The organism is Mycobacterium sp. NGS59 (assembly GCF_059812345.1).
Genome location: NZ_JCALCN010000002.1, coordinates 342217 through 397730, shown reverse-complemented (window position 1 = coordinate 397730; position 55514 = coordinate 342217). Strand labels below are relative to the sequence as shown.

Sequence of the window (55514 nt, the reverse complement as noted above, 5' to 3'; positions counted from 1 at the left end):
TGCTCAGCATACTTGCTGAATTGGGCGGCGCCAGCTCTCGTCGCCGACTGACCATTTGGTGACGCGGTTGCGAGGCCGGCCCCGGGAGGAACGCATGACGAGCACGTACGACACCATCGACTTCTTCACCGACCCGTCGCTGGTCCCCGACCCGTACGCGTACTTCGACTATCTGCGCGACCAGAACCCGGTCCTGCGTCTTCCGCACTACGGGGTGGTCGCCGTCACCGGTTACGAGGAGGCGACGGCGGTCTACAAGGACACCGATTCCTTCTCGAACTGCGTGGCGCTCGGTGGGCCATTCCCGCCGCTGCCGTTTCAGCCCGACGGCGACGACATCAATCACCAGATCGACGAGCACCGGACGAGTTTTCCGATGTTCGAGCACATGGTCACTATGGATCCGCCCGAGCACAGCCGGGCGCGATCGATCTTGAGCAGGCTGCTGACCCCGAGCCGGCTCAAGCAGAACGAGGAGTTCATGTGGCGCCTCGCCGACCGGCAGCTCGACGAGTTCCTGGTCAACGGCAAGTGCGAATTCATCGGCGAGTACTCCAAGCCGTTCGCCACGTTGGTGATCGCCGACCTGCTCGGTGTTCCCGAGGAGGACCACAAGGAGTTCCGGGTCGTGCTGGGCGCTGATCGCCCGGGCCGGGTCGGAGCCTTGGACCACGAGTCAGTGGGCGTGAACCCGCTGGAATGGCTGGACGACAAGTTCTGCTCCTACATCGAGGATCGGCGCGCCAACCCCCGCGAGGACGTGCTGACCGCGCTGGCGACGGCCAAGTACCCCGACGGGTCCACGCCCGAGGTCATCGAGGTGGTCCGGTCGGCCACGTTCCTGTTCGCCGCCGGCCAGGAGACGACGGCCAAGCTGCTGAGCGCCGCGCTGCAGGTGATCGGCGACCGGCCGGACATCCAGCAGCAGCTCCGCGACGACCGCAGCCTCATTCCCGGATTCATCGAGGAATCGCTGCGGATGGAAAGCCCCGTCAAGAGCGACTCGCGACTGGCCCGCCGGTCCACTCGAATCGGCGGTGTGGACATTCCGGCCGGGACGGTGGTGATGGTGCTTCCGGGTGCGGCCAATCGTGATCCGCGCCGGTTCGAGAACCCGCACGAGTTCCGGCTGGACCGCAAGAACGTCCGCGAACACATGGCTTTCGCGCGCGGCGTGCACTCCTGCCCCGGTGGGCCGCTCGCCCGGGTGGAAGGTCGGGTCTCCATCGAACGCATCCTGGACCGGATGGCCGACATCCGCGCCGACGAGACCGAACACGGCCCTGCCGGGGCACGCCGCTGGTTGTACGAGCCCACCTACATCCTGCGCGGACTCAACAACCTGCACCTGACGTTCACGCCGCAGGACCCCCCGCCCGGGCGCCCGGTCAGTTGACCGCCAGGCCGACGAAGTAGCTGCCGAACAGTCCGGCCGCGACCAGCAGCACCCAGGCGTCGGTCAGCCGGCACAGCAGCGGTGGCGCGTGCCTGACCTCCATGAACTCGCGAAAGATGATGCGCACCTTGACAAGTGCGATGACGATGACGCTGGACGTCACGACCGCACTTGCGCCGGTCGCTGAGTGATCGACCAGTAGGTAGCCCAGCGTAAGGGCGGCCAGCCCCACCCAGACGATCAGCAACCTCTTGTCGAATTTCACCGGTCACCTCACCACGTACAGCATCGCGAAGATGAGCACCCAGAGGAAATCGACTGTGTGCCAATAGGTCGCGCAGGTTTCCACCAGAATCTGAGATTCCTGGGATCCGCGCCGCGCACCCCGGAGTCGGTAGACGATGACACCGAGAGCGACGAACCCGATCAGCAGGTGGATGAAATGGATGCCGGTGAGGAAGAAGAAATACGTGAAGAAGTCGTCGCTGTCCGGGCCGTGTCCCGCACTCACCAATCGCGCCCACTCAAACACCTTGCCGCCGAGGAAGAGCGCGGCGAAGGCGGCTGTGACGAAGACGTCCCGCAGGGCCTCGCGATAGCAACCGGCGCGGGAAGACTGAACGCACCGCGCCACCGACCAGGAACTCAGCAGCAAAACAAGGGTGTTGAAGACACCGATGCGGAGGTCCAGGTGCGCCTGGGAGTGCAGAAACAGCTCGGGGCTGCGGGTGCGGTAGAACAAATAGAAGCCGAAATACCCGGTGAAGACCAAGGTTTCGAACAATACGAACGCCCACATGTCCGGCTGACCCGGCACGAACGGCGTGCGCTCGTCCTTGTCGGTGATCTCGGTCATGACACACTCGTCCGTTTCGACGGCGAGTCAGGCAGTACCCCGGTACCGAAGTCTTCGCGCCGGATCATCTTGAACAGCATGACGACGAATGTGACCTGATAAATGCCGAATACGACCATGTCCAGCCACCACGCGATCTGGCCGTTCCAGGCCAGTACGCCACGCTGGAAGATCCAACAGGGCGCCACGACCACCTCGGTGAGCGCATTGCACAGGTTGAGATAGCCGAACCACTTCGGAAAGACCCGATTCTTGTCGATCAGAATCGCGACCATCCAGAGCAGCGAGCCAATCAGGAACACACCCATAGTCCCGTCGAAAGACAGGAAGGCGAAGTCGTAGAGCCAACCGATCGCCTCGGGATCCCGCTGGGGTCGCATCGTCCCGACGACCAGCGCGATGCAGAGCAACAGCAAGCCCGGTACCGCACTGAAGGAGTAGATGAGCAGATACGAATACCCGAAGATGCGGCTGACCGACATGCGACGCATCGAATACGCGATCAGCGCATTGTTCACCGCGGTCATGCCGGTGATGGCGAATACGACGCCCAAGCCGATCGGTATCCCGAGCTGGCGTTCGGAGAACCAGTGCACCTGCCCCGCGAGGTCCGAGGTCGGTTGCGGCGGGGGCTGGGCTCGTGCCACCACGAAGACCATCGGGAAGAACAGGTTGTAGAAGACGACGAGCGTCCACCAGGCCACCCACAACTCACGCTTGGGGTTGTGCCGCAGGTGCCAGGCGATCCGGCGATGCAACCCACCCGCGGGCGGCCCTGAAACTGGCCCCGAATCCGGTGGGGCCCCAGCGTCCGGCGACGTCGTCAGCATGTTCATGCGGATTCCAGTTCTGCTGTGGCACTCTGGATCTCACCGCGCTCCCGATACACCGCCCGCCCCAGCACGACGCCCATGACGACGACCCAGACACCGATGGCGATGTTTTTCAACCAGAAAGACAACAGGCCGTCCCATGCCAGCGGACCGGTCAACGACACGCCGACGAACGCCGCCGGCACGAGCGCTGCGGCAACCAGCAGGTTGAAGTGGGCCACCCAGCGGCCGAATACAGGACGGGGCTGGTCGTCGAAATAGATTGCCGCGGCGAGGATCACGCTTTGTCCGATCAGAAAGGGAACCACGACCGTGAAGGTGATCCAGGCGAAGTCGTTGAGCAACTGCGTCAGCTCAGGACTTCGTTCCGGGCGGAATGCGGCCAGCAGCCAGCAGACGTTGGCGATCAGGAACAGGGTGGGGCCGCCCGCGACGCAACCCAGCATCGCGTAGGAGAAGATCGGGGTGCGGTGCGCCATCCTCCGGATCTGCATCACGATCAGCATCAGGATCGGGACCAGGCATACGCCGAACCAGTTGAAAATGACCATGCTGTACCGGATTTGGGGGTTGTTCGCCGGATCGCGATAGAACGCGGCAACCTCGTCCGCGGGCATGGTCGGCGACATGGGCGGGTAGAACCCCGGGAACAAGAAGAATGCAGCGATCCAGATGATCACCGTCACAGGCAATGTCCACAGCAGGATCAGTTCACCGTCGAGTTTCCTCAATGAATCGCGCACCACGGCGGACTCGGACATCACTGACTCCCTCCCGCGGTGTGATCACTTGGCCCAGTGACCGAAAGTAGCCGATCGGCTAGGGGCCGGTCAATAGCCGATCGGCTAGGCTCTCGGTGTGGCGTCAGTGCAGGCCGGGAATCAGTCCCGCAGTGCGTTCCGTTTGATCGCACGTAGCGCCGCGCAGACGCGGGTCCTGGACGCGGCGCTGAAATTGATCGCTGAACATGGGGTCGGCGGAACGTCACTGCAGATGATCGCGGACGCGATCGGAGTCACGAAGGCGGCCGTCTACCACCAGTTCAAGACCAAGGAACAGATCGTCGTTGCCCTCACCGAACGCGAATTGGGCGGCCTGGAGGAGGCGCTGGAGGCCGCCGAGGCCCATGACGATTTTCCGCGGGCACGAGAGATGCTCCTGGGTGGGGTCATCGACATGGCCATCAAGCGTCGCGGCGCAGCCAGCACCCTGCAGTTCGATCCGGTCATCGTGCGACTGCTGGCCGAGCACGACCCATTTCAGCAATTCATCGCGCGGCTCTACGGCGTGCTGGTCGACGACACCTCCGAGGACGCGCGGGTGTCGGCGGCGGTGCTGTCGGGGGCTATCGCGGTCGGCGTCATGCACCCGCTGGTCGCGGACGTCGACGACGAGACGCTGCGTTCGCAGCTGCTGCGCGCCACCCACCGTCTGATCGGTGCCTCCGAGGCGGATGATGGCGCCAAATAGGGACTACGTATCGGCGCGCACCCAGGTCGTCACACCGTCATGGGCTATGCAGACCAGGAACAGGCCGTCGGGCGCCTGCGCGACGTAGTTCAAGTACTGGCGACACTCGGCGCCCTCTTCCTTGACGCCCGCCATCGGAGGTGACCGGAACCATCGTGGCTCGTACCTTCGCGGCGAGCCGCAGAACATCAGTCGCCCAGATTCCGGAGAGGTGGGCATGCTGTCGGTCCCGAAGGCGTAGTAGGTGGTGTTGTCACACGGCGTGCCCAGCACCTGATGCCCCATGATTCCCGGGGTGCACTCGGGGTAGTCGCACACAGTCGGTCCGGCGACGGACGGCGGTGCAGCCAGTACACCGCCACCCAGTAACGCAGCAAACAAAGCCACGACGGATCGCACGCCATAACTTTGCCACAGCTAGCTGGATCTGAAAAGCAAATCGTCCGGCTCGGACAACGTCGCGAACCAACCGCGGCGCGGGACGAGATTTCGCCTCGAGGACCTCGAAAGCAGCTGTCCGATCAGGGCATTGAGCCCATGACGGGGTGGTAAGCTGATTCTCCGTGCACGATCCGGAGAGCCCTGGCGACGAACCTGGTGACCACCCGGAGTGCGCGGTCGATCCCGACGAATCGCAGTCGTACTCAGGGCAAGACTCTGCCGGTGAGGCTCCCGTCCCGGCGGACGCAGAAGACGAAGTGGCGAAGGCTGAAGCGCGGGTCGAGGCAGCGCGGGTACGCGTCGCCAAGCTGCGCAAGGCAGCAGGCGCCCAGGATGCGGACGACGACGCAACCTCGCTCTCTCGAGAGGATGAGCGGAGCCGCACAAAGTCGAGGCGGGCACGGCTACCGGGGCTGCGGCGATCACGGCGGCTCCGCCGCCCGGGGCGCAAAGCGGTGGCAATCGGAGTGGGCGTCGCGCTCGTCGCGCCCTCCCTCGGCGCGATCGGTTACATGCTGCACCAGCACCACACCCTCATACACAAACGGCAGCTCTCCCAGGACTATGCCGCTGCGGCCAGGCAGGCAGTCACCACGCTCATGTCGATCGATGCCAACCACGCCAAGGACGACATCCAGCGAATCATCGACGCCACCACGGGCCCGCTCAAGGACCAGATCTCGGTGATGTCGAGCCTTATGCTCAAGCAGACGGAAGAATCGAAGACCACCACCAAGGTAAACGTGGAGGCGGTCGCCGTCTCGTCTGCGACCGACAGTTCCGCGGTCGCGCTTGTGGTGGCGAAATCCGATGTGACCGATGCTGATAACAAAAATCGGCCGCCGCAGCTGTGGCGGCTCACCATCGAGATCGTCCGCGACGGCAGTCAGTTCAAGTTGTCGAAAGTCGAATTCCTGTAATGGATGTAGGGCAGGACTCGTCGGTCGACACCGTGGCCGCGCAAGACGAAAGCACAGAAACCCCGGCTCCTCCGGAGACGGACGCATCCCAGGCGCGACGGAAGCCGGCACGCGCCAACGCATTCCGGGCTCTTGGTCGGTGGACTCGCCGACGTTTGGCCAACTGGCGTTCGATACTTGCGACGGCGTTGGTCGCTGCCACTGTCGGCACCGCCGCGGGCTTGTTCTTCGTTCAGTACCGTCCGGACCAGACGATGAGCGACGCCGCGTCGGACCGAGCACTCCAGGCGGCTTCGGACGGCGCCGTGGCGCTACTTTCCTACTCCTTCGACAGCCTCAACCGCGATTTCGCCGCGGCGAAGTCGCGTCTGACCGGCAATTTTCTGGCCTATTACAGCAAGTTCTCCGAACAGACCGCGGCCTTGGCCCTGCAGGGGCAATTGACGTCCACTGCCAAGGTGATTCGTGCCGCCATCTCGGATATACATCGCGATTCGGCCGTCGTGTTGGTGTTCGTCAACCAGACCACGACAAGCAAGCGAAAGCCGGAACCCGTCGAAGCCCACAGCAGCATCCTGGTCACGCTGACGAATATCGACGGTTCGTGGCTGATCGCGAAGTTCGACCCGGTTGACTGACCGCGACACCTTTCGGTTCCGATTGGCATTTTTTCGGGACCGAAGCGGTGTTAATCTCATTTCACGAAAGCCGGAATCGGCCTGACATTGTCGGTCATATATTGCGCGTCGAGGAGCACCTGATGCGTCCAGTCGGAACATTTTCCGCCGCAACCCTGGTCAGTGCCGTCGTATGCGGCGTGTTGGACCCGGCGGCCACGGCTGAAGCGACAACCATGGAAGACGTGGCCGTCAACGGGACCTTCCGCGCCACCTCGGTCGGCGACTATGCCAAAACCAACGACCAGTATTACGGCGAGCCGACGATCATCCAGACCTGGACGATCAGCTCGTCATGCGTGACATTTCAGGAATGCCACGGCACGGTGACAAGCGACCAAGGATGGAGCGCGCCGCTTTACATGGTCGACGGGATCATGTGGAAGGTCAAACGCGATGTGCCGAACTGGGAGCGGTGCGAGGACGGTAGCGCGTACACCGGACAGCAGACCTTCTACTTCTATCCGGTCGATACCAATGGTGAATTTAAACTGGGGTCGCCGGTGATGGCCGGAAAAGACAAAACGGTCGGCCCGAGCGGCGCCTGCGGCCAGAATCAATGGCTCGATATCGCGATGCCGTTGCGCCTGGACAGGCTAGCTTGATCGAGCGTTTGTAGCGGGTTCACGGCTGCGAGCCGTCCCGCCACGTGGCCCAGCCCTGCGCGCCGCGCCCGCCCACGATCGCCAATCAGGTGGTGGGGAGCATGTCCTGCCACGTCTTGGGCGCTTTCACGGGCGCAAGGTCCGACTGCTCGTACAACTTTCCGTCCGGACCGACATAACGGCCCGTATGTGGGTCGTAATGGGCAAACACGATCGCAGGCACGTGCTCGCCGGTCCCAGCACCGAACGAACTCGGCGCCGCCGACGGCCCCGAGCCGTTGGCCGCGGGAGGCGGTGCGGGTTCGGGAGCGGGCAACGCGGGCGCGGCGGCGGGTACGGGAAGTTCTTCCGGCGAAGGGATGTCGAGGGGCGCTATGGGCGAGATGTCAGCTGACATCGGCGACGTCAGTGCCAGTCGGGGTGGTGTGGACGGCACCGGCGGAACAGCCGCCCCCACCGTGCCCGGTGGTGCAGTTTCATCCCGCGGCCCCGGCGGTGTGCCCCGCGGCACCGCCCCGGGTGGCAGCGGAGTTCCCTCGACCGGACCGAAGATCCTGGCGTTGGGGTTGACCCGGTCATCGACCGGGATGCCCTGTGCCAGCAGGTTTGGATCCAGCGGGGAGGGACCGAGAACGTGCTGGCGCATCGCCAGCGGCATGAACGGCTTGTCGCTGTTGCAGATTTCCACGGTGGGCGCTCGCTTGCCCGGATGACCCATGCACGGATAATTACGGGCGCCGCGGACCGAGAGCGGGGAATCCTGCGGCAGTTTGCAATACAACCCGTCCGGTGTGTCGATATCGGTGAGATCGTCCGGGGAACGCCATTGGCTTGGTGGCATGAAACCGACCGTGCAAATAGGCGGGTCGTCGATCGTCAGCGCGAAGTCGCCTTGCGCCGAACCTTCCGGATGGGCGGTGGGTCCAGAAGCTTGCTCGATAGCCACAGCCGATGGCAGCAACACCAGCAACTGCTCCAGCGAGGGGTGGTAGGTGACGCCGATCTGCCCGATAGTGGTCAGGTTGGCCAGCAGCACCGGCAGCGTCGGCTTGATTTGATCAAGGAGCCGGGACGCCTCGTTGGCCGCGCCAGAACCATCGCGCAGTAGTCTGCGGATGCTTGCATCGTCGTTGGCCAACACGTCCGAAATCCCGGCGAGACTGCGCGACCACTTCCTGATCGAATCGGTGGTGCGGGCTTGCGAATCCAACAGCGGCCCACTGTCTTCGGTGAGAGTGCGGGTGCGGTCGACGACGCCGTTGGCGTCGCGCGACAGGATCGTTGTGGAGTCGAACAGCGACCCGAGGTCGTAACCGGATCCATTGAAACCCCGGAAGGTCTCGTCGAGCAATTGGCCGAGTTTGGTCTTCGGGATGCTGGTGACCAGAGCATTGACCTGCTCGAGCATCGGCCCCACCGGCTGCGGAATCGTCGCGTCGCGCACGCGGATCACCGACCCGTCGTGCAGGTAGGGCGGCGAATCGGTTTTGGGTCGCAAGTCCACGTACTGTTCGCCCACCGCGGAGACACTGAGCACATGCGCGCCGCACTGGTCCGGAGGACCGGGACGCTCTGGACAAGCTGTCATGTCCGCCGGGACCTTGGGTGACGTGCCAAGCGAGAGCGTCGCTTTCGCACCGGTCGGCGTCAACTCCACCGAGGTGACCTTGCCGAGTTGGACCCCACGGTAGGTCACATTGGCGAAGCGATACAGACCGCCGGCCGCGGGCAGCTCCAGCGTCACCGTGATCCGCCCGATGCCCAGCAGCATCGGCGCCTGGATGTAGAAGAGGACCATCGCGATCACGCCAATGGTCCCGACGATGGTGAAGATCGCCAGCTGGATCCGAACGAAGCGCGTCAGCATCTATCCGCCCCCTTCTCCCGGCGCTGGACCGGGACCCGGATTGGGCACCGGTGCCGCGGACGGCGGAGGCCCGGGCAGCGGCGCCGCAGCTGGCGGAGGTCCGGGCAACTGCGCCCCACCGGGCAGTGGTCCGGGCAGCGATGGGGAATATGGCGCCGGTCCCGGCAGCGCAGGAAGCGGAAGTGCCCCCGGATCGATCCACGGCGGCCTGATCGGGTTGTGCAACGGATCCAGTGTGTAATTCAAGTAGTACGGCTCCCCGGGCGCCGGTACCAGCGGCTGGTCCACCTGTCCGAAGCGGGTCCCCAACATCAGTCCCCGCTTGAGCCGTGGAATCGTGAGATCCAACTGGACATGCAGATTGAAGTAATCGCCCCGGACTGCACGGTCGACGAAGTTCTGGGTGAACGGGAACACGAAGCCCGCTGAGATCGCCGTGCCGAGTTCCGGCCCGACGTCGGCGAGCGCACGGATGGTCGGCTCCAGGTTCTGGAGATTCTTGACCAGGTCGGCCTGGGTGTCGTTGATCAGCCGGGTGGCGGTGTTGCTGAAGACGCGAAGCTTGTCCAGCGCGGTCGTCAGGCGTGGCCGCTCCCTGATCAGCACGTCGAGCGCGGGCGGAATCTTGCGCAGCGCTTCACTGAGAACGTCGCGTTGCCCGGCGAATGTGGCAGTCATCCGGTTCAGCGCCTGGATGGAGTCCACGATGTTGTTCCGCTGTTGGTCGAGTGTTCCGACGAACGTGTCGAGGCGGGTGAGCAGATCGCGTAAGGCGCCTTGTCGCCCGGACATGGCGACCGAGAAATTGTGGATGACCTCCCCGATCTGTCCCAGCCCCCCGCCGTTGACGACGGCCCCCAGTGACGACAGCGTCTGCTCTGTCGAGGGGTAGACCGACGAGCGGGTCAACGGGATGGTGGCTCCGGGCTGCAGCCGTCCGGTCCCCGATTCGCCGAGCGGTGTATTGAGCGCCAGATGCATCGACCCCAACAGGCTGGTCTGACCGACGCTGGCTACCACATTGGCCGGGACGACGACATCGCGCTGCACTGAGATCTCGACGTCGGCATGCCAGCCTTTCACCTTCATCGCCCCGACGCTGCCGACTACGACGTCGTTGATCATCACCGGCGAATTCGACTCCATTGTCCCGACATTGGGAAGTTCGACGTGGTAGATGTTGGCCCCGGGGCCACGTCCGACCGCGCCGGGCAGCGGTAGTGAATTCAGTCCGTGGAATGCGCATCCGGTCGCCGTCAACGCAACACAGCCGCCCACGGCGAGCACCCGCCGAACGCGGACCCGGGCGATCACGGTTGCGGCCCTTCGGCAGGCAGCAGCATTCCCGACACGGCCGGCGGCGGTGCTTGCATCGGTGTCGACGGCGGGGGCGGCATCGGCATCGCCAAACCCGGTATCCGCGGCGGCGGCTCGGCCCCCGGCCCGCCTACAGGATCACCCGGCAGGCCGGTGTAGGCCGACACCGCGGGAGGGATCTCCGGTGCTGTGGGCTTCGGTCCCGCGCCGCCGGGAGCCAGCCGCGGTTCGGTGTAGAGGATCTTCGAGGGGTCCACCGACTTCTGAATGAAGATGTTGATGGGGATGGGCAAACTGTTGAAGTTGAGCAGCCGCAACCCGGGACCGAGAAACAGCGAGCACAGCTTGCCCGATTCGGTAGAGGTGACGTTCTCGATGGAGCCGATTTGTGAGCAGCCCGGAATCGGCAACGGCAGCAACAAACCCGAAAACGTGGGATTCGCGAAGTTCATGATCCCGAACCCGCCCACGATGGTTCCGGTGTCGGCGTTGTAGTCGTTGAAGAAGTTGCCCAGCGCGTTCGGCGCACCGTGCAGAATGTTCTCCAAAGCCATGTGCTGATCCACCAAGGTCTGCGTGACGTTGGCCAACCGGGCGACCTGCTCGCTGGTCTGGTTGCGGGAGCCGGCGATGAACCGCTGCACCTCGCCGACCGCCGTCGACAGGTCGGTCAGGGCCGCGTCCAGTTCGGACTTGCTGTCGTTGACGACGCTGGTCAGCGTGGCCAGGCGGTCGTTGAATCGCATGATCTGGGTGTTGCTGTCGCGCAGCGCGGTGACGAAGGTCTGCAGATTTTTGATGATGTCGACGATGTTGCCGCTGCCGTTGGCGAGTATCCGGCCCACTCCGGATAGTTGGGCCAGCGCCTGCCGCAGCTTGTCGCCGTTGCCCTCGAGTGCGTTGGCGGCGCTGTCGATGAAACGGCCCACCGAAGTGCCTGATACGCCGCTGCGGGGTCCCAGATCCGTTGCCAGCCGCATCAACTGGGTTTTGACTTCGTCCCACTCGACGGGTACCGCGGTGCGGTTGACGGGTATCACTGCGCCGTCCGGCATGACCGGACCGCTGTTCCGGTAGGCGGGGGTGAGTTGCACATACCGGGCGGCCACCAGGTTCGAGGCGACGATGACCGCTTTGGCGTCCGCCGGAACGGGTACGCCGTGGTCGATCTCGAGGGTCATCCTGGTCTGTGATCCCTGCGGATCTATGGACTTGATGGTGCCGACTTTGACACCCGACACCCGCACCTCGTCACTGGGGTAGATCGCCGTGGCGGTGACGAAATATGCCGTGATGGTCTTCGGACCGAAAAACGTGTTGCGGATGACCATGCCCGCACCGGCCACGATGAGGCCCACCAGGACGACCGCCGTGACGACGATCAGCCTCCGGCGCGGGACGCGCGACATCTTCGACATCACTGCGAGCCGCCGATCCTGCCGCCGAGGGTACAGCCTGGGCACTCCGGAATGCTGTTGTACGGCCAGGGGAACAGCGACCGCGGAACCTGCGACGGGAAGCCGGGACCGCGATTGGTGTCGAAGTTGCGGAATCCCCAGAGGTAGTCAAGGAACGGTTGGAACAGTGGTGGCTGAAGGAGGTTCGGGACGAACGCCGAGTAGGCGTACATGCTGGAAATAGCCTCACCGACGGTGATCTGGAATTTGGCGAGACCCGGGAGCGCTTTGCTGATGTTGTCGCGGTTTTTTTCCAGCATGGCGGTCACCGAATTCAGCCTCTCCAGCGTCGGTGCCAATTTGCTCTCGTTTTCGTGTACCAACGCCGTGAGCTGTTTCGCCACCGCCGACGTGTTGGCCAGCAGGTCGACGATCTCCTGTCGGCGCGCCACCAATACTTGAAGCAGATCGTCGGCATTGAGTATGAGCTTGTTGACCTGTTGGCTGCGTTCGGACAGGACCCCGGTGACGTCGCTGGCACTCTTGAACAGCTCACTGAGGTTCTTGTTGCGGCCGTTGAGGGTCCGCGATAACCGGGTGAGCGAGTCGAAGGCGGGTCCTAATTTGGGTGCAATCTGGTCGAGCGTCGCGGCCAGCGTGTCCAAAGACTGGTTCAGCGTTGCGGTACTGGTCTCGCTAGTGTTCGTGGTCAATTCGCTGACCGCTTCGGTCAACGAGTAAGGCGAGGAGGTGCGCGAAGCGGGGATGACAGCATTCGGATTCATCGTGCCGCTGCCGGCGGACTCCAACGCCAGCATCCGCGCGCCCAGCAGCGTGTCGGTGCGGATGTGCGCGGTGGTCTCCGACCCGAGCAGGATGTTGCCCTTTATCGCGAAGGTCACCAGGGCGTCGCCGTTGCGCAGCGACACATCCGACACTGTGCCGACCTTGAGCCCGGACACCGTCACAGGGTTGCCCACCCCGAGGCCGCCGGCCTCTGAGAACAACGCCTTGTAGCGGACCGCCGTCGCCCACGAGGTCAACCGGTCCGGCGACAGGCCCACGAGGATGACCAGCACGATCAGGATCGCGCCGATGAATCCGGCCTTGATGAGCTCAGCTCCGCGATACTTGAGCATCAGGGTTCCGTGCACCTTCCAGCGTCTGACCTGAAGATCGGGGAAATCACCGTCTTGCCCTGCAGATCCGTGCCACGGAGTTCCAACTGGCAGAGGTAGTACGGGATGGTGGCGCCGGCTACTCCGAGTCGGACCAGTTTGCGATAGTTCTTCGGCGCCTTGGCGATTGCGGTGTCGAGGCGGTCCTTGTCGTCGTCGAGTATCGGCGCCAGCCGACTCAACTGGTCGATCGTGCCGGACAGCGATGGTCGCGCACTGCTCAGCAGATCGGCCAAGGAGGCGGTTCCGTTGTCCAACGCGTCGATGGCGGCGCCGAGGGTCTCACGGTCATTCGACAGCCCGCTGACAAGCCGCTCCAGGCGATCGATTGCGCCGGAGAACTTGGTGCCGTCCCGGGAAATCGTGGCGACCACGGTGTTCAGGTTGTCGATCAGTTGCTGCACGGTGTCGTCGTTGTCGGCCAATGCGTTCGAGAACGATGTCGTCTTGGCGAACAGCGAGTCGAGGGTTCCGCCCTGACCCTGGAAGACCTGGAGCAACGCCGAAGTCAGCGTGTTGACGTCCTGCGCATTCAGACCCTGGATGACGGGCCTCAATCCGCCGAGCAGCAGGTCGAGGTCCAGGGCCGGCGCGGTGCGGTCGACCGGAATCTGTGCATCGGCCGCCAGACGTCTGGGCGCGCCTGGGCCGTCGATGAGCTCCAGGTAGCGATCGCCGACCAGATTGAGGTAGCGGACCGCCACCCTGGTGCCTTCGGTGAGGACGATGTCGCGGTCCGCGTCGAATTTCACCACGACTTTCTTGTCCGAGCGCAGCGAGATGTCGCTGACGGTGCCGACCCGGATCCCGGCGACCCGCACCGTCTGACCCACTTTGAGACGCGACACGTCGTTGAACACCGCCGAATAGCTGGTGGTCGAGCCGGTCTGGTACTGGCCGAAGATGAAGAACAGGAACGCGGTCAACACCGCCATCACGACCCCGAAGATCGCGAACTTGATCAATGTGGCGCGCGTTCTCATCCGGGCTGTCCGATCTGAATGGAGTTGCGCGGCGGTCCCACGATCGGCCCGTACAACAGCTGTTTGAGGAGATCGGAGTTGATCAGCAGCTGCTGGTTTCCGTACACCACCGGGTTGGCACCGATATCTGTAATCAGTTGTGGCGGTGGGCTATTGAACGGCAGCTGCGGTAGGCCCAGGCACCGCGGACCGCCGGTCGCCGCGACCTTGGGCAAGTTCACCGGGTATCGATAACGCTCGGCTCCCCAGGTGAGGCTGGCCGTGATGTTGATGCTCGGCTCCGACAACGGCGGACCGTGTGCAATCCGGATGAGTCCGCCGAGGCCGCAGGTGAGCGCCTCGTGGTACTCGTTGGTCAGATCGGTCGTCGGCACCAACAGGTGCATCACATTCGTCAGCGGCTGACGGTTCGTCGACAAGACTTCGTTGCCGATGTCGGCAAGGCCGATCGCGCTGATCAGTAATGCATCCAGGTTGTGCTGCTCCTCGACGATCGACTGACTGATCCGGTTCGTGTTGGCCACGGTTCTCACCAGCTCTGGCGCCGCATCGGCGTAGGCGTTGGACACCACCGGCAGCACCGCGAGGTCATGATTCAACGCGGGAAGGCTCGGCTCGAGCTTGGCCAGAAACGAATCCAGGTCCACCAACGATTGGCCGAGTTGTGCGCCCCGCCCACTGAATGCTTTGGCCAGCGCGCCCAGGGACTCGTTGAGCTTTGCCGGGTCGATCTGGTCCAGCACCGAAACCAGTTGCTGGAATACGGTGTTGATCTCGACCATGACGTGCTGGCCCGTCAGCCTCTGGCCGGCATGTAGCCGCTGGGCCGAAGGCTCGGCGGGTTCTATCAGTTGGACGGACTTGGCGCCGAACACCGTCGACGAGGCGATGTCGACGAGCACGTTGGCGGGAATGTATTTCAACGATGACGGGAACATCGCCAAGTGGAGCGCGGCCTTGCCGTCTGGCAGCGCCTCTATCGAGTCGACTTTGCCTACCGGTACGCCACGCAAAGTGACCCGCGCGTCCGGGTTCATCACCAGGCCGGCACGTTGCGACACCACTGTCACGGGTACCGATTCGGTGAGTCCCCCCTGGAACAGCGTTACAGCGAAGGTGATTATCCCGAGAATCAACAAGATGGTGGCAACGCCGAGTAACGGGCGGACATAGTTGCGCGGCTTCGGCCGGCCTGAACTGTGCGACCTGCCGCGCGCGCTCGGCGCGCCGCGACCCGACGGCGTCTTTGTGGTCACTCCTTCACCTCCCCACCATTCGCTATCCAGACAGATTGAAGTTGCCGTTGGAGCCGTAGACCGACAGTGAAACCAGCAGCGTCACCGATACCACGACGATCAGCGAGGTGCGGACCGCGTTGCCGGTTGCGGTACCCACACCGGATGGTCCGCCCGATGCGAAAAACCCGTAGTAGGTGTGGATCAACAGGATGGTCAGCGCCATCAGGGTGGCCTGTAAGAACGACCACAACAAGTCGTACGGGTTCAGGAAAGTGTCGAAGTAATGGCTGTACAAGCCCGCTGACTGGCCGAGCAGAAACACGGTGGTGAACTGGCTGGCGACAAATGACAGCGCCACCGCAATGGCGTACAGCGGCGTGATCGCCATCATGCCGGCCAGGATTCTGGTGCTCACCAGGTACGCGACGGGTCGGATGGCCATGGCTTCCAACGCATCGACCTCTTCGTTGATGCGCATGGCGCCCAGCTGGGCGGTCACCCCGGCGCCGAACGTTGCCGCCAGGCCGATTCCCGCGACCACCGGCGCTGCGATACGCACGTTGATGAATGCGGACAGAAAGCCGGTCAGCGCCTCGATGCCGATGTTGCCCAGCGAGCTGTACCCCTGGACGGCCAGCGTGCCACCGGTCGCCAGCGTCAGGAACCCGACGATCACGACAGTTCCGCCGATCATCGCCAGAGTTCCTGCGCCCATACTGATCTCGGCGATCAGACGGATCACTTCGCTTCGATAATGAGTGGCCGCAAAGGGAATGGCACCAAGCGCCTTGCCGTAGAACGCAGTGTGGTCGCCGAGACGCCCCATCAACGCAACCGGCTTGTCCAGTTGCTTTGACAGTCGCGGATATACGGCCCTCAGCGTCACCCTGGTGTGCCCCTACTTCCCTGACACCTTGATGCCTATGGCGGTGACGACGACGTTCACGACGAACAGGGACATGAACGCGTATACGACGGTTTCGTTGACGGCGTTGCCGACCGCCTTGGCGCCTCCGCCGCTTATCGACAACCCTCGATAACAAGCCACGGCACCCGCGATCAGGCCGAAAAGCGCTGCCTTGACGCAAGAAATGATGACTTCGGGTACCCCGGTCAACAGCGTGATGCCCGCGGCGAAAGCGCCGGGATTGACGTCTTGGACGAAGACCGAAAAGATGTAACCCCCGACGACGCCGATGATGACCACCAGACTGTTCAGCAGCAACGCGACCAGCCCTGAGGCCAGCATCCGTGGTGTCACCAACCGTTGCACCGGGTTGATGCCCAATACCTCCATCGCGTCTATTTCCTCGCGGATGGTCCGAGAACCCAGGTCCGCGCACATCGCCGTGGCGCCCGCGCCGGCAACGATCAGCACCGTGACCATCGGCCCCACTTGCGTGACGGCACCGAAAGCCGCACCGGCACCGGACAGGTCCGCGGCCCCCAATTCGCGCAACAGGATGTTCAGGATGAAGCTGACCAGGACGGTGAACGGAATAGCCACCAGCAACGTCGGAAGCAGCGATACGCGGGCCACGAACCAAGACTGTTCGATGAACTCGCGGCCCTGGAAGGGCCGACGGAACAGAAACCTGACCGCGTCGCGTGTCATCGCGAACAACGCTCCGACCGCCTGCATCGGCCCAGCCAGACTGCTGGGCAACGACACACCAGGCGACCACCGATCGGTGCCCCCACTCGCCATCGGCGTCACCCCCCGTCGGCTTCGTGAGTCCTAGACATCTCGCAACCCCTGAGCGAAATGCTTGGCGAATTGCGGTATCTCAGCTTCCAGCTGGCATTCCTACTCACGCCAGTCCTCCGTTCTGTCGCGTGAGTTGGCGCTTCCGGCCACGTTGGCCTCCCGGGCCTCAATGTCTCGGAGCGTTTGGCGATTATGACTCATATCACGCCCGGTGGGAATGGAAAACGAAGAACCGTTATTTGAGAACGTTGGTCTCGAAACCAGGTGCAAGTCAGGCAAGAAATCGGCAGAGGGACTGAGCATCTCGGGCATCACGACTTGCATCTACTTCTTAGGTAACCGCACCAGCGGTCTTGAGTTCGATGATCCGATCCCAGTCGAGTCCGAGTTCCAACAGGATCTCATCGGTCTGCTCGGCAAATCCAGGTGCCGGACCGGTCTGCGGTGCGGTGACGTCGAACTGCACCGGGTTGGCCACGAGCTCGAGTTCGCCTGCGCGCACGATGTATTCGTTCGCCCGGATCTGCGCATCTTCGGCCGCTTGCAGTGTGTCCTGCACCGGCGCCCAGGGACCCGCGAGCGTCGCGAAGCGTTCGCTCCACTCGGCAAGGGTGCGTGTTGCAATGACTTTGGTCAAGATCTCGACGGCTTCTGCTGTATTCGCAGCAATTTTTTCAGCATCAGCAAATCGCGGGTCGTCTGCCAGTTCCGGGCGGTCGATGTGCTGGCACACGTCGGCCCAGAACTTGCCGGGCTGCATCATCACCAGGGAGATGTATCGGTTGTCGGCGGTCGGATACACCCCCACCAGAGGATTGACCGGCGAGCCGTGGATGCCGGGCGGCGGCGACATCATCAGTTGCCCTAGATGTTTCGTCAACGCCACGGTGTGCCCCAGCGACCACAGCCCACTGCCCAGCAGCGATACATCGACGACGGACGGTTCGCCGGTGCGCTCGCGTTTCAGCAGTGCCGCGGCGATGCCACCGGCGAGGTTGGTGCCCGAGATGGTGTCGCCATAGGCGGGCCCGGGCGGATTGATCATGCCGTCGTAACCCATCGGGGTGATCGTCGCGGCGGTCCCGGCCCGGCACCAGAAAGCGGTCATGTCATAGCCGCCCTTGACGGCCTCCGCGCCGCGCGGGCCGAGCGCACTACCGCGGGCATAGACGATGGTCGGGTTGACCGCGCGAATGTCCTCCACGTCGATGCCGAACTTCTGCCGGTGCTCGGGCAGGAAGCTGGTCAGAAACACGTCGGAGCGGCGGGCGAGCTCATAGAGCACTTCCCTGCCTTCGGGCACCGACATATCCAGCCCGATGCTGCGCTTACCGCGATTCGCGTGCTCGATGTTGGGGTTGGGGTCGCCCTCGACCCGCAGCATTCCGGTCTGGCGCAGGCCGCGCTGCGGATCCCCGGTGATCGCGTGCTCGACTTTGACCACTTCGGCGCCCCACTCGGCGAGCACCGCGCCGGCCGATGGCACGAAGCCGTACATGGCTACTTCGAGCACCCGCATGCCTTCGAGCGGTCTCATGCCGCCGCTGCTTCCAGGGAAGGCATCGCGGGACCGAAGCCGGGGTCTGCAGCCAGAAACGCCGACCCGCCCGCAAGGAGTAGACCGCCGGTCAACCTCCCCGCCCTGGTGCCCTTCGCCGTGGACCGCGCTGACATGGTGAGCCCCTCGGGTGTCGACCTCGCCGCTTCCGACGTGGTGCCGGTCACGATAATTTCATTCTCATCCCCGGCGAATCTTACATTCGGTGGGCCAGAACTCAAGAAAGAATCGAGACGCGATTGACCTGCAGAACAGCTGAGCGGTCGCCCAAAGGTACTCTCGACACCTGTCTAGTCGCTGGTTGGCTAGGGTATTCCGATCCACTTGCAGGCGCCGTTGACCCGAGAGTACGATTCTCATAATTGCAAGGGAGATTCTTTGTGACTGAGACGGCAGCGCGCCAAGGGCTTCTGAAGTTGCTGCGCGAGGATGCCCGGTGAAGACCGCGGTGGTGACGGGCGGCGGGTCCGGTATCGGATTGGCCGTCGTCAAACGCCTGCGCGCCGACGGCCTGAACGTCGCGGCAATCGATCTCAAACCGTCCGAGGATGACTTGGGCTTTACCGCCGACGTCACCGACCGCTCGCAGGTGGACGAGGCGCTGTCGGCAATCCGCGACCGACTCGGCCCGGTGACGATCCTGGTCAACGCCGCCGGCCTGGACGGATTCAAGCGCTTTACCAATATCACCTTCGAGGATTGGCAGAAGGTGATCAACGTCAACCTCCATGGCGTGTTCCACACCATCCAGGCGGTATTGCCGGACATGGTGGAAGCCGGATGGGGACGCATCGTCAACATCTCGTCGTCGAGCACCCATTCGGGCACCCCCTATATGTCGCACTACGTGGCGGCGAAGTCCGCCGTCAACGGCCTCACCAAGTCATTGGCACTCGAGTACGGCCCGAGCGGCATCACCGTCAACGCGGTGCCACCGGGCTTCATCGACACGCCGATGCTGCGCAGCGCCGAGGCGAACGGGTTCCTGGGCGACATCGAGCAGAACATCGCCAGGACGCCAGTACGCCGGATCGGCAAGCCGGAAGACATCGCCTCGGCATGTGCCTTTCTGATCTCCGAGGAGGCCGGTTACATCACTGGCCAGATCCTGGGAGTCAACGGCGGTCGGAACACCTGAGCAAGGAGGAGAAGCGATGAAAGTTCGGGTCGATTCTGAACGCTGCCAGGGTCACACGTTGTGCTCGATGATCGCGCCGGACTCGTTTGAACTCAGCGACCTCGACGGCAGCGCGTCGGCAGTCAGCGAAGAGGTACCCGAGGATCAGCTGGACCAGGTACGAGAAGCCGCCCAGTCCTGCCCGGAGCAGGCCATCATCCTGACCGACTAAAGGCTAAGGGAGACAGCGCTTTGAGTGTGGATGACAATGTTGATGAGTTAGTTACCACCGACGGTGCCCGCAAGAAGAACCGATATCACTTCGATCGGCACTCGCCGGAATACCGGTCGCAATTCAAGTCGATCACCGAGGAAATGCACGCCAAGTGCCCCATGGCATGGACCGACACCTACGGCGGGCACTGGGTCGCCGCCGGCAGCAACGAGGTATTCGAACTCGCCCGCTGCCCGGCGGTCTCCAACGACCACGACATCCATGGCGAACGGCGTGGCTACAAGGGCATTTCTATTCCGACCGCCAGTCGCGTGAGCGCTGTCCGGGGCGGCATCCTGGAAATGGACGACCCCGAACACCGCACTTACCGGACCGTATTGAACCCATATCTGTCCCCGGCAGCGGTCAAGCGCTGGGTACCCTTCGTCGACGACGTCACCCGCGCCTGCCTGGATGAGAAGATCGAGTCCGGCCACATCGATTTCGTCGACGATCTGGCCAACATCGTGCCCGCGGTCCTTACACTGGCGATGCTGGGAATCCCGCTCGAGAAGTGGAAGATGTACAGCGAGCCGGTGCACGCCGCCGTCTACACCCCGGAGCACTCCCCCGACATCGAGCGCGTCACCGCGATGCATCGGGAGATGGGGCTCGACATGGTCAACAACATGCTCGAGATCCGCGAGAATCCGCGACCCGGCATCGTCAACGGACTGCTGCAGATGCGGATCGACGACGAGCCGGCACCGGATCTGGAGATCCTCGGCAACCTGGGCCTGGTTATCGGCGGCGGCTTCGACACCACGACGGCGTTGACCGCCCACTCGCTGGAATGGCTTTCGGAGCACCCTGACGAGCGAAAACGCCTGCACGACAACCTCGATACTCTGCTCGACCCAGCGACCGAGGAGTTCCTGCGCTTCTTCACCCCCGCCCCCGGCGACGGCCGGACATTTTCCGACGATGTCGAAGTCAACGGGCACGAGTTCAAAGAAGGCGAGCGACTGTGGATCTCGTGGGCCATGGCCAATCGCGACCCGTCGGTCTTCGCCGAACCGGACACGGTCGTACTCGACCGTAAAGGCAACCGACACTTCAGCTTCGGGATCGGGGTGCACCGCTGCGTCGGATCCAACGTGGCGCGTACCGTCTTCAAGTCGATGCTGACCGCGGTCTTACACCGGATGCCGGACTACCGCTGTGATCCCGACGGGGCGGTCCACTACGAAAGCATCGGGGTCATCCAAGGCATGCGCCACCTGCCGGCCACCTTCACCCCTGGCCGCAAGGTCGGCGCCGGCCTGGAGGAGACACTGGATAAGCTGCAACGTATTTGCGAAGAGCAGGAATTGGCCCGCCCGGTCACCGAGCGCAAAGAAGCCGCGGTCATCGTTTGAGCTGCCTCACCCTCCGACATCTCGCTGTCCACCTGGAAGCGGGTCCGTTGACGAGCGCGATTTTTCGGAGTAGGCGTGGGCAGCGTGGCCGCGCTCTATATTCAGTCCGAGCGCGTGCACTACGGATCGGAGACGCATCGGTGAAGACTTTCGCAGTAACCCACGCGCTTGCCCTGCTGATCGCCATGGCCGCAGTGACTCTTACGCCGACCGCTCACGCGGACATGCTGGTCGGCACCTACATGGCGAACACGGACCGGGATCGCGGCCACAACTGGCTTTGGGCGGTCCGGCCGTGCATCAGTCGCGCACCGGGATGCCTGACCATCGGCGGAATACCACAACCCAACGGGCAAGCGGCGTGGTACCAGGCAGATGCTCACCTGTCCAACGGCCGCTACACCATGGCGGTCGATGTGCCGGATGGTGTGCGCTGCGTGGTCCAGTTCCTTCCGTCGCATGATGTCTATTCGTGGGATGAAGCTACCTTGAGCGGTGAGCTGGTCACCACCTACGACACCGGCTGCGGGGGCAGCCCGGGGGGCACAGACACTTATCCGTTCACGCTGGTGCGATGGGGGTAGCCGCGAACGCCATACCCTGCGGGAACCGATTCCCGTGCTGAAACCGGGTAGACGCACATGCCAGCCCGATCGTCTCTCGATGGGCGCTCTTTCGACCGCGAATGTGCAGGAATGCCAATAACAGTGATACCGGAGTTCAGTCGATGCCGAAGGTGAAGCTCGGGAAGCTCGAGGGTGAAGCGAAGCCACCCCCGGAAGATTCGGCCACATCGAAGGCCGATGCGATGGCGTTGCTCGAGGAAGCCGAGGCAGAGGCCGCCGAAGCCGAAGCGTTAGCCGCCGCCGCTCGTGCGCGTGCCCGCGCCGCCCGGCTACGGCGCGAAATGCTGGCGAGCGACGAGACCGCCGAAGCCGAAACCACCCAAGCCGAGGCCGGCACCGCCGAAGCCGAGGTCGAGACTACCGACGCCGAGTTGGAAGCCGAGGCCACCGAAGCCGACCGGGACGCGAAAGATGGAGAAGAGTCCGGTCCGGAGGGCGACGAGGCGCTCGAAGCTGCGGAGCCGGTATCGCGGCGGGCTCGGCTGGCACGCCGGTTGCCTTCGCTGTCAACGGTTTTCAGAGTAATCGCGATCATCCTCAGCTGCGCATTCGTCGGCGTCAGCGGTTGCATCCTTTGGTACGAACATGACGCCGCCACGCGACAGCAGCGGGCAGCGAACTTCGTCGCCGGAGCGAAGCAGGGCGTCGTCAACATGACCTCCTTGGACTTCAATCACGCCAAGGAAGACGTCCAGCGGTTGCTCGACAGCTCCACCGGCGAGTTCAAAGACGACTTTCAGCAGCGTGCAAAGGATTTCGTGTCGGTGGTCGAGCAGTCCAAAGTGGTCACCCAGGGCACCATAAACGCAACGGCCGTCGAATCCATGGAAGAGCATTCGGCATCGGTATTGGTCGCGGCGACATCGCGAATCACCAACGCCGCGGGCGCCAAGGACGAACCACGCGTGTGGCGGCTCCGGGTGACCGTGACCGAAGAAGGCGGACAGTTCAAAATGTCGAAGTTGGAGTTCGTCGCGTGACCAGTGAAGACCGCGAAAGTCGTCTGACCCCCGAAAGCACCGACACCGCAGAGGTTGTCGACGGCGATGCGGAGGCAACCGAAGATGAGGTCGCCGACAAATCAAAAAAGCGCGAACAACGTGACCGGGCGCCGAGGCTGCGCAAGGTCAACGTCGTCACCGTGGCCCTGGTTTTGCTTCTGCTGACATCCGCCGGCGTGGCGACATGGTTGTATTTCGCGCGCTATCAGCCGAACCGACAGACCGACCGTAGCGTCGCCCAGACCGTCGTGACCGCGGCATCAGAGGGAACAGTTGCGCTGCTCTCCTACTCACCCGAGTCGCTGGACAAAGACTTTGCCAATGCCAAGTTGCACCTCTCCGGGGATTTCCTGTCTTACTACAACCAATTCACCGAGCAGATCGTGGCTCCGGCGGCGAAAGAAAAGTCGCTGAAAACTACCGCCCACGTGGTCCGGGCCGCCGTGTCGGAGTTGCACCCGGATTCAGCGGTGGTGCTGGTGTACGTCGACCAGAGCACCACGAGCAAGGACAGGCCCGATCCGTCGATGACGGCCAGCAGCGTGTTGGTGAGCTTGATCCGGGTCAATGGCAGCTGGCTGATCACCAAGTTCGACCCGGTCTAGCCTCGCGATCACCCGCGAGCAGACGCAAAAGCCCCCATTTCGTGCCGAAATGAGGGGCTTTTGCGTCTGCTCGCGGGAGGTGCCCCTAACCCCTTGGGAGGCCGAGTACCCGCTGGGCGATGATGTTGCGCTGAATCTCCGAGGTGCCCCCGGCGATGGTGCCGGAGAAGCTGCGCGCGTAGCGCTCGAACCAACTCGCGAAATAGTGGTCGAGGTTCATCGGCGCGTACGGCCCGGTCAACCCAGGATGAACGAGCCCGTCGCCGCCCGCGGCCGCCAACGCATACTCGGAGATCCGCAATTCGGCTTCGGAGCCAAGGAGTTTCAGCACCGAGATCGCCGACGTGTCGTCCTCACCGCGCGACGCGCGGGCCAGCGCGACCGAGCCCAGCAGACGCAGCGCCTGCTTGTCCATGATCGTGGACGCGTACTGGTCGCGGTCCAGTGCCGACGTGGGCCGGAAGTCGGTGAGCATGTTGTCCATCCGGTCGGCGAAACCCAGCCACATCATCGTGCGTTCGTGCCCGAGCGAACCGTTGGCCACCCGCCAGCCCTGGTTGAGTTCGCCGACCAGATTTTCCGCGGGCACTTTGACGTCAGTGAAGAACACCTCGTTGAAGTCCAGGTCGTCGGCGGCGCAGACCGACGGGAAAGGCCGGCACACCACGCCCTCGGTGTCGGTGGGGATCACCAATGCGCTGATGCCCTTGTGTTTTGGTGCGTCGGGGTCGGTGCGGACGAACGCCAGCAGGACGTCGGCGTCGTGCGCACCGGACGTCCACACCTTTTGCCCGTTGACCACGAAGTGGTCACCGTCGAGCACCGCCCGGGTACGCAGCGATGCCAGGTCCGAGCCCGCGCTCGGCTCGCTCATGCCCAGTGACGCGGTGATCTCCGCGCGCAGGATCGGCACCGCCCAACGCTGCTTCTGCTCGTCGTTGCCGAACGAAATCAGCGATGCCGCAACGATATTCACGCCCTGGGGGTTCAGGCTGTGGTAGATGCGGCGCCGGCACAGCTCCTCGAGGTACACGTACTGCTGCAGCACGCTCGCATTGCGTCCACCGAACTCCGGGGGTTGGGTGGGCAGCAGCCAACCGTTGTCGAACAGCAGGCGTTGCCACCGCCGCGCCCATTCCGGCATGTGTGACACCGAGCGTGGCCGCTCCACGGTTTCGCTTGCGTCCGGCAGGTTTTCGTCCAGGAACGCCGAGAACTCCGCGCGGAACTGCTCGACGTCGGAATCAAAAGTCAGCTGCACGGTACTCCTCGGCGATCTGGGCTCGATGCTCCGCCGCGCCACCGAGCATCAGTTCTCCCGCCTTGGCCCGCTTGAGCGCGAACTGCACGTCGTTCTCCCAGGTGAATCCCATGGCGCCGTGCAGCTGCAAGCCGTGCCGGAACACCAGCGACTGGCACTCACCGGCCGACGCCTTGGCCATCGCTGCGGCCAACCGCCGCCGCGGGTCGTCGGCGGAGATGGTCAGTGCGGCGAAGTAGGACAGCGCTCGGGCCCGCTGCACCGCGACGTGCATGTCGGCCGCCTTGTGCTGCACGGCCTGGAACGAGCCGATGGGAACTCCGAACTGATGGCGGCTGCGGACATGCTCGAGCACCATGTCCAGGATGCGTTGGCAGGCACCGACCATCGTGATGGCCATTCCGGTCAGCGCGACGTGACGCGCGCGCTCGGCGTCGACGGCCAGACGGTCGCTGTCGGGGACCCGGACCTGGTGGAAGGACAGGTCCGCCACATGCAGGACGGGATCGAAGACCGACTCGCGCCGCGCAGTGAGTTGAGCGGCATCGGTCAGGAAGACTCCGGCCTCGGTCACCACCGCCACCCGCTCCACCCGGTCGCCGTCCAGCACGTGCCGGGCGGTGCCGTCCAGCACCCAGCCCTCGGCATCGCGGCGCGCCGAAACCCCGCTGTACACCGCCGTTCCGGACTGATTCGGGTCGAAGCGGTCCCCCGCCAGCGGCGCGAACTGACTCATGGTCGCCAGGAACGGGGTCGGGTCGGTGGCGTGGCCGAGCTCTTCGACCACGATGGCCAGCTCGACGGCGCTGTCCTGCTCGTTCAGCTCGGTCCAGCCGAGCTCCCGGTACAGCTTCCACAAGGGTCCCCAGATGGGCTCGGTGTCGGCATCCTCTTCCGCCACGCTGCGCACCAGCGACGGCGGACATTGCTTGGTGACGACATCGCGCACCGTGTCCTGCCACAGCCGCTGATCAGCATCGAACTCCAAGAGCATCGCGGGGCGCCTCCCGTCCGGATTGTCTCGCGAGAATAACATTCTCTTTGAGGGAAGTAGTAATCTCAAAACCGGTTACGACTTACGCGAGGGGGCCAGATGCTGGACACCGCCGCCGTGCTGGTGCAGATCGAGGCGATAAAGCAGCTCAAAGCCCGCTACTGCCGCTATCTGGACACCAAACGCTGGGACGATTGGCGGCGGCTCTTCACCGACGACTTCGTCAGCGATACCTCGCCCTCGGGCGGAAAGCTGATTACCGGAGCCGACGAGTTCGTGTCCTACGTCCGCGGCATGTTGGGCGACAACCCCACCGTGCACCAGGTGCACGCACCGGAAATCGAGCTGACGACCGCGACGTCCGCGACCGGGATCTGGGCGTTGCAGGACGTGGTCCGGCTGCGTCCGGGCATCAACCTCGAGGGCTACGGGCACTATCACGAAACCTACGAGAAGACCGACGCCGGATGGCTGATCAAGACCTCGACGCTGACCCGGTTGCGTGAGGACGTGTTCAATCCATTGTTCTCCGTGCGCATTTCACCGCGGCTGCGCGACGCCGGAGCCGCACTGGCCCGGAGGTTCGAGAAATGAGCGAAACAGTCGTCGTCACCGGCGCTTTCGGGCAGGTCGGCAGGAGAACCTGCGAGATCCTGCTGCGCCGCGGCCGGACGGTGATCGCGATGGATCTGCCCGGCGACAACTCGACCGCCACCGCCGCCGCACTCACCGAAGCCGGACATCCGGGCACGCTGATCACCGAACACACCGATCTCACCGATGCCGCCGCCGTCGCCGCGGTAGTCGGCCGCCACCAGCCCGACGCGATCGTGCACCTCGCGGCTCTGGTCGCACCGCCCTCGTACCGCAACCCCGGACTGGCCCGCAAGATCAACGTCGGCGGCACCCGCAACCTGGTGACCGCCGCGCAGGCACTGAACGAGCCGTCGCTGTTCGTATTCGCTTCCAGCGCAGCGGTTTACGGCTCCCGCAACCCGCACCGGCATCCCGAACGGATCACCGCCGAGACCCCGATCAATCCGATCGACCAGTACGGCGAGGACAAAGTCCTGGCCGAGCAGGTCATCACCGAAAGCTCGCTGCCGCACGCGATCTTGCGCTTGGCCGCGATCGTCTCACCCGATGGCGCCGCCAGCTTCGATGGCGACTACCTGGTGCTGGTGCGCTCCACACCCGTCGACAACCGGATGCATGCGACCGACGCCCGAGACGTCGCGCTGGCCTTCGCCAACGCGGTCGACCGTCGCGCCGCGGTCGACGGCAAGGTGCTGATTATCGCCGGTGACGAAACCTGTGTCCTCACGATGAGCCAGATGCAGGACGACATGATGGCCGCCGTCGGCCTCGGCCGGCTGGGCCCGTCGATCGGTCTCCCCGGCAATCCGGACGACGACCGCGGCTGGGGTTTCACCGGCTGGTTCGACACCACCGAATCCCAAGCGCTGCTCGAGTTTCAGGAACACGACTGGTCCGACACCGTCGCCTATGTCGCCGAGTCGATGGGTCGTCGCCGCTTGCTGCTCAAGGCGCTGGGGCCGGTAATCCGGGTGGGATTGCGCGGGTACTTCAAGCTGCTCGACAGGAGGGAACGCCGCGGACCCTACGCCGACCCGTGGCAGATGATCGCCGCCAAGTACGGCCAAGGCGCGCTGGCTAATCCGTCATGAAACCGAAGAAACTGGTCATCGGAGCCAGTGGCTTTCTGGGCTCGCACGTCACCCGCCAACTCGTCGAAGCCGGCGAAGACGTGCGGGTCATGTTGCGGAAGACCAGTTCCACCAAAGGCATCGACGATCTGACCGTAGAGCGTTGCTACGGCGATGTTTTCGACGATGAGGCACTGCAGGCGGCCATGGAAGGATGCGACGTCGTCTATTACTGCGTCGTCGACGCGCGCATGTGGCTGCGCGACCCCGCGCCGTTGTTCCGCACCAACGTCGAGGGCCTGCGGCACGTGCTGGACGCGGCGTTGGCCGCGAATCTGCGCAAATTCGTATTCACCAGCAGTACCGGAACATTGGCGATCAACGACCACCGCGTGGTCACCGAAGCCGATCCGCACAACTGGAGCGACGGGGGCGCCTACATCGAATCCCGGGTGGCCGCAGAGAACCTGGTCCTTGGATACGCCCGCGAACGCGGTCTGCCGGCCGTCGCCATGTGCATCTCGACCACCTACGGACCGCGCGACCACGCGCCGACACCGCACGGCGGAGCCATCGCCCGGGTGGCCGCCGGCAAGTTGCCGTTCTACATGGGCTTCTCGCTGGAGGTGGTCGGTATCGAAGATGCCGCGCGGGCAATGCTTCTCGCGGCCGACAAGGGCCGAAATGGGGAGCGTTACATCATCTCCGACCGGTATATCAGCACCAAGGAATTGCACGCGATCGCGGCCCGTGCCGTCGGCCGGCGTCCACCGCGCATCCCGGTTCCGATGCCGGTGCTGCGTGTCATGTCACGCATCAACGACGTCGCCGCCCGGTTGGTGGACCGCGACCTCCCGTTCGCCTACGTCGGAACCCGCATGGCGGAGCTGATGTCCCCGCTCGACCACAGCAAGGCCGAGCGCGAATTGGGTTGGCAGCCTGAGCCGGTCGAGGACTCGATCGTCAAGGCCGCGCAGTTCTTCGCGGCGCAATCAGCGCGTCACTGAAGGGCAGACTGCGCCAGCTTCTCCTCGTAGCGTCGCGCCCACTCGGCCCGGGGCCGGATCGACACGTCGACGTCGGCGGCACCGGCCCGCAGCGCACCCACCGTCGACTCGGCTTTGGGCTTGCGGGCGAACGGATCCCAGCCGAAGAAGCGGCAGGAGTTCTGCCAGGTGATCTTGTCGATGTCGACGTCGTCGGCACCGACGCCGTCGAGTTCGGCCAGGACCTGCTCCGGGGCGTCGGGCCAGAAGCAGTCCGAGTGCGGATAGTCGCACTCCCAGGCGATGATGTCGATGCCGATCTCGTGGCGCAACTTCAACGACGTCTTGTCGGTGACATAGCAGGCCAATGAGTGCTCGCGGAACACGTCGCTGGGCAGCTTGTCGCCGAAGTCGCGACGCAGCCACTTCTGGTTGGTGTAGTGCCGATCGCTGCGGTCCAGATAGAAAGGGATCCAACCGATTCCGCCTTCGGAGAAGGCGAACTTCAGGTCGGGATAGTTGCGCATCGCCGGTCCCCACAGCAGATCCTGGGCACACATCGCCGAGATCTGGGTGGCCAGGATGATCAGGTTGTCGATGGGGGCATTGGGCGCCATGCTGATCGCTCCGAAGCCGGTGCCGATATGCAGGCACATCACCACGTTCTGTTCCGACAGCGTCCGGAAAACGGGGGCCCAGTACTCCTCGTCGTGGTAGCTCGGCAGACCTTCCAGGTGCGGCAGTTCCGGCATCGTGACCGCGCGACAACCCTTGGCGGCCACCCGGCGGATCTCCGCGCACATTGCGTCGACGTTCCAGGTCGGCAGGATGGCGATGGGGATGAAGCGGTCCGGATAGGAACCGGCCCATTCGTCGATGTGCCAGTCGTTGTACGCCGACACCATCACCAACGTGGCTTCCTCGCGGTGCATGTTGAGATGGCGTGCGGAGAACCCGGTGAACGTCGGAAAGCACATCGACGCAAGGATTCCGTTGCGGTTCATGTCGCGGACCCGCTCGTGCACGTCGTACACGCCGGGGCGCATCTCGGCGAAACCCGCCGGGTCGCGGCCCCACTCCTCGGCGGGCCAGGACACCACGGCGTTCAGTCCGCTGACGCCCTGCGGCCTGCCCTGGTACATCCATTGATCGACGCCCTTGTCATCGGTCACCACGATCGGCGCCTCGGGCTTGTACTTGGCCGGCACGTGGCGCAGGAACATGTCGGGGGGTTCGACGACGTGGTCGTCGATGCTCACCAGAATCATGTCGTCGACATGCATGCGGAACTCTCCTCTATTCAGCCCAGTAATTGATCGGCCGGACCGTCCCAGTGGTCCAGATCGACGGCCTCGGCGAGCGGGCGGCGCCGCACCGGCCCGTGTTTGCCTGCCGGCCAACCGATTACGACGTGCCCGGCCAGCATCCAGTTGTCAGGTACGCCCACCGCGTCGCGCAGCAGTTGCTCCCCGCCGTAAGACGCCCAACTGGTCATGCAGGCGCCCAGACCCTGGGCGCGGGCGGCCAGCAGGAAGTTCTGCATGGCCGGGAAGATCGAACCGCCGAGCAGCAGCTCCGACGCCGTCGGGTAGTGGATCTGCGCGAACAGCACGGACGTGAATTCGCCTGCCCGGTCGTGCAATTCGTAGGTCGCGCGGTTGGTGCGGGCCCGGCGGCTGTGATCGTCGGGATCCGGCCGGCTCATGCCGTAGACGGGCTCGATCACCTGCAGCGCCTGTGCCGCCGCCTTGGCCACCACGGCGCGCTGTTCGGGTGAACGCAACACGACAAACCGCCACCCCTGCGCGTTGGCACCCGATGGCGCCCACCTGGCCGCGTCGAGACACCGGGTCAGCGTGGCGTCGTCGACGGGTTCGTCGGTGAAACGCCGGATGGTGCGAGCGGTCGACATCACCTCCCAGATGTCATCGCTTGACTGGGTCACTGCGTCACGGCTTCCTCGGGTCCAGGAACAGATCCAGGATCGGGTCGGTTCCACCGCCGTACCGGCTCAGGTCGGACTTGCCCGCTTGGCGCAATACGTCGGCATCGATCAGGCACTCGCCAGTGCTGGACCGGGCGGGCCGGGTCACGATCTCGACCGCCGCATCCGCCATGATCGCCGGGTCGCGCGATCTGGCGAGTTCCGTCTCGGCCGTCGGGGAATTGGCGACGGCGGCGGTGGCGATGTAGGTCTCGGGCCACAGGCAATTGAAAGCTATTCCGGCGTCGGCATATTCGGCTGCCCAGCCCAGCGACAACAGGGACATGCCGTATTTGGACAGGGTGTAGGAGGGATGCGCCCCGAGCCAGTGCGGGCTCAGGTTCAGCGGCGGCGCGATCGTCAGGACATGCGGATTCTGTGATCGTCGCAGGTGCGGGAGGCTGGCTTTGGTCAGCAAGAAGGTGCCGCGGATGTTGATGTCCTGCATCAGGTCGAACTTCTTGGCCGACAGCGATTCGGTGCCTTCGGTGGCGATGGCGCTGGCGTTGTTGACGCAGATGTCGATGCCGCCGAACTCCCCGACCGCGTTGTCGACGGCGCGCTGGACATCCTCTTCGTTGCGGACGTCCCCCACCACCGCGAGCGCCCGGCCGCCGGCTTCCTCTATCTCGCGCGCCGCGGTGTATACGGTGCCCGGCAGTTTGGGATGCGGTTCGGCGGTCTTGGCGAGCAGCGCCACGTTGGCCCCGAGCCGGCCGAGCCCGAGGCCGATGGCCAGTCCGATGCCACGGCTTGCACCCGAAATGATCGCCGTGTGACCGGTCAGCGGCCCGCTGGATTCGCCGCTCATTGCTTCCGCCCCTCCTTGGCACGTGCCTCAGTTGTGTCCCACGAGTCGGACCAGGTCGCTACAGCGTGACAGTTTAGGGAAAATCTGTAAAGTCAGGGTCCGGCCACCCGAACCTGAGCCAAGAACGGACAGCTATGAAAAACCCGCTACGGCAAGCACTCTCCGCCGCCGGGTTGGCCGTGCACCTGGGTCGCGGCGTCGGCCGCGTCGCTACGGACGCCCTGGTCGGTCGTCGCGCCGGACTGCCGCGCGACGTCGATCAGCTCGAACCTGCTGTCCTCTCCGACGTGATGGGTGCCCATGTCGACACGGTCACCGTCCTGGGCAACCACGCGGGGACGTCGTCGCGGGCGCGGCTGGCGCTGACCGGTGACGGGGTACCGGAGTCGGTGTTCGTGAAGCTGACCGCGCAAACTGTCGCCACCCGATTGATGGGTGAACTGGGCCGACTCGGCCACACCGAGGTGCGTTTCTACAGTCAACTCGCCCCGCAGCTCACCGGAGTCCCGAGCGCATACGGGACCGCCTTCGACCGGTGGACCGGCCGTTATCTGCTGGTCCTGGAGGACCTGCCCGCCGACGAGTGCGAGTTTCCTGACACCCTGCATCCGCTGTCGGTCGACCAGGCCGGGCTGATCGTCGAACTGCTGGCCAAGCTGCATGCGACGTTCTGGGGGCGGCTACCCGGCAACGGTCGCGGACCGTTGGGCTGGCTGTACACACCCTCTGGCGACGTCACGTCCCTGCTGACCGGCTCGCTGATGAGCACCTCGATCAAGCGGCTCACCGAACGCACCGACATTGCCGTGGAGAACGGACGTTTCATCGCCGAGAACTACCCTGCCGTCGCCGCGATCCTCGACAGGCCGCCACACACCGTCATGCACGGCGACGCACACCCGGGCAATGTGTACTTCCGCGACGGGAAAGCCGGGCTGCTCGACTGGCAGGCGGTGCGCCGGGGCCACCCGTCGCGCGAACTCGCTTACACGCTGGTGACCAGCCTGACGCCGCAGGACCGCATCGCCGCCCAGCGCGACCTGCTCGATGACTACCGGCGTGCACTGGCCGCAGCCGGCGGACCCGATATCGACCGCGACGACCTGTGGCAGCGTTTCCGCCAGGGTGCGCTGTACGCCTACGTGGCCGCGCTGATCACCGCCGGGATGGGCGGGATGCAGGTCGAGGACATCGCACTGGAGGGCCTGCGGCGCAGCGTGGCCGCACTGGACGACCTCGAAACCGTTGCACTGCTCAAAGTTTCGCTGTAAGCGGCGACCGTCCGCTGCCACGTTGACGCTCGAATCCCGTCGAAACCAGCGCCGGGTCCGGTTATGATAGACACCACTTGTTTCGCGCAGGTAAACATGTGCTCACACGGCCCGTCATCGCAGGAGAAGGAGTAACAAATGACGGCTCGGCAACGGGGTCGCGTCGCTCTGGTACTCGCAAGCCTGATAGCGGCCGGAGCGCTCGCCGTCACGCTCATTCATCCCGCCCGCGCCCACGCCCCCCAGCAACTGCCGAACAATCTGCCGCCGCATGTCACCCACTACGGCGCCATCGCCTACTCCCCGGACGGTGCCTCCGGCAAAGCACGACGTCATCTCAGCAAGTTGGGCGCGGAGCAGGCGGCGCTGGAACGCTGCGGCTCCGCCGCGTGCACGGTGGTGAGCACCTTCACCCGGTGCGGCGCCGTTGCCCATGACGGGACGATCTATCACGGCGGGATCGGTCTGACGCGCCAAGCCGCCGAGCACCATGCCATCAGTAGCCTCGGCCGCGGATGGCCGGTCGACTGGGCATGCAACTGACCGCGTCCGCCCGGCGCCGCTGAATTCCGCTTTCCGACAAGCGGATCGGGCACCCGCCACGCCGGCCCTACACTCCTGACTGTCCGCACTAGTCGCAAAGGAGTCCGGCATTGGACAGCGAGACATACCAGCGGGGACGGCAGATCCGCTCGGAAGTCCTGGGGAAGGCCTATGTCGACAAGGCACTGGCCGAAGCAGACGACTTCACCGGGCCGCTGCAGGATCTCGTCACCGAATACTGCTGGGGCGCGGTGTGGGGACGCGAGGGACTGAGCCGCAAGACCCGCAGCATGCTGAACCTGGCCATGACCTCGGTGCTGAACCGGCCGCACGAGCTGCGCACCCACATCAGGGCCGCCTTGACCAACGGAGTCACGCGCGAGGAGATCCGCGAGATCTTCCTGCAGGTCGCCATCTACGCCGGAGTTCCGGCGGCGGTCGACAGCTTCCGCGCTGCCGGGGAGATCTTCGACGAGCTCGGCGAGAGCTGACACCGTGGACATCGGCTTTATCGGGTTGGGCCAGATGGGATTTCCGATGGCGCGTCGGCTCGCCGAAGCGGGTCACCAGATCGTCGCCTTCGACACCAGCGCCATCGCTCTCGAGCGGGTCGCGGCCCTCGGCGCCCAGACGGCCTCCTGCGCGCGGGACGTCGCCGACAGAGCGGAGACTGTGCTGGCCAGTCTGCCGACGCCGGCCGCGTCGCTCGCCGTGGCCACCGGCCCGGCCGGGGTCATCGAGGGCTCGCGAGTCAGACACTATGTCGACCTGTCCACCACCGGCAGCCACACCGCGCTGCGGATCCACGAGCTTCTTGCCCGTCGCGACATCGTCGTCATCGACAGCCCGGTCAGCGGTGGCGTCGGCGGCGCCGAGCGCGGAACGCTGGCGCTGATGGTGTCGGGCCCACGGGAAGCCTTCGACGCCGTCGCCGGCGTGCTCGAGACGCTTGGCCGTCCCTTCTACATCGGCGCCAAACCCGGCGCCGGGCAAACCATGAAGCTGGCGAACAACATCCTCGCGGCCAATGTGCTGGTCGCCACGGCAGAAGTGGTGGTGATGGGGGTCAAGGCGGGCCTGGACCCGGCCGTGATGATCGAGGTGCTCAACGCCGGTTCGGGCGGCACCAGCGCCAGCCGGGACAAGTTCCCCCGGGCGATCCTGCCGCGCACCTTCGATTACGGGTTCGCCACCGGCCTGATGGTCAAAGACGTCCGGCTCTACCTGGAGGAAGCACGCGCGCTGGGGGTGCCGACCGACCTGGCCGACGCCGTCGGACAGCTGTGGGAGGCCGCCGCCCGCCACCAGGGATTCGACTCCGACTTCACCGCGGTCATCAAGCCGTTCGAACAGGCGGCAGGCGTCACCGTCGAGGCGGCGGAGCCCCCGCAATAAGTTACATCCGACGCCGAGAATGTTATTATCCTTTGAGAAGAACTACACTTGCAGGCGAGCCATAAAATGTGCTGCTACCTGGACAGATGAGTAACCGAAACGCTTACCGGGAATCCGTTGAGGGATGGCGAGGCAGAATGTTAGGTTATCTATCATATGACCTGGCCGAGCCTGGTCCCGCCGGTGCCGGAGGGTGGCAATCGTGATCGAAGATGCTGACGGAGTCCGCACGCCGGTCATCGACGCCAGCGTGCACATCTTCTTTCCGTCCAACAAAGACCTGCGCAGCTTCCTGCGCGAGCCGTTCAAGAGCCGTGGTTTCCCCGACTACGAAAACGACTGGTACGGCGCGCCGGGCGGCGAGTACGCGCCCAACACCAAAGGGCCGGAACGGGGCCGCAGCTATCCGGGTTCGGATCCCGAATTCGTTGCCCACGAACTGTTTTCCAAGCGCGGGGTGGATGTGGCGATCCTGCACCCGATGGGTCGCGGGATCATGCCGGACCGGCATCTGGGCAGCGCGCTGCACGCGGCGCACAACGAGATGATGGTGTCGCGCTGGCTGGAGCACGACGAGTTCGGCGAACGTTTTCGGGGCACCATCCGGGTCAATCCCGACGACGTCGCCGGCGCGCTGCGCGAGATCGGGAAGTACCGGGACCACCCGCGGGTGGTTCAGCTCGGTCTTCCGCTGCAGTCCCGCGAGGTCTACGGGAAGCCGCAGTTCTGGCCGTTGTTCGAAGCTGCCGTCGACGCCGGCCTGCCGATCGCGGTGCACATCGAGTCCGGCTCGGGCATCGGCTTCGCCCCGACGCCGTCCGGCAATACCCGCACCTACGAGCAATACGTCAGCTTCATGGCGCTGAACTACCTCTATCACCTGATGAACATGATCGCCGAGGGCGTGTTCGAACGCTTCCCCGGCCTGAAATTCGTCTGGGCCGACGGCGCCGCCGACTTCGTGACGCCGTTCATGTGGCGGATGGACACGTTCGGCCGGCCGCACCTGGAACAGACGCCCTGGGCCCCGCGGATACCGAGTGACTACCTGCCCGGCCACGTCTATTTCGTGCAGGGTGCGCTGGACGGACCCGGCGACGTCGAGTTCGCCGGCGAATGGTTCGGCTTCACCGGCAAGGACGACATGGTGATGTTCGGCTCCAGCTATCCGCACTGGCAGTGCGGTGACATCCGCAAGCTGCCCAAGGCGCTTTCGGACGAACAGCGCGAGAAGGTGTGTTGGCGCAACGCGGCGCAGCTCTACGGCATAGACATCCCCGCCGGGGTGGGCGCACAGTAGAAAAGACGGGCCAGACCGAGGAGATTGAGATGACCGTGACGTCTTCCACGCATTCGCAGGAGCGGGTTCCGCCCGCCGAGCGCATAGCCGTCCGCTGCGTCGACTCCGATGTCCACCCGGCGCCCAAGCGCGGCGAACTCCTCCCCTACATCCCGGAACCGTGGCGCAGCAAGTACTTTCTGACCCGCACCGTCGGTGAGCAGATCTACTACGACGCTCCGGATTACGCGCACAGCTATGCGATGCGGGTGGACTCGTTCCCGCCCAACGGCGAGTTCCCCTGCAGCGACCCGGACCTCGCTTTCCGCCAGCTGATCATGGAGGCCGGCTCGGACATCGCGATCCTGGAACCGGCGGCGTATCCGGCCCGCATTCACGAGGCGCAGCACGCCATGTCGGTCGCGTTGAACGACTGGCAGGCCAATCACTGGCTGGACAGCCACAACAACTGGCACCAGCGCTGGCGCGGGTCGATCTGCGCCGCGATTGAGGACCCGGAAGCAGCGGTGCGCGAGATCGAACGCTGGGTGGGGCACCCGTACATGGCGCAGATCCTGATCAAGGCCGAGCCGCGGCCGTCCTGGGGTCACCCCAAATACGACCCGATCTGGGCGGCCGCCACCAAGCACGACATCACGGTGAGCTGTCACCTGTCCCGCAGCCACTACGAGGAGCTACCGACACCCCCGGTAGGTTTCCCCAGCTACAACCACGACTTCATGGTCACCTACTCGTTGTTGGCCGCCAACCAGGTGATGAGCCTGATCTTCGACGGCGTGTTCGACCGGTTCCCGACCCTGCGGATCGTCTTCGTCGAGCACGCGTTCACCTGGATCCTGCCGCTGATGTGGCGGATGGACGCCATCTACGAGGCACGCAAGTCGTGGGTCGATATCAAGCGCAAACCGTCCGAATACGTCAAGGACCACATCAAATTCACCACCCAGCCGCTGGATTACCCCGAAGACAAGACCGAGCTGACCCGTGCGCTGGAGTGGATGGAGTGCGAGAAGATCCTGCTGTTCTCCTCGGACTACCCGCACTGGACGTTCGACGACCCGCGCTGGCTGGTCAAGCACCTGCCCAAAGCGGCCCGCGACGCGGTGATGTACAAGAACGGCATCGCGACATACCACCTCCCCGAGACCGTGCCGGTGCTCGAGGGACAGGTTCGGGTGCTCTGAGTTGACAGCTGAAGACAACGGGGCGGTGCGAAGCCCCCAGCCCCGCCTCGCCCAGGGCCGCGAGCATGTGGTGGCGACCGTCGACGAAATCCCGCCCGGCACACACAAACTCGTGCCGATCGGACGTCACGGCGTCGGCGTCTACAACGTCAACGGCACTTTCTACGCGATCGCGAATTACTGTCCCCATCAAGGCGGCCCACTGTGCTCGGGGCGGGCCCGCGGTCGCACCGTGGTCGACGAGTCGGCTCCCGGCGACGCCGTGATGGTGCGCGATCTGGAGTTCATCTACTGCCCCTGGCACCAGTGGGGTTTCGAGCTGGCGACGGGTACCACCGCGGTCAAGCCGGAGTGGAGCATCCGCACCTATCCGGTCCGCGTGATCGGCAATGACGTGTTGGTGATGGCGTGACGGCGCAGGAGAATCGGGTGTCCACGGTCGAGGTCAACGGCGGCAACGTAGTCTACGAAATCCTCGGCGACTCAGGCGATCTCATCGTAATGACGCCGGGCGGCCGATTCAGCAAGGACGTGCCGGGACTGCGCCCGTTGGCCGAGGCGCTGGTTGCCGGAGGGTACCGCGCGCTGCTGTGGGACCGTCCCAATTGCGGCGCCTCCGACGTGCAGTTCTACGGGCAGAGCGAGTCGCACATGCGCGCCGAGACGCTGCACGGTCTGCTGCAGGCGCTGGGCGTCGAAAGGTGCATTCTGGCGGGAGGCTCTGGCGGAGCACGAGATTCGATGCTCACCACCATGCTCTACCCCGACCTGGTCAAGAAGCTGGTGGTGTGGAACATCGTCGGCGGCGTCTACGGCACCTTCGTGCTGGGTTCCTACTACGTGGTTCCCAGCATCCTCGCGGTCCGCGGCACCGGCATGGACGGCGTGACGAAAGTGGCCGAGTGGCGTGAGCGGATCGAGGAGAACCCGGCCAACAAACAGCGGTTCCTCGACTTCGACAACGCCGAGTTCCTCAAGGTGATGATGCGCTGGCTCAACGCGTTCGTGTCCAAGCCGGGACAGACCATCCCGGGCGTCGAAGACGAGATGTTCGACCGCATCAAGGTTCCCACGCTGATCATCCGCGGCGGCGAGAACGACCTCGACCACCCGAAGCGCACGTCGCTGGAAGTCAGCTGTTTGATCAAGGGATCCACGCTGATCGACCCGCCGTGGCCCGAGGACGCCTGGGAACGGGCATCGGAAGATCGCGCGGCCGGCCGGGTCACGCACTTCAACATGTTCGACACCTGGGTGCTGGCCGCGCCGCCGATCCTCGAATTCCTGGGCAGCACATGAGGTCAGCGGGTGCGGATGTGGACCTCACAGTTCAGCGATGCCTCGAGTGCGGTGTGGATGCGGCTCTCGGGAATCCGGTCGAGGTCTTCTTCGCGCAACGTGACGTAGACGATGTCGTAGCCGTCCCCGCCGGGCTCGCGCACGACTTCGCCGCGCAGGCCGAACCCGGACAACACGCCGTGGGCGTCGTCGTCGGTACCACGACTGACGAAGGTGACCACGCCGGCCGCCGGATTGGTATCGAAAGCTTTGCGGCACAAGTCGATTGCCAGATTCATAGTGGCATCGACGTCCTCGCCGGCAATCAGCATCTCGACCTCACGCCGGGCCGGTGGTCTGCCGGGCAGATCGATTTCCACCACGTCGGCACCGCGCTGACGGGTCAGATCGAGGAGCGTTGCCATGCCCTCAGCTAGCTGCGACGGTGTCAGGACACCGGTCGGGTCGACGTTGACGCGCACCACCGCAGTCCGCATGCGGGCAAGCCTAACCGCAACCAAGACGGGTTAGCCGATGCAGACCAAGTCCACCGTCGTGACCGCAACCTGGCCCGGTTGCCCGCCGCGGCTGCTGACCACAGAGTCCGCGGTCGAGGACCTGACGGCATATCGCGAACGCGGCGGCTACCAGCCACTCGTCGACGTCGAGCAGTTGCTGGCCGAAGTCGAGAGCAGCGGACTGCGGGGCCGCGGCGGCGCGGGTTTCCCACTCGCGGTCAAGTTGCACACGGTGCGCACCAACGGCCGCATCAGCGGAGGCGCGGTCGTGATCGCCAATGGTGAAGAGGGAGAACCGGCTTCGGTCAAGGACCGGTGGCTGCTTCGCCACCGGCCGCACCTGGTTCTGGACGGTCTGCGGTTGGCCGCGGCGGTCGTGGCCGCCGAACGCGCCTACGTCTACGTGTCGGACCCGGAGTCGGCACGCAGCGTCGAAACCGCCATCAGCGAACTCGACTCGGCCACGTTGAGCATCGAGGTGCGCTCGGTGCAGCCCGGCTACGTCGCCGGCGAGGAGACCGCCGCGGTCAATGCGATCAACGGCGGCCCTACCAAGCCCACGGACAAGCCGCCCCGGCCGTTCGAAGTCGGCGTCGGCGGCCGACCCACCCTGGTGAGCAATGTCGAGACACTGGCCAATCTGGTTTACCTGCAGGCCCACGGTGCGGCGGAGTTCCGTTCCCAGGGCACGGCCCAGTCACCCGGCACGTTCCTGGCGACCGTCACCGGAGCCGGCCGTCCGGCCGTGCTCTACGAACTGCCCCACGGTCTCCCGTTCGCCGATCTCCTTGCGTTCCACGGCGTTTCACCCGACGAGCTACGCGGTGTCCTGATGGGCGGTTACTTTGCCGGGCTGCTCAATCGCCGCGTACTGCAGACCACGCTGGACCACGAGGCGATCAGAGAGCTCAACAGCGGATTGGGCAGTGGCGCAATCTCGCTCATCGTCGGCGAGTGCCCGGTCGCGGTCGCCGCCGCGGTGCTGGCGTACTTCGACCGGGAGAACGCCGGCCAGTGCGGTTCCTGCTTCAACGGCACCGCGGCGATGGCGGCCGCCGCCGGTGCGCTGCGCGACGGGGTGGCGACGGCCGAGGACGTGGACCGGTTGCGTCGCTGGTCGGTGGTGTTACGCGGGCGCGGCGCTTGCGGGACCCTGGATGCCGCCTGCAACGCCGCGGCATCCCTGCTCGAGGAGTTCCCCGACGAAGTGGCCCGCCACCTCGAGGGCGCCTGCCCGGACTGCCGGGACGACGCTTATCGGCCCGAACGTCCGTACCTGGCAATGGAAACGGATGGTTGAGTTATGAAGATCCGTCTGGACCGCACCATCTGCGACGGCTTCGGATTGTGCGCCAAGCACGCCCCTGACTACTTTTCGCTCGACGACTGGGGATATGCGTGCCTGGTGGGCGACGGCGACGTACCGCAGCAGGATCGCGACGCGGTGCTGCGGGCGCTGCTGGACTGCCCGGTGCACGCCATCACCGAGGTCGGCGAGCCCCGGCCGAGCACCCCACGCCCGGAGTTGCATGACGAGGACGATCCCGCCTCGCGCGTCAAAACCGAAGCCAACGAAGCCGAGTGGGGATTCATCCGTTGAACAGGTGCGCCGGACTGACTGCCTTGGTGACCGGCAGCAGCCGGGGCCTGGGCAAGGCGATCGCGGCGCGGCTGGCGGCCGAGGGCGCCACCGTGGCCATCACCGCACGGACCTACGAGCCGGATCCGAAATATCAAGGGTCGCTGCGAGAGACGCTCGCCGAGATCACCGCCGAGGGCGGCTCGGCGATCGCGATCCAGGCGGACCTGTCCAAAACCGAGGAACGCGAGCGGCTGTTCGCCGAAGTCGTCGACCGCATCGGCGCGCCCGACATCCTGGTCAACAACGCGGCGGTGACGTTCCTGCGGCCGCTGGACACGTTCCCGGAGAAGCGGGTGCGCCTGATGATGGAGATGCACGTCCTCGCGCCGTTGCACCTCACCCAGCTGGCCATCCCGGCGATGCGGGAGCGCCGCCGCGGCTGGGTGCTCAACGTGACCTCGGTCGGTGGCGACCTGCCGTCGGGTCCGCCCTTCGACGAATTCGACCGCGGCGCCGGATTCGGGATCTACGGCACGGTCAAGGCCGCGCTGAACAGGCTCACCAAAAGCCTTGCCGCAGAACTGTATGACGACGGCATAGCGGTCAACGCGGCCGCGCCGTCCAAACCGGTCGCGACGCCGGGTGCCGGCACCCTGGATCTGGCCAAGACCGACACCGAAGACATCGCCCTGATCACCCAGACCGCGCTCGAGTTGGTCACGTGCGACCCCGCGTCGACGACCGGACGAATCGCTCACACCCAGACCTTCCTGCGCGAAATCGGATGGCTGGACTGACTCTCGATGCGCTGCGCGGGCGGCTGCCCGACGTCGAGGATCTGGGCCCGCTGACCGGCGGGGCCTCCAGCCTGACGTACGCCGGAAGCCGGGCCGGCCGTCGCGTGGTGATCAAGGTGGCTCCGACCGGCATGGCACCCGTCGGGCATCGCGATGTGCTCCGCCAATGCCGCATCATCAGGGCGCTGGAGTCGACTCCGGTACCCGTCCCCGAGGTGCTGTGGGAGGACCCCGGCGAGCCCCCGCTGTTCGTCATGTCGTGGGCGGAGGGCAGTTCACTGGAGCCCCTCTACGATCTCGGCGACGCCCCCGAGAACGAAACCGTCGTGGCCGCGCGGTACCGAGACGCGGCGGCAACCATGGCCGCGTTGCACCGGATCCAACCGGCGACCATCGGCTTGCAAGACGAACCGATCGTGGGGATTGAGGCCGAAATCGCGCGCTGGTGCGCGGCATTGGAGACGGTGGATCCCGCGTTGGCACCCGGATGGCGGGACGTGGTTGCCGCAGTGCGGGATTCGGCGCCCTCGCCGATACCTCCCGCCGTGGTGCACGGTGATTTCCGGCTCGGCAACCTGCTGGCCGTCGAAGGCCGCGTCACGGCAGTGATCGACTGGGAGATCTGGTCGGTGGGCGACCCGCGCATCGACGCCGGATGGTTCCTGATCAACAGCGACCCGGCGACGTACCGGCGCACCACGCCGTACGTAGGCCGCACCCCGCCGGTTACCGAATTGGCCGCGATCTACCAAGCCGAGCTGGGATATCCGGTACCCGACCTGGACTGGTTCCAGGCGCTGGCCTGTTTCAAGTCCGTGGCCACCTGGTCGTTGATCGTCAAACACAACCGGCGGCGGGAGCGACCGGATGCCGGCCTGGAAGCAATGTCAGACGCGTTGCCGCACTTGCTGTCCCGCGTCCTGGCCCACCTATGACGCCGAGTGGGAATCTCACGACGCGACGCGCCGACGGACTGTCGTGAAAGTCACGCTCGGGTGGGTCGGATACCTGCCAGTTGCGAGCCGAACTTGCGCTCGGCGGCCTCGCGCAGCCGCAGGAGATGTTCGGAGGGAAACAGGTCCGGTGCCGGCTGGTAGTCCTTGAGCAGCTGTCGCGCCAGCACGGTCTTGTGCACTTCGGTTGGCCCGTCGGCCAATCCGAGCACGAACGACTCCACCAGATGCTGCACGAACGGCATCTCGTGCGTGGTGCCCAGCGAACCGTGCACCTGCAGCGCCCGGGCCGACACGTCGTGCAGGACCTTCTGCATCATCGCCTTGACGGCCGAGATGTCGGCACGCACCGCCTTGTAGTCGTTGTGCTGGTCGATCTTCCACGCGGTCTGCAATGTCAACAGCCGGAACGCCTCGATCTCCATCCACGAGTCCGCGATCATCTCCTGCACCAGCTGCTTGTTGCCCAGCATGTCCCCCTGGGTGTACCGGGAAACCGCCCGCTCGCAGAGCATGTCGAAGATGCGGCGGACCAGGCCGACGGTGCGCATGGCGTGGTGGATACGCCCGCCGCCCAGCCGGGTCTGCGCCACCACGAACGCTCCGCCGCGCGGACCGAGCATGTGATCGGTGGGCACCCGCACGTTCTCGTAGCGCACATAGCCTTCACGGCCCCCGCCGCCGAGAGGCTGATAACCCAGTCCCACGTCGCGCAGGACGTTGATACCCGGCGTCTCGCCCGGTACCACGAACATCGAATGCCGTTGGTAGGGCGGCGCTTCGGGGTCCGTCACCGCCATGACGATCAGGAAGGACGCCATCGACGCGAAGGAGGAGAACCACTTCTCGCCGTTGATGATCCAGTGGTCACCGTCCTGCACCGCCGACGTGGTGAACACCTTCGGGTCGGCGCCGCCCTGCGGCTCGGTCATCGAGAAGCACGACACGATCCGGTTGTCCAGCAACGGCTCCAGATAACGCTGCTTGAGCTCCGGGGTGCCGTAGTGGGCCAGGATCTCACTGTTGCCGGAATCGGGTGCCTGAGAACCGAATACGATCGGCGCGCATTCGGAGCGACCGAGAATCTCGTTGAGCAGAGCCAATTTCAACTGACCGTACCCGGGCCCACCGAGATGCGGACCCAGATGGGTCGCCCACAGGCCGCGCTCCTTGACGATGTTCTGCAGCGGCGGGATCAGGGCCTGGCGAACCGGGTCGTTCAGGTCGTGAGATTCCTTGACCAGCAGGTCCACCGGCTCGCACTCGGAACGCACGAAGTCCTCCACCCAGGCCAGCTGGGCCGCCCATTGCGGGTCAGTCGAAAAGTCCCACGCCATGGGCTGATTCCTTTCTATCGACGTTGAGTCTGCGCCTAGGGCGCGATATCAGCCAAAATCGCGCCCTGAGCGCAGAATCAATGCGGGCTTTATCATCGCGACCACTTCTGGCGCAGCGCGGCCGCCTCGCTGGTGGCGTGCGTCATCACCTGGTTGCGATTCTCCAGCTCGATCGCCGAGGCGAGTCCCGGCGCGTCCGCATTCACGTGCAGTGTGCGCTTGGTCAGCTGCGTGGCCAGAGCCGGGAGTTCGGCGATGTCACCCGCCAACTCCACCGCGTGGTCGAACAGCCGCTCGGGTTCGACCATTTGGCTCACCAGACCCCGTCGATCCGCCTCCTGCGCGGAGACCGTGCGCCCGGTCAACATCCAGTCCGCGGCGACACTGGAACCGACGATGCGCGGCAGGTGGTAGCTCATGCCCATCTCGGCTCCCGACAGCCCCAGCAGAATCGCCGCGTTGCCGAATGTCGCTGCCGTCGAACAGATCCGGATGTCGGCGGCCAGGCTGATGGCCAGCCCCGCACCCACACACGGACCGTTGACCGCCGCGATCACCGGCTGCGGGAGGTCGCGGATCGCCTGCGGTATCGCGGCCATCGACTCCTGGAATCGGAGCCGGTCGATGGCCGGATCGTCGGCTTCGGGGATCCCCGCTCCGAAGCCGCGCACGTCGATGCCCGAGCAGAAGCCGCGGCCGGCGCCGGTGATGACGACGGAGCGCACGGCACCCTCGGCAGCCAGCCGACCCAATGCCGCGGTGAACTCCGCCAACATCTCGGAGTTGATCGCGTTCAACCGGGACGGGCGGTTCAGTCGGAGTACCACCACACCGGAGCGCGGCGTCTCCCGAACCAGCGTCTCCGTCACACCCGGAGATGATAACGTAATTCTCCGATTCGCATAACGCGCCTACCGTAGTGTGCGTTGGCAATTCGAATTGCGGAGGTGACGTGTCAACAGCCCCGGGACGCCCGCTCCCCCAACTCACCGACCAGAACGAATTCTTCTGGACTGCCGGTGCCGACGGAACGTTGCGGATCCAGGAGTGCCGGGCCTGCGCGGCGCTGATCCATCCGCCCGCACCGGTTTGCCGTTACTGTCGCTCCCGCGACATGGGCGTGCGTGACGTTTCGGGTCGGGCGACACTGGCCGGCTTCACCGTCAACCACCGCTTCAGCCTGCCCGGTATGCCGGCGCCGTACGTCGTCGCGGAGGTGGCGATCGCCGAGGATCCGCGGGTCCGCCTCACCACCAACATCGTCGACGCAGATCCCGGGCAGCTCGAGCTCGGACAACCGGTGGAAGTCGTGTTCGAGCAGATCGACGACGTGTGGCTGCCACTGTTCCGTCCGGTCGCCGAAGCCGAACCCGGCGCGCTGCCGGAGGACGAGATCGCACCGGAACGCTTCGGCGAATATGTCCGGCCGATGCTGAGCGCCGAGAAGTTCGAGGACAAGGTCGCGCTCACCGGAATCGGCATGTCGCCGATCGGGCGCCGGCTGATGGTGCCGGCGCTGTCGCTCACGGTGCAGGCGTGTGAAGCCGCCGTCGCCGACGCCGGACTGACTTTCGACGACATCGACGGGCTCTCGACCTATCCCGGCGGCGGCAACGTGGGCGGCTTCGGCGAGGGCGGGGTGACGGCGCTGGAAGCGGCCCTGGGCATCCGGCCGACCTGGCACAACGGCGGCATCGAGACGTTCGGCCCGGGCGGGTCGGTGATCGCGGCCATGCTCGCGGTCGCCGGCGGACTGGCCCGGCACGTGCTGTGTTTCCGGACCCTGTGGGAAGCCACCTTCAACGAGCACATGAAGCAGGGCAAGATCGTCCCCTCCGGCGGCCGCACCGCAAGCTGGCAGTGGCCGTTCGGCGCCACCTCCGCCGCGCACACCCTGGCGATGACCGCCCAGCGGCACTTCCACCGGTACGGCACCACCAAGGAGACGCTGGGCTGGATCGCGCTGAACCAGCGCGCCAACGCCGAACTCAACCCGACCGCCGTCTACCGCTCCCCGATGACCATGGACGACTACCTGGACGCCCGGCCCATCACTACCCCGTTCGGTCTGTACGACTGCGACGTGCCGTGCGATGGCGCCGTCGCGGTCATCGTCTCCGCCGTCGACGCCGCCCGGAACCTGGCCAAGCCGCCCGTACTGGTGGAGGCGGTCGGGACGCAGATCGTCGAGCGCATCGACTGGGACCAGAGCACCCTGACCCATGAACCGCAGGTGCTCGGTCAAGCCGCGCACATGTGGACCCGGACGTCGCTGAAGCCCTCCGACGTCGACGTCGCCGAACTCTACGACGGCTTCACCATGAACTGCCTGTCGTGGATCGAGGCGCTCGGCTTCTGCGGTATCGGCGAGGCGCGCGAATTCCTGGACGGCGGCAAGAACATCGCCCGCGACGGCCTGATCCCGCTCAACACCCACGGCGGGCAACTCTCACACGGCCGCACCCACGGCATGGGCCTGCTGCACGAGGCCGTCACCCAGTTGCGCGGCGAGGCCGGGGCGCGCCAGGTCGCCGGCGCCCGGGTCGGTGTGGTCAGCAGCGGCGGGCTGACGCCCAGCGGCGCGATCCTGCTGCGGGCCGGCGAATGAGCAGCGCATGACTCCCCGCCCGCGGGTGGTCATCGTCGACGGCGTACCCATGTCCGGGGTCATCGCCGAGGCGGACAATCCCCAGGCGGTGATCCTGGCCATCCACGGCGGCGGCACCACCGCGGTCTACTTCGACTGCCCCGGGCATCCCGAGTTGTCACTGCTGCGACTGGGTCCGACGCTGGGGTTCACCGTGATCGCGCTGGACAGGCCCGGCCACGGCAGTTCGGCGGCCTACCCCGAGGCGGTGCAGACTCCGCAGCAGCGCGTCGACCTCGCCTACGGCGCGGTGGAACGCATCCTGGGAGAGCGCCCGCGTGGTGCGGGCCTGTTCGTGCTGGGCCATTCGGGGGGCTGCGAACTCGCCACGCGGATGGCCGCCGACGGGCGCGGCGCCGCACTGCTGGGACTCGAACTCGGCGGCACCGGCAGGCGCTATCACGACGCGGCCAAGCAGATCATGAAGGCCGCCGAGGTCAAGGAACGTCCGCCCGGCACCCGCGAATTGCTATGGGAGCCGACGCGGCTGTATCCCGAGGACATCCTGCGCGGCGTCACGAACTCGTCGACATCGCCGGCCTACGAGCGGGATGTGGCGCTGAACTGGCCGCACCGCTACTTCCCGGAACTGGCGCCCTCGGTGCGGGTGCCGGTGCGCTTCACCCTCGGCGAGCATGACCGGGTGTACCGGGGTGACGACAGCAGCCTTGCCGAGATCCGCGAGATGTTCACGCGAGCACCACTTTTCGTCAGCAACACGCAAGGCGATGCCGGGCACAACCTCAGCCTGGGGCACAACGCCGCCGACTACCACCGCAAGGTGTTCGCGTTCGTCGACGACTGCGTAGCCGCGCGCTCGGGCTCGGAGACCGGTTGATGCGCGTCGGGTTCATCGGGTTGGGCAACCAGGGTGCGCCCATGGCACGCCGCATCGTCGACGGCGGCTTCCCGACGACATTGTGGGCGCGCCGGGCGGCCAGCCTGGAACCGTTCGCGGACACCCCGGCGAAGGTGGCCGGGTCGCCGGCCGAGCTCGCCGCCGGAAGCGATCTGGTCTGCCTGTGCGTGGTCGGGGACGCCGACGTCGAGGAACTCACCTCGGGGGACGACGGGATACTGACCGGGCTGGCGCCCGGCGGCGTGATCGTCGTGCACAGCACCGTGCACCCGCAGACCTGCCGGGCGCTGGCGGAAAGAGCTGAGCTGCAGGGCATTTCGGTTGTCGATGCCCCCGTCAGCGGCGGCGAACCCGCCGCGGCCAGCGGGCGGCTGCTGGTCATGGTCGGGGGTGATGCCGACGTGGTCGAGCGCTGCCGTCCGGTCTTCGAAACCTACTCCGACGCCATCGTGCATCTGGGCGACTTGGGATCGGGTCAGACCACCAAACTGCTCAACAACCTGCTCTACACCGCCAACCTGGGCACGGCGGCCGCCGCCCTCGCGCTGGCCCAGGATCTGGGGGTCGCGCCCGCCCGCCTGTCCGAGGTTGTCTCCCGCAGCAGCGGGAACAGCTTCGCGCTCAATTCCATTGGCAGCGTCGGAAGCTTGGACCGCCTGTCCGGTCTGGCCGGCGCCCTGTTGCAGAAGGACGTACGACTGCTGGTGGACCTCGCCGAGCGGGCGTCGGCTTCTACCGGCGCGGTGCTCGACGCCGCCGACGCCGCGCTGGCCTTGATGGGCCACTCCCGATGAGCGTCAAGTCCTTTTCGCCACGCGGGCAAACCGCTACCGTTGACGTTACAGTCGAGCTTTCAGCTGTAATGATGCCAGTCCCCTGCTCAGCATCGAGGAGCGTTCTATGACCACTTCGAAGGTCGTCTTCGATCCGTTCTCGGAAGACTTCTTCAACGGCGCCTGGGACACCTACCGACGAATGCAGGAAGAGGCGCCCGTCTATTACAGCGAGGAGTACGACTTCTACGCGCTGACCCGCCACGAGGACGTGGCCGCCGGTTTGAAGAATTTCGAGACGTACTCCTCGGCGTTCGGCATCGACCTGTCGATGGTGCGCACCGGCAAGCCACCGGCGCAGAAGTCGATCATCTTCATGGACCCGCCCGACCACCGGCACATGCGCAGCCTGCTCAACAAGGTTTTCACGCCACGGGCCATCCAGGCCCAGCAGCCGATGGTCCGCGAGAAGATCGACAAGTATCTGAGCAGGGTTGATCCCGAACACTTCGATGTGGTCCAAGACTTCTCCGGGCCGTTCCCGGTCGAGGTGATCACCACCATGCTCGGGGTGCCCGAAGAACACGCCCAGCGGATCCGCCATCTGATCGACGAGGGGTTGCACCGCGAACCGGGACAGGTTGAGGTCGGTGAGCGCGGCATGCAGGCCAACATCGAAACCGGAATGCTGTACTACGAGATCTTGCAGCAACGTCGCATCGAGCCGCAGGAGGACCTGTTCACGAAGCTGATCAACGCCGAGATCACGCGTGAAGACGGTCAGACCACCAGTCTGGATGACATCGAAATAGCCGGATTCGCAACGCTATTGGGTGGTGCGGGGGCTGAGACGGTGACCAAGCTGATCGGCAACGCGCCGGTGGTCTTCGCCCGGTTCCCCGGCGAGTGGCAGAAGTTGCTCGACGACCGCAGCAAGATCCCCGCCGCGGTGGAGGAGCTGTTGCGCTACGAGGCGCCGTCGCAGTACCAGGTGCGTTGCTCGACGAAAGACGTTGAGCTGCACGGCGTCACGATCCCGGCCATGAAACCGGTGTTCCTGATCAACGGTGCCGCCAACCGCGATCCCGACGCGTGGACCGATCCCGACACTTTCAACATCGACCGCGATCGGCACGAGGCACTGAACCTGAGTTTCGGCTACGGGATCCACAGCTGTTTGGGTGCGGCGCTGGCCCGGATGGAGAGCGTGATCGCACTGGAGAAGTTGCTCGACTTCATGCCCCGCTACGAGGTGGATTGGCAGAACTGCAACCGCGTACACATGCAGAATGTCGCGGGCTGGAAGAACGTACCCGTGAAAGTCGTGTCATGAGAATCGAAGTCGACTGGGATCTGTGCGAGAGCAACGGCGTGTGCATGGGCATCATCCCCGAGGTGTTCGAACTCGGGGACGACGACATGCTCACGGTGCACCGGACGGAGGTCACCCCGGACATCGAGGAGCAGGTGCGCGAAGCCGTGCGGCAGTGCCCTCGGCAGGCGATCTCCCTCGAGGAGTAGCGGGCTCGGCTTCCCGCTGAAACCTACAAACCGGCGAGGATGACGGCGTTGCAGTCGGCCGCCGCCTGGCGCAGCTTCGCGGCGTTCTGATAAGCCTCGGAGTCGTACCAGGCGCGGGCGGCGTCCACCGATTCGAACTCCAGCACCACGGTCTGGTGCCCGTGCCAGTCCCCTTCGAGGACCGTGGGTGCGGTGTCCACGGCGAGGACTTTGACGCCACCCATCGCCGCGCCCGCGGCCTTGCCGTAGGCCTTCATGCCTTCCGGGTCTTTGATGGCCTCGGTGAGGATCACATACCCTTTGGGTCCGTTGGACATTGGTGAATCTCCTCAGCGCTCTTTGATCGCCTGCTCGGGACAACATTCGATGGCCTCGCGGGTCGCCGCCTCGAATTCCGCTGGTACGTCGGAGGTTATCGCTTCGGCGTACCCGTCGTCGGTCAAGGTGAAGACCTCCGGGCACAGGGTCAGACACATGCCGTGCCCGCGGCAGGACCCGTCGTCGACCCAGACCTTCATGCCGGCGTGAACTCCAGGTGCAGCTCGGTCAGACCGCGCAGGATATAGGTCGGCACGTACTGATAGCGACGGTCGCCGGCCGGGCCGTGCACCCGCTCGTCGATCCTGATGTCCGACGTGCGGTCCAGCAACCGTTCGATGGCCACCCGGGTCTCGGCGCGCGCCAGCGGAGCGCCGGGGCAGCTGTGGATCCCGCGGCCGAACGAGATGTGCTGGCGGGCGTTCTTGCGGGCCGGATCGAACGTCGCCGGTTCGTCGAAGCGACGCGGGTCGCGGTTGGCGGCGGCCTGCACCACCATGACCGTGGTGCCGGCCGGCAGGTCGACGCCACCGACGTTGACCGGCACCCGGTTCATCCGGAAGTCACCCTTGACCGGGCTCTCGTGCCGCAGCGACTCCTCGATGAAATTGGGGATCAGGCTGCGGTCCTTGCGCAGTTGCGCCTGGATGTCGGGACGCTCGGCCAACGTCTGCAACGACGCGCCCAGCAGCCGCACGGTGGTCTCCTGGCCCGCCGAGAACACGTTGCTGGCGACGCGGGCCACGTCTTCGACGTCGGGAGTCGAGCCGTCGGGGTAGGTGGCGGTGGCCAGGCCGGTCAACACGTCGTCGCGGGGCTCGCGGCGGCGGTCGCGTACATAGTCGGAGAACAGGCCGTAGAGGAATTCCAGCGGACTGTGCGCCAGCGCTTCCTTGCCGGTGCCGCCGATGCCGCCGCCCGAATGCTGACGGATGCCCTTGATGAACTTGTCGCGGTCCTCCATGGGCACGCCCAGCAGGTCGGCGATGACCAGCAAGGTGAACGGCCCGGCGAAACCCTTGATCCACTCCCCTTCGCCGGGGGCCAGGAAGTCGTCGAGCACCTGGTCGGCGAGTAACCACATCGCGTCCTCGTTCTCCTTGAGGCGCTTGGGCGTGATCAGCCGCATCAGCAACGAGCGGTGGTTGGTGTGCGTGGGCGGGTCCAGGGTCGGCAGCTGGTCACTGAACGGCAGCTTGTCGCGGTGCTGTTCGATCAGCTCGGTGATGTCGTCGGAGCCTTCGACGGGCACCGGGAAGCCGGGGAACGGTCCGGTCACCGAGATGCAGGACGACCACGTCCCGGCGTCGTTCAACACCGCGCAGGCTTCCTCCCATCCGGTCACCATGGTGACGCCGTGATGCTTTTCCCGGGTGACGGGACACTGCTCGCGCAAGGCCTCGTAATACGGGTAGGGATCCTCGACGAGCTGCTTATCGCGGAAGAAATCCAATTCGGTGAAGTCGTTCACCATCTCCATATCCCATCTCAATCTCGGCAAGCGAGAACGTGCCTCTCACACTTGAGCATTACATTTCCATAGGGGTACGACGGCCGTCAACGTGGACGACGGCGGGTCGAATCAGCTCGCGGGAACCAGGTCGGCCGCGACCGACGGAACGGACATCACGCCACTGCGGAACCGCTCGGCCGCAACGGATGCGGTCTCGATGACTCCGGCCGCCGCCAGCGCGCGCGCCTTGAAGATCTGCGCCGCCATGCTCAGCCGGTGCTCGACTACGCCGACACTGTCGTCCAACTCGGCCGGCCAGGTCTTGCCCCACAGGGTGACCTCGGTGACGCCGTGGTCGAGGGCTTGCAGCACCCCGGACCGCACCCGCGGATCGGAGCCGAGCAGATCGGCCGCGGCCGCCAGCGCTTGCGGGCGGGGACGGGTAGCCACCGCCGCCAGCGCGGATTCCAGGTCGAGGGTCTTGGCGCCCAGGATGTGCAGCGGCCGATCGTCGGGGTGGTCGGTGAGCAGCACGGTGACGTCCCAGCCCGCCATCGACCGGTCGAAGAGCCAGCCGCCGGCGAACGTCACCACGTCGGCGACGCTGGAGGCGACGACGTCCAGGCGGTATCTCATGTCGGGTTCTCCGTCGTCCTGGACGGGGCGAAGTCGCGCGCCAGTGTCTCCGCGTACTCCTTGAACACTTCGGTCAGCGGTATCGAAGGATCGAGCAACCATGTCATTTCCATTCCGTGGATGAACGCCAGAATTTCTACTGCCTTGACGGCGGGGTCTATGTCGGCGCGGAATCGGCCGGCGGCCTGACCTCGGCGGATGCCGGCGGCGACGATCTCGGTCGCGTCCCGCTGCCGGGCGACCAGACGGTCGTGCAGGGGGGCGTCGGGGTCGATGTTCTCGCCCAGCAAGACCGTGAACGTGCCGACCAGGTCGGGCGCCCGGTTGAAGCGGTCGGCGACCTGTGCGATCTCGCCGAGGAGATCTCCGAAGCGGTCGGAATGCATGTCGTCGTCCAGGTCCCGGGCGTCGAGCACGGCGTGCAGGAGTTGTTCCTTGGACTCGAAGTGGTGCAGCAGTCCCGCCGGGGTCACCCCGGCTTCCCGGGCGATCTGGGCCAGCGTGGTGTTGCGCCACCCGTTGCGCGAGACCAGTCGCTGCGCCACGGCGAGGATCCGTTGTTTACGGTCCTCCCCCTTGGCCAGCAGGGAGTCGTATGGGCGTGCGTCGGACACCGCGCTCCTACAGATGGGCTGTCTGCAAAACCTACTGAACACACAGTAGGTTGGTTTGCCGACGCTGGCAAGGGCTCTTTTTCCGCTGGATTCAGCCGACCAGTTCGACGATCGTCGCGTTGGCCGTACCGCCGCCTTCACACATGGTCTGCAGGCCGAAGCGAATCCCGTTGTCGCGCATGTGATGCACCATGCGCGTCATCAACACCGCACCGGACGCGCCCAGTGGGTGTCCCAGCGCGATCGCGCCGCCCAGCGGATTCAGCCGGTCGGGATCCGCGCCGGTTTCGGCGAGCCAGGCCAGCGGCACCGGTGCGAAGGCCTCGTTTACCTCGAAGACCCCGATGTCGCCGATCCGGACGCCCGACTTGGCCAGCACCTTCTCGGTAGCAGGAATCGGGCCGGTCAGCATCAGCACCGGGTCGGCTCCGGTGACCGCGCCGGCGCGGTACCGCACGATCGGGGTGAGCCCCAGCTCCAGGGCCAGGTCGGAGGTGGTGATCAACAGCGCGGCCGCACCGTCGGAAATCTGCGAGGAGTTGCCCGCGTGGATGACCCCGTCCTCGGCGAACGCGGGTTTGAGGGCCGCCAGTTTCTCCACGGTGGTCCGCCGCCGGATCCCCTCGTCCTGATGCACCACGGAGTCATCGGTGAACACCGGCACGATCTGTTCGGTGAACGCGTTGCCGTCCTGCGCCGCCGCGGCGCGTTCGTGGGACAGTGCCGAATACTCGTCGAGCCGGGTTCGCGAGAAGCCCCATTTTTCGGCGATCATCTCCGCCGACAGTCCCTGGTTGAACGAGAAATCGTCATAACGTTCAAGCACTTTCGGTCCGTACGGCATGCCCGTGGCCCTGGCCGAACCGAGCGGCACGCGACTCATTACCTCCACACCACCGGCGACCACCACGTCCTGCTGACCCGACATCACCGCCTGCACCGCGAAGTCCAGCGCCTGCTGGCTCGATCCGCAGGCCCGGTTGACCGTGGTGCCGGGGATGGTTTCCGGCCAGCCCGCGGCCAGCACGGCGTAGCGGCCGATGTTGCTGGACTGGTCGCCGACCTGGGACACACAGCCCCAGATGACGTCGTCGATCAGCTCCGGGCTGATACCGGCGCGCTCCAGCAGCTCGGTCAGCACGACGGCGGACAGGTCGGCGGCGTGCATGCCGGACAAGCCGCCGTTGCGCTTTCCGACCGCGGTGCGCACCGCTTCGACGATGACCGTTTCACGCATGTTCCGCTCCCCTCGCCCGACAGCTCGCCGAGCGTGTACTGACTGCGAAAAAAGTGCGCAGAATTCGCAGTGGCTACACGTTCGACGCGAGCCTAGTAGCTGCGCGGCAGCTTCAGGACATGAGAACCCAGGAAGTTCAGGATCATCTCCTGGCTGACCGGCGCGATCTTCATCAGCCGCGCCTCGCGGAAGTACCGGGTGACGTGATACTCCTCCGCGTAACCCATCCCGCCGTGGGTTTGCAGCGCCCGGTCCGCGGCGGTGAAGCCGGCGTCCGCACACAGATATTTGGCCGTATTGGCTTCTCGCCCACAGGGTTTGCCGTTGTCGTAGAGCCAGGTGGCCTTGCGCAGCATCAGTTCGGCGGCGTCGAGGCGGGCCAGCGAATCGGCGAGCGGGAACTGCAGACCCTGGTTCATCCCGATCGGCCGGCCGAAGACCTCGCGCTCGTTGCCGTACTTGACCGCCTTGTCCAGCGCGACCCGACCGATGCCGAGCGCCTCGGCCGCGATCAGCATCCGCTCCGGGTTCAGGCCGTCCAGGATGTACTGAAAACCCTTGCCCTCCTCGCCGATTCGGTCTTCGACGGGGATCTCCAGGTTGTCGATGAACAATTCGTTGGAGCTGACGGCGTTGCGGCCCATCTTCTTGATCGGGCGGACGTCGACGCGGCTGCGGTCCAGGTCGGTGAGGAACAGCGTCATGCCGTCGGTCTTCTTGGTGACCTCGTCATAGCTCTGGGTGCGGGTCAGCAGCAGGATCTTGTCGGATTCCATCGCTTTGGAGATCCAGACCTTGCGGCCGTTGACCACGTACTTGTCACCGTCGCGCTTGGCGAAGGTGGTGATGCGCGAGGTGTCCAGGCCGGCACCGGGTTCGGTGACGCCGAAACAGACGTGCACCTCGCCGGTGGCGACCGCCGGCAACATGCGCTGCTTCTGCTCCTCGGAACCGTGCACGACGACGGGCTGCATGCCGAAGATCGACAGGTGGATGGAGCTGGCGGCGTTCATCGCGCCGCCGGATTTGGCGACCTCCTCGAGCAGGATGGTCGCTTCGGTGATGCCCAGACCGTGCCCGCCGTACTCGGTGGGGATGGTCATCCCGAGCCAGCCGCCGTCGGCTATGGCGCGGTAGAACTCCGTCGGGAATTCATGCGCCTGGTCCTTCTCCATCCAGTAGTGGTCGTCGAACTTCGACGCCAGCTCGGCGACCGATCGCCGGATCAGTTCCTGGTCCTCGGTCAGCTCGAAATTCATCCCCGCCACGGGCACCTCCTATTGGCGCGAGCAGACGCAAAAGCCCCCAAAATGGGGCATTTCGAGGGGCTTTTGCGTCTGCTCGCGGGAAAACGGGACCTCTCAGTCCTTGTTGCCGGTAAGAGCTTTCGCGTTGGCCGCGAAGTCCGCGAAGGACGAACCGCCTCGGCTGTCCTTGTCGTGGCCCTGCGCCTTGATGGACACGTCGTGCCCCTCGGCGGCTTTGCGCAGCGCACCGACGGTCGCCTGTTCACGCGAGATGTGGGTGAACGGGTCGAACGAGTACCACCGCATGGCGTTCTCGTGGGTCATCTTGTTGATCTCGTCGTCGGGAACATTGTTGAGGGACAACACATCCCACAACTCTTCGGGCGCGCCCGGCCACATCGAGTCGCTGTGCGGGTAGTCGGCTTCCCAGCAGATGTTGTCGATGCCGATCATGTTGCGCAGCGCCACCCCGACCTTGTCGCTGATGAAGCAGGTCAGGAAGTGGTCACGGAAGACTTCGCTGGGCAGCTTGCCCTTGAAGTCCTGGTGCGTCCAGGCGGAGTGCATCTCGTAGGTGCGGTCGGCGCGCTCCAGGAAGTACGGAATCCAACCGGTGCCGCCCTCCGACAAAGCGATCTTCAGGTCGGGGTACTCCTTGATCGGCCGCGACCACAGCAGATCGGCGGCGGCCTGCACGATGTTCATCGGCTGCAGCGTGATCATCACGTCCATCGGGGCATCCGGCGCGGTGATCGCCAACCGGCCCGAGGAACCGATGTGCACGTTCATCACGGTGTCGGTGTCCACCAAGGCTTTCCACAGCGGGTTCCAGTACTCGTCGTGGAAGCTGGGGTAGCCCATCGCGGCCGGGTTCTCGGTGAAGGTCAGTGCGTGCACGCCCTTCTTCGACACCCGGCGCACCT

The 55514-nt window shown here is 65.2% G+C and carries 61 protein-coding genes (1 of these 61 running past the window's edge); 31 read left to right on the top strand and 30 right to left on the bottom strand.

The genetic code is table 11. From position 1 onward, the window contains the following. The first annotated feature begins 94 nt into the window (after positions 1-94). A complete protein-coding gene (locus tag AC5Y46_RS04450; RefSeq protein WP_499946893.1) occupies positions 95-1396 on the top strand; it encodes a cytochrome P450 in 1302 nt (433 codons plus the stop codon). Here the strand turns inward: AC5Y46_RS04450 and AC5Y46_RS04445 are convergent. The 4 genes from AC5Y46_RS04445 to AC5Y46_RS04430 are packed head-to-tail and all read right to left on the bottom strand — an operon-like array spanning position 1389 to position 3846. Further along, positions 1389-1661: a cytochrome C oxidase subunit IV family protein gene (locus tag AC5Y46_RS04445; protein WP_499946894.1), complete on the bottom strand. Its 273-nt coding sequence runs from the start codon at positions 1659-1661 to the stop codon at positions 1389-1391. The genes AC5Y46_RS04450 and AC5Y46_RS04445 overlap by 8 nt on opposite strands. A gap of 3 nt (positions 1662-1664) precedes the next feature. Continuing rightward, the gene (locus AC5Y46_RS04440) at positions 1665-2252 is read right to left on the bottom strand and encodes a cytochrome c oxidase subunit 3 family protein (protein WP_499946895.1); all 588 of its coding nucleotides are present in this window, start codon (positions 2250-2252) and stop codon (positions 1665-1667) included. Then, positions 2249-3082 (bottom strand): hypothetical protein, encoded by an 834-nt coding sequence (locus AC5Y46_RS04435; RefSeq protein WP_499946902.1) that lies wholly within the window; start codon positions 3080-3082, stop codon positions 2249-2251. The genes AC5Y46_RS04440 and AC5Y46_RS04435 overlap by 4 nt, the downstream gene beginning before the upstream one ends. Before the next feature lie 2 nt (positions 3083-3084). Continuing rightward, a complete protein-coding gene (locus tag AC5Y46_RS04430) occupies positions 3085-3846 on the bottom strand; it encodes a hypothetical protein (RefSeq protein WP_499946896.1) in 762 nt (253 codons plus the stop codon). A gap of 175 nt (positions 3847-4021) precedes the next feature. Between AC5Y46_RS04430 and AC5Y46_RS04425 the strand changes: the two genes are divergently transcribed. After that, a complete protein-coding gene (locus tag AC5Y46_RS04425; protein WP_499946903.1) occupies positions 4022-4555 on the top strand; it encodes a TetR/AcrR family transcriptional regulator in 534 nt (177 codons plus the stop codon). Between the two features lie 3 nt (positions 4556-4558). On the opposite strand, the gene AC5Y46_RS04420 is transcribed toward AC5Y46_RS04425, so the two are convergent. Beyond that, complete coding sequence (locus AC5Y46_RS04420) at positions 4559-4954, bottom strand: hypothetical protein (protein WP_499946897.1); 396 nt, start codon at positions 4952-4954, stop codon at positions 4559-4561. Between the two features lie 164 nt (positions 4955-5118). Here AC5Y46_RS04420 and AC5Y46_RS04415 point away from each other — a divergent pair, with 164 nt between their 5' ends. From AC5Y46_RS04415 to AC5Y46_RS04405, 3 genes are all read left to right on the top strand, one after another. After that, complete coding sequence (locus AC5Y46_RS04415) at positions 5119-5916, top strand: Rv1363c family protein (protein ID WP_499946898.1); 798 nt, start codon at positions 5119-5121, stop codon at positions 5914-5916. Further along, positions 5916-6554: an Rv1363c family protein gene (locus AC5Y46_RS04410; protein ID WP_499946900.1), complete on the top strand. Its 639-nt coding sequence runs from the start codon at positions 5916-5918 to the stop codon at positions 6552-6554. The genes AC5Y46_RS04415 and AC5Y46_RS04410 overlap by 1 nt, the downstream gene beginning before the upstream one ends. Before the next feature lie 122 nt (positions 6555-6676). Next, on the top strand, positions 6677-7198 hold the full coding sequence (locus AC5Y46_RS04405) for an Rv2253/PknI dimerization domain-containing protein (RefSeq protein WP_499946901.1): 522 nt from the start codon (positions 6677-6679) through the stop codon (positions 7196-7198). Between the two features lie 85 nt (positions 7199-7283). Here the strand turns inward: AC5Y46_RS04405 and AC5Y46_RS04400 are convergent, their stop codons facing one another. The 9 genes from AC5Y46_RS04400 to AC5Y46_RS04360 form a co-directional block, all read right to left on the bottom strand. Beyond that, entirely contained in the window at positions 7284-9065 is a 1782-nt protein-coding gene (locus AC5Y46_RS04400) for an MCE family protein (RefSeq protein WP_499990201.1), read from the bottom strand. Then, positions 9066-10379, bottom strand: coding sequence for an MCE family protein (locus AC5Y46_RS04395; protein ID WP_499946399.1), 1314 nt, complete (start codon positions 10377-10379; stop codon positions 9066-9068). Continuing rightward, on the bottom strand, positions 10376-11791 hold the full coding sequence (locus AC5Y46_RS04390) for an MCE family protein (protein WP_499946400.1): 1416 nt from the start codon (positions 11789-11791) through the stop codon (positions 10376-10378). The genes AC5Y46_RS04395 and AC5Y46_RS04390 overlap by 4 nt, the downstream gene beginning before the upstream one ends. Before the next feature lie 8 nt (positions 11792-11799). After that, complete coding sequence (locus AC5Y46_RS04385) at positions 11800-12918, bottom strand: MCE family protein (protein WP_499946401.1); 1119 nt, start codon at positions 12916-12918, stop codon at positions 11800-11802. Continuing rightward, positions 12918-13940: an MCE family protein gene (locus AC5Y46_RS04380; protein ID WP_499946402.1), complete on the bottom strand. Its 1023-nt coding sequence runs from the start codon at positions 13938-13940 to the stop codon at positions 12918-12920. The genes AC5Y46_RS04385 and AC5Y46_RS04380 overlap by 1 nt, the downstream gene beginning before the upstream one ends. Further along, positions 13937-15196 (bottom strand): MCE family protein, encoded by a 1260-nt coding sequence (locus tag AC5Y46_RS04375; RefSeq protein ID WP_499946403.1) that lies wholly within the window; start codon positions 15194-15196, stop codon positions 13937-13939. Before AC5Y46_RS04375 ends, AC5Y46_RS04380 begins: the two co-directional genes overlap by 4 nt. Before the next feature lie 22 nt (positions 15197-15218). Then, the gene (locus AC5Y46_RS04370) at positions 15219-16064 is read right to left on the bottom strand and encodes an ABC transporter permease (protein ID WP_499946404.1); all 846 of its coding nucleotides are present in this window, start codon (positions 16062-16064) and stop codon (positions 15219-15221) included. Between the two features lie 12 nt (positions 16065-16076). Next, positions 16077-16886: an MlaE family ABC transporter permease gene (locus AC5Y46_RS04365; RefSeq protein WP_499946405.1), complete on the bottom strand. Its 810-nt coding sequence runs from the start codon at positions 16884-16886 to the stop codon at positions 16077-16079. A gap of 331 nt (positions 16887-17217) precedes the next feature. Continuing rightward, positions 17218-18423, bottom strand: a complete 1206-nt coding sequence (locus tag AC5Y46_RS04360) for a CaiB/BaiF CoA transferase family protein (RefSeq protein ID WP_499946406.1) — start codon at positions 18421-18423, stop codon at positions 17218-17220. Between the two features lie 457 nt (positions 18424-18880). Between AC5Y46_RS04360 and AC5Y46_RS04355 the strand changes: the two genes are divergently transcribed. From AC5Y46_RS04355 to AC5Y46_RS04330, 6 genes are all read left to right on the top strand, one after another. Beyond that, positions 18881-19582, top strand: coding sequence for an SDR family NAD(P)-dependent oxidoreductase (locus AC5Y46_RS04355; RefSeq protein WP_499946407.1), 702 nt, complete (start codon positions 18881-18883; stop codon positions 19580-19582). Between the two features lie 16 nt (positions 19583-19598). After that, positions 19599-19793, top strand: coding sequence for a ferredoxin (locus tag AC5Y46_RS04350; RefSeq protein ID WP_499946408.1), 195 nt, complete (start codon positions 19599-19601; stop codon positions 19791-19793). 20 nt (positions 19794-19813) lie between these two features. Further along, the gene (locus AC5Y46_RS04345; protein ID WP_499946409.1) at positions 19814-21193 is read left to right on the top strand and encodes a cytochrome P450; all 1380 of its coding nucleotides are present in this window, start codon (positions 19814-19816) and stop codon (positions 21191-21193) included. Positions 21194-21378: 185 nt separating this feature from the next. Next, positions 21379-21777: a hypothetical protein gene (locus AC5Y46_RS04340; protein WP_499946445.1), complete on the top strand. Its 399-nt coding sequence runs from the start codon at positions 21379-21381 to the stop codon at positions 21775-21777. A gap of 143 nt (positions 21778-21920) precedes the next feature. Further along, a complete protein-coding gene (locus tag AC5Y46_RS04335) occupies positions 21921-22799 on the top strand; it encodes an Rv1363c family protein (RefSeq protein ID WP_499946410.1) in 879 nt (292 codons plus the stop codon). Continuing rightward, positions 22796-23425, top strand: a complete 630-nt coding sequence (locus AC5Y46_RS04330) for a hypothetical protein (RefSeq protein ID WP_499990280.1) — start codon at positions 22796-22798, stop codon at positions 23423-23425. The genes AC5Y46_RS04335 and AC5Y46_RS04330 overlap by 4 nt, the downstream gene beginning before the upstream one ends. Positions 23426-23510: 85 nt before the next feature. On the opposite strand, the gene AC5Y46_RS04325 is transcribed toward AC5Y46_RS04330, so the two are convergent. Both AC5Y46_RS04325 and AC5Y46_RS04320 read right to left on the bottom strand, forming a co-directional pair. Next, entirely contained in the window at positions 23511-24686 is a 1176-nt protein-coding gene (locus AC5Y46_RS04325; RefSeq protein ID WP_499946412.1) for an acyl-CoA dehydrogenase family protein, read from the bottom strand. Then, positions 24670-25680: an acyl-CoA dehydrogenase family protein gene (locus tag AC5Y46_RS04320; RefSeq protein ID WP_499946413.1), complete on the bottom strand. Its 1011-nt coding sequence runs from the start codon at positions 25678-25680 to the stop codon at positions 24670-24672. The genes AC5Y46_RS04325 and AC5Y46_RS04320 overlap by 17 nt, the downstream gene beginning before the upstream one ends. A 99-nt stretch (positions 25681-25779) precedes the next feature. Between AC5Y46_RS04320 and AC5Y46_RS04315 the strand changes: the two genes are divergently transcribed. The 3 genes from AC5Y46_RS04315 to AC5Y46_RS04305 are packed head-to-tail and all read left to right on the top strand — an operon-like array spanning position 25780 to position 28354. Next, entirely contained in the window at positions 25780-26274 is a 495-nt protein-coding gene (locus tag AC5Y46_RS04315; protein ID WP_499946414.1) for a nuclear transport factor 2 family protein, read from the top strand. Further along, positions 26271-27368 carry an NAD-dependent epimerase/dehydratase family protein gene (locus AC5Y46_RS04310; RefSeq protein ID WP_499946415.1) on the top strand — a complete coding sequence of 366 codons (1098 nt, stop codon included), beginning with the start codon at positions 26271-26273 and terminating at the stop codon, positions 27366-27368. Before AC5Y46_RS04315 ends, AC5Y46_RS04310 begins: the two co-directional genes overlap by 4 nt. Further along, positions 27365-28354 carry an NAD-dependent epimerase/dehydratase family protein gene (locus tag AC5Y46_RS04305; protein WP_499946416.1) on the top strand — a complete coding sequence of 330 codons (990 nt, stop codon included), beginning with the start codon at positions 27365-27367 and terminating at the stop codon, positions 28352-28354. Before AC5Y46_RS04310 ends, AC5Y46_RS04305 begins: the two co-directional genes overlap by 4 nt. Here the strand turns inward: AC5Y46_RS04305 and AC5Y46_RS04300 are convergent. The 3 genes from AC5Y46_RS04300 to AC5Y46_RS04290 are packed head-to-tail and all read right to left on the bottom strand — an operon-like array spanning position 28348 to position 31128. Next, the gene (locus tag AC5Y46_RS04300; RefSeq protein WP_499946417.1) at positions 28348-29616 is read right to left on the bottom strand and encodes an amidohydrolase family protein; all 1269 of its coding nucleotides are present in this window, start codon (positions 29614-29616) and stop codon (positions 28348-28350) included. The two genes, AC5Y46_RS04305 and AC5Y46_RS04300, sit on opposite strands and share 7 nt — an antisense overlap. Before the next feature lie 17 nt (positions 29617-29633). Beyond that, the gene (locus AC5Y46_RS04295) at positions 29634-30245 is read right to left on the bottom strand and encodes a nitroreductase family protein (protein ID WP_499946446.1); all 612 of its coding nucleotides are present in this window, start codon (positions 30243-30245) and stop codon (positions 29634-29636) included. Between the two features lie 37 nt (positions 30246-30282). Beyond that, complete coding sequence (locus AC5Y46_RS04290) at positions 30283-31128, bottom strand: SDR family oxidoreductase (protein WP_499946418.1); 846 nt, start codon at positions 31126-31128, stop codon at positions 30283-30285. A 134-nt stretch (positions 31129-31262) separates the two neighbouring features. Between AC5Y46_RS04290 and AC5Y46_RS04285 the strand changes: the two genes are divergently transcribed. The 8 genes from AC5Y46_RS04285 to AC5Y46_RS04250 all read left to right on the top strand — a co-directional run bounded on the left by AC5Y46_RS04285 (position 31263) and on the right by AC5Y46_RS04250 (position 38120). Next, positions 31263-32399, top strand: coding sequence for a phosphotransferase (locus AC5Y46_RS04285; protein WP_499946419.1), 1137 nt, complete (start codon positions 31263-31265; stop codon positions 32397-32399). A gap of 138 nt (positions 32400-32537) precedes the next feature. Beyond that, the gene (locus AC5Y46_RS04280) at positions 32538-32942 is read left to right on the top strand and encodes a DUF4189 domain-containing protein (RefSeq protein WP_499946420.1); all 405 of its coding nucleotides are present in this window, start codon (positions 32538-32540) and stop codon (positions 32940-32942) included. Between the two features lie 110 nt (positions 32943-33052). Further along, complete coding sequence (locus tag AC5Y46_RS04275) at positions 33053-33433, top strand: carboxymuconolactone decarboxylase family protein (RefSeq protein ID WP_499946421.1); 381 nt, start codon at positions 33053-33055, stop codon at positions 33431-33433. A gap of 4 nt (positions 33434-33437) precedes the next feature. Further along, positions 33438-34337 carry an NAD(P)-dependent oxidoreductase gene (locus tag AC5Y46_RS04270; protein ID WP_499946422.1) on the top strand — a complete coding sequence of 300 codons (900 nt, stop codon included), beginning with the start codon at positions 33438-33440 and terminating at the stop codon, positions 34335-34337. 202 nt (positions 34338-34539) lie between these two features. Then, entirely contained in the window at positions 34540-35637 is a 1098-nt protein-coding gene (locus AC5Y46_RS04265; RefSeq protein ID WP_499946423.1) for an amidohydrolase family protein, read from the top strand. Between the two features lie 29 nt (positions 35638-35666). Continuing rightward, positions 35667-36821, top strand: coding sequence for an amidohydrolase family protein (locus AC5Y46_RS04260; protein ID WP_499946424.1), 1155 nt, complete (start codon positions 35667-35669; stop codon positions 36819-36821). 1 nt (position 36822) lies between these two features. Beyond that, positions 36823-37233, top strand: a complete 411-nt coding sequence (locus tag AC5Y46_RS04255) for a Rieske (2Fe-2S) protein (protein ID WP_499946425.1) — start codon at positions 36823-36825, stop codon at positions 37231-37233. After that, positions 37230-38120 (top strand): alpha/beta fold hydrolase, encoded by an 891-nt coding sequence (locus tag AC5Y46_RS04250; protein ID WP_499946426.1) that lies wholly within the window; start codon positions 37230-37232, stop codon positions 38118-38120. Before AC5Y46_RS04255 ends, AC5Y46_RS04250 begins: the two co-directional genes overlap by 4 nt. Before the next feature lie 2 nt (positions 38121-38122). On the opposite strand, the gene AC5Y46_RS04245 is transcribed toward AC5Y46_RS04250, so the two are convergent. Beyond that, on the bottom strand, positions 38123-38596 hold the full coding sequence (locus AC5Y46_RS04245) for a hypothetical protein (protein WP_499946427.1): 474 nt from the start codon (positions 38594-38596) through the stop codon (positions 38123-38125). 37 nt (positions 38597-38633) lie between these two features. Here AC5Y46_RS04245 and AC5Y46_RS04240 point away from each other — a divergent pair, with 37 nt between their 5' ends. The 4 genes from AC5Y46_RS04240 to AC5Y46_RS04225 are packed head-to-tail and all read left to right on the top strand — an operon-like array spanning position 38634 to position 41931. Then, positions 38634-39917: an NADH-ubiquinone oxidoreductase-F iron-sulfur binding region domain-containing protein gene (locus tag AC5Y46_RS04240; protein ID WP_499946428.1), complete on the top strand. Its 1284-nt coding sequence runs from the start codon at positions 38634-38636 to the stop codon at positions 39915-39917. Positions 39918-39920: 3 nt separating this feature from the next. Further along, positions 39921-40217, top strand: coding sequence for a ferredoxin (locus tag AC5Y46_RS04235; RefSeq protein ID WP_499946429.1), 297 nt, complete (start codon positions 39921-39923; stop codon positions 40215-40217). Then, complete coding sequence (locus tag AC5Y46_RS04230) at positions 40214-40996, top strand: SDR family NAD(P)-dependent oxidoreductase (protein WP_499946430.1); 783 nt, start codon at positions 40214-40216, stop codon at positions 40994-40996. The genes AC5Y46_RS04235 and AC5Y46_RS04230 overlap by 4 nt, the downstream gene beginning before the upstream one ends. Continuing rightward, positions 40984-41931, top strand: coding sequence for a phosphotransferase family protein (locus AC5Y46_RS04225; RefSeq protein ID WP_499946431.1), 948 nt, complete (start codon positions 40984-40986; stop codon positions 41929-41931). The genes AC5Y46_RS04230 and AC5Y46_RS04225 overlap by 13 nt, the downstream gene beginning before the upstream one ends. A 50-nt stretch (positions 41932-41981) precedes the next feature. On the opposite strand, the gene AC5Y46_RS04220 is transcribed toward AC5Y46_RS04225, so the two are convergent. Both AC5Y46_RS04220 and AC5Y46_RS04215 read right to left on the bottom strand, forming a co-directional pair. Continuing rightward, positions 41982-43286: an acyl-CoA dehydrogenase family protein gene (locus tag AC5Y46_RS04220; protein WP_499946432.1), complete on the bottom strand. Its 1305-nt coding sequence runs from the start codon at positions 43284-43286 to the stop codon at positions 41982-41984. A gap of 92 nt (positions 43287-43378) precedes the next feature. Beyond that, the gene (locus AC5Y46_RS04215; RefSeq protein WP_499946433.1) at positions 43379-44155 is read right to left on the bottom strand and encodes an enoyl-CoA hydratase/isomerase family protein; all 777 of its coding nucleotides are present in this window, start codon (positions 44153-44155) and stop codon (positions 43379-43381) included. 83 nt (positions 44156-44238) lie between these two features. Between AC5Y46_RS04215 and AC5Y46_RS04210 the strand changes: the two genes are divergently transcribed. The 5 genes from AC5Y46_RS04210 to AC5Y46_RS04190 all read left to right on the top strand — a co-directional run bounded on the left by AC5Y46_RS04210 (position 44239) and on the right by AC5Y46_RS04190 (position 49086). After that, positions 44239-45894, top strand: a complete 1656-nt coding sequence (locus tag AC5Y46_RS04210; RefSeq protein ID WP_499946434.1) for a thiolase C-terminal domain-containing protein — start codon at positions 44239-44241, stop codon at positions 45892-45894. Positions 45895-45901: 7 nt separating this feature from the next. Continuing rightward, positions 45902-46771 carry an alpha/beta hydrolase gene (locus tag AC5Y46_RS04205; protein ID WP_499946435.1) on the top strand — a complete coding sequence of 290 codons (870 nt, stop codon included), beginning with the start codon at positions 45902-45904 and terminating at the stop codon, positions 46769-46771. Further along, complete coding sequence (locus tag AC5Y46_RS04200; RefSeq protein ID WP_499946436.1) at positions 46771-47586, top strand: NAD(P)-dependent oxidoreductase; 816 nt, start codon at positions 46771-46773, stop codon at positions 47584-47586. The genes AC5Y46_RS04205 and AC5Y46_RS04200 overlap by 1 nt, the downstream gene beginning before the upstream one ends. A gap of 106 nt (positions 47587-47692) precedes the next feature. Continuing rightward, positions 47693-48898 carry a cytochrome P450 gene (locus AC5Y46_RS04195; RefSeq protein ID WP_499946437.1) on the top strand — a complete coding sequence of 402 codons (1206 nt, stop codon included), beginning with the start codon at positions 47693-47695 and terminating at the stop codon, positions 48896-48898. Next, positions 48895-49086: a ferredoxin gene (locus tag AC5Y46_RS04190; protein WP_499946438.1), complete on the top strand. Its 192-nt coding sequence runs from the start codon at positions 48895-48897 to the stop codon at positions 49084-49086. The genes AC5Y46_RS04195 and AC5Y46_RS04190 overlap by 4 nt, the downstream gene beginning before the upstream one ends. Before the next feature lie 23 nt (positions 49087-49109). On the opposite strand, the gene AC5Y46_RS04185 is transcribed toward AC5Y46_RS04190, so the two are convergent. The 8 genes from AC5Y46_RS04185 to AC5Y46_RS04150 form a co-directional block, all read right to left on the bottom strand. Further along, positions 49110-49403, bottom strand: a complete 294-nt coding sequence (locus tag AC5Y46_RS04185; RefSeq protein WP_499946439.1) for a DUF1330 domain-containing protein — start codon at positions 49401-49403, stop codon at positions 49110-49112. A gap of 12 nt (positions 49404-49415) precedes the next feature. Beyond that, positions 49416-49604 (bottom strand): ferredoxin, encoded by a 189-nt coding sequence (locus tag AC5Y46_RS04180; RefSeq protein WP_499946440.1) that lies wholly within the window; start codon positions 49602-49604, stop codon positions 49416-49418. Further along, positions 49601-50878, bottom strand: a complete 1278-nt coding sequence (locus AC5Y46_RS04175) for a cytochrome P450 (protein WP_499946441.1) — start codon at positions 50876-50878, stop codon at positions 49601-49603. Before AC5Y46_RS04175 ends, AC5Y46_RS04180 begins: the two co-directional genes overlap by 4 nt. Positions 50879-50986: 108 nt before the next feature. Next, positions 50987-51493, bottom strand: coding sequence for a hypothetical protein (locus AC5Y46_RS04170; RefSeq protein ID WP_499946442.1), 507 nt, complete (start codon positions 51491-51493; stop codon positions 50987-50989). Further along, positions 51490-52107 (bottom strand): TetR/AcrR family transcriptional regulator, encoded by a 618-nt coding sequence (locus tag AC5Y46_RS04165; protein WP_499946443.1) that lies wholly within the window; start codon positions 52105-52107, stop codon positions 51490-51492. Before AC5Y46_RS04165 ends, AC5Y46_RS04170 begins: the two co-directional genes overlap by 4 nt. A 91-nt stretch (positions 52108-52198) precedes the next feature. Beyond that, positions 52199-53344: a thiolase family protein gene (locus tag AC5Y46_RS04160; protein ID WP_499946444.1), complete on the bottom strand. Its 1146-nt coding sequence runs from the start codon at positions 53342-53344 to the stop codon at positions 52199-52201. A gap of 92 nt (positions 53345-53436) precedes the next feature. After that, the gene (locus tag AC5Y46_RS04155) at positions 53437-54603 is read right to left on the bottom strand and encodes an acyl-CoA dehydrogenase family protein (RefSeq protein ID WP_499946447.1); all 1167 of its coding nucleotides are present in this window, start codon (positions 54601-54603) and stop codon (positions 53437-53439) included. 102 nt (positions 54604-54705) lie between these two features. After that, a protein-coding gene (locus AC5Y46_RS04150) for an amidohydrolase family protein (protein WP_499943430.1) crosses the window boundary here: on the bottom strand, positions 54706-55514 show its 3' portion. 490 nt of this gene lie beyond the right edge of the window; the window shows 809 of its 1299 coding nt (coding positions 491-1299); the start codon falls outside the window, past its right edge; the stop codon is at positions 54706-54708.

Excerpts from the sequence above, each read along its gene's own strand:
- AC5Y46_RS04155 (WP_499946447.1), bottom strand. The coding sequence starts at position 54,603 with ATGAATTTCGAGCTGACCGAGGACCAGGAACTGATCCGGCGATCGGTC.
- AC5Y46_RS04220 (WP_499946432.1), bottom strand. The coding sequence starts at position 43,286 with ATGGCGTGGGACTTTTCGACTGACCCGCAATGGGCGGCCCAGCTGGCC.
- AC5Y46_RS04335 (WP_499946410.1), top strand. The coding sequence starts at position 21,921 with ATGCCGAAGGTGAAGCTCGGGAAGCTCGAGGGTGAAGCGAAGCCACCC.
- AC5Y46_RS04240 (WP_499946428.1), top strand. The coding sequence starts at position 38,634 with ATGCAGACCAAGTCCACCGTCGTGACCGCAACCTGGCCCGGTTGCCCG.
- AC5Y46_RS04310 (WP_499946415.1), top strand. The coding sequence starts at position 26,271 with ATGAGCGAAACAGTCGTCGTCACCGGCGCTTTCGGGCAGGTCGGCAGG.
- AC5Y46_RS04360 (WP_499946406.1), bottom strand. The coding sequence starts at position 18,423 with ATGAGACCGCTCGAAGGCATGCGGGTGCTCGAAGTAGCCATGTACGGC.
- AC5Y46_RS04300 (WP_499946417.1), bottom strand. The coding sequence starts at position 29,616 with ATGCATGTCGACGACATGATTCTGGTGAGCATCGACGACCACGTCGTC.
- AC5Y46_RS04340 (WP_499946445.1), top strand. The coding sequence starts at position 21,379 with ATGGCCGCAGTGACTCTTACGCCGACCGCTCACGCGGACATGCTGGTC.
- AC5Y46_RS04285 (WP_499946419.1), top strand. The coding sequence starts at position 31,263 with ATGAAAAACCCGCTACGGCAAGCACTCTCCGCCGCCGGGTTGGCCGTG.
- AC5Y46_RS04440 (WP_499946895.1), bottom strand. The coding sequence starts at position 2,252 with ATGACCGAGATCACCGACAAGGACGAGCGCACGCCGTTCGTGCCGGGT.
- AC5Y46_RS04180 (WP_499946440.1), bottom strand. The coding sequence starts at position 49,604 with ATGAAGGTCTGGGTCGACGACGGGTCCTGCCGCGGGCACGGCATGTGT.
- AC5Y46_RS04320 (WP_499946413.1), bottom strand. The coding sequence starts at position 25,680 with ATGCTCTTGGAGTTCGATGCTGATCAGCGGCTGTGGCAGGACACGGTG.
- AC5Y46_RS04200 (WP_499946436.1), top strand. The coding sequence starts at position 46,771 with ATGCGCGTCGGGTTCATCGGGTTGGGCAACCAGGGTGCGCCCATGGCA.
- AC5Y46_RS04305 (WP_499946416.1), top strand. The coding sequence starts at position 27,365 with ATGAAACCGAAGAAACTGGTCATCGGAGCCAGTGGCTTTCTGGGCTCG.
- AC5Y46_RS04170 (WP_499946442.1), bottom strand. The coding sequence starts at position 51,493 with ATGAGATACCGCCTGGACGTCGTCGCCTCCAGCGTCGCCGACGTGGTG.
- AC5Y46_RS04410 (WP_499946900.1), top strand. The coding sequence starts at position 5,916 with ATGGATGTAGGGCAGGACTCGTCGGTCGACACCGTGGCCGCGCAAGAC.
- AC5Y46_RS04400 (WP_499990201.1), bottom strand. The coding sequence starts at position 9,065 with ATGCTGACGCGCTTCGTTCGGATCCAGCTGGCGATCTTCACCATCGTC.
- AC5Y46_RS04185 (WP_499946439.1), bottom strand. The coding sequence starts at position 49,403 with ATGTCCAACGGACCCAAAGGGTATGTGATCCTCACCGAGGCCATCAAA.
- AC5Y46_RS04430 (WP_499946896.1), bottom strand. The coding sequence starts at position 3,846 with ATGTCCGAGTCCGCCGTGGTGCGCGATTCATTGAGGAAACTCGACGGT.
- AC5Y46_RS04405 (WP_499946901.1), top strand. The coding sequence starts at position 6,677 with ATGCGTCCAGTCGGAACATTTTCCGCCGCAACCCTGGTCAGTGCCGTC.
- AC5Y46_RS04390 (WP_499946400.1), bottom strand. The coding sequence starts at position 11,791 with ATGTCGCGCGTCCCGCGCCGGAGGCTGATCGTCGTCACGGCGGTCGTC.
- AC5Y46_RS04160 (WP_499946444.1), bottom strand. The coding sequence starts at position 53,344 with ATGCGTGAAACGGTCATCGTCGAAGCGGTGCGCACCGCGGTCGGAAAG.
- AC5Y46_RS04175 (WP_499946441.1), bottom strand. The coding sequence starts at position 50,878 with ATGGTGAACGACTTCACCGAATTGGATTTCTTCCGCGATAAGCAGCTC.
- AC5Y46_RS04350 (WP_499946408.1), top strand. The coding sequence starts at position 19,599 with ATGAAAGTTCGGGTCGATTCTGAACGCTGCCAGGGTCACACGTTGTGC.
- AC5Y46_RS04380 (WP_499946402.1), bottom strand. The coding sequence starts at position 13,940 with ATGAGAACGCGCGCCACATTGATCAAGTTCGCGATCTTCGGGGTCGTG.
- AC5Y46_RS04245 (WP_499946427.1), bottom strand. The coding sequence starts at position 38,596 with ATGCGGACTGCGGTGGTGCGCGTCAACGTCGACCCGACCGGTGTCCTG.
- AC5Y46_RS04260 (WP_499946424.1), top strand. The coding sequence starts at position 35,667 with ATGACCGTGACGTCTTCCACGCATTCGCAGGAGCGGGTTCCGCCCGCC.
- AC5Y46_RS04290 (WP_499946418.1), bottom strand. The coding sequence starts at position 31,128 with ATGAGCGGCGAATCCAGCGGGCCGCTGACCGGTCACACGGCGATCATT.
- AC5Y46_RS04450 (WP_499946893.1), top strand. The coding sequence starts at position 95 with ATGACGAGCACGTACGACACCATCGACTTCTTCACCGACCCGTCGCTG.
- AC5Y46_RS04280 (WP_499946420.1), top strand. The coding sequence starts at position 32,538 with ATGACGGCTCGGCAACGGGGTCGCGTCGCTCTGGTACTCGCAAGCCTG.
- AC5Y46_RS04235 (WP_499946429.1), top strand. The coding sequence starts at position 39,921 with ATGAAGATCCGTCTGGACCGCACCATCTGCGACGGCTTCGGATTGTGC.
- AC5Y46_RS04225 (WP_499946431.1), top strand. The coding sequence starts at position 40,984 with ATGGCTGGACTGACTCTCGATGCGCTGCGCGGGCGGCTGCCCGACGTC.
- AC5Y46_RS04315 (WP_499946414.1), top strand. The coding sequence starts at position 25,780 with ATGCTGGACACCGCCGCCGTGCTGGTGCAGATCGAGGCGATAAAGCAG.
- AC5Y46_RS04435 (WP_499946902.1), bottom strand. The coding sequence starts at position 3,082 with ATGCTGACGACGTCGCCGGACGCTGGGGCCCCACCGGATTCGGGGCCA.
- AC5Y46_RS04190 (WP_499946438.1), top strand. The coding sequence starts at position 48,895 with ATGAGAATCGAAGTCGACTGGGATCTGTGCGAGAGCAACGGCGTGTGC.
- AC5Y46_RS04295 (WP_499946446.1), bottom strand. The coding sequence starts at position 30,245 with ATGTCGACCGCTCGCACCATCCGGCGTTTCACCGACGAACCCGTCGAC.
- AC5Y46_RS04365 (WP_499946405.1), bottom strand. The coding sequence starts at position 16,886 with ATGGCGAGTGGGGGCACCGATCGGTGGTCGCCTGGTGTGTCGTTGCCC.
- AC5Y46_RS04385 (WP_499946401.1), bottom strand. The coding sequence starts at position 12,918 with ATGCTCAAGTATCGCGGAGCTGAGCTCATCAAGGCCGGATTCATCGGC.
- AC5Y46_RS04205 (WP_499946435.1), top strand. The coding sequence starts at position 45,902 with ATGACTCCCCGCCCGCGGGTGGTCATCGTCGACGGCGTACCCATGTCC.
- AC5Y46_RS04195 (WP_499946437.1), top strand. The coding sequence starts at position 47,693 with ATGACCACTTCGAAGGTCGTCTTCGATCCGTTCTCGGAAGACTTCTTC.